Here is a 48,213-nt window from a genome sequence, read left to right as displayed (position 1 = left end):
CAATCCGATTGAAAATAAATGGGCACAAGCAAAAGCCCGCAGAAGAAAACTTGGCTGTTCTGTTGATGATCTCTTTCAGCAGCTTGACCTGTAGTCAATTTATTATGCTACAGCTATAGCGGTCAATCTGAAAATCGCTGATCTGCCCAAGGGCGCAGGCTGGATCGGCCTGTACGGCGTGGCCCTGCTCTGCGGCATCGGCTTCACCATGAGCCTTTTCATCGGCTCTCTGGCCTTCCAAGGCGGCAGCGCGGCAGCAGGCTTTGACGAGCGCGTGGGCATCATCGCCGGTTCGCTGCTCTCCGGGCTGACTGGCTATCTGCTGCTTTATTTCACGATCAAAAGAAGAAATTGACCGCTGCGCCGTTTTGCGGCATTCTCCTCTGCTTGACAGGCGGGATATGACAGTTTGCGCTATGATGGCAGCGGCAAATTTTCAACGGCTGTCTGTCCCGACAGCGCATTTTCTGCGCCATCGCCCTTGACGAAGAGCTGTTCATTGATTAATACTACAGGATTAACGCGAGAGTGGCGGAACTGGCAGACGCACTGGACTTAGGATCCAGCGCACGTAGTGCATAGGGGTTCGACCCCCCTCTCTCGCACCAACCCTTTGAAAACACACGGTCCCATATTCAGGAGACGGGCGGCATGAAGCTGATGCGCCTGCCTGGATTGAGATAACTTCTGCCCAGGGCAGGCAATCCGAACCGAGGAATTTGAGTCGATGGAAATAGCAGTCGAAGAACTGAGCGAACTGACCCGCAAGCTCACCGTCACCGTGCCTGCGGACGCGGTGCGGAAGGAGATGGACAAGGCCTACGGCAAACTGCAAAAAGAAGTGCATCTCAAGGGATTCCGTAAGGGCAAGGCTCCAATGTCCATATTGGAGAAGAACTACGGCGACCGGGTGAAGGCCGAGACAGCGGAGCAGCTCGTGCAGGAGAGCTATTTTGATGCAATCGAGGAGAAAGGGCTGGACGTGGTTGTGCATCCTGAAATCCGCGAGACCCGTTTTGCCGAGGACGGCTCTTTTGTGTATGTCGCCTTGGTGGATGTGAAGCCGGTTTTCGAGATCAGCCAGTACAAGGGTTTGGAGATTGAGAAGCCTGCGGTGAACGTGACCGAGGCGGATGTTGACCGCAAGATTGAGGAGCTGCGCCGCAAGCACGCGGTGCTGCGCACTGCCGACGACGAGCACGGCGTGGCCTTGGATGACATCGTCATTGTGGATTTCCAAGGTTTCCACAATGAGAAGGCGATGAAGGAAGTCCACAACGAGAACTACTCGATTGATGTGGGCACCAAGCGGCTCGGCGCGGAGTTCGAGGAGCAGCTCATCGGCCTGAAGAAAGGCGAATCCGCTCTGTATGAGACCGACTTCCCGGCTGATTACCCGAACCCGGTCATGGCGGGCAAGAAGATCGAATTCAAGGTGGATGTGAAGGAGATCAAAGAGCGGGTCAAACCGGCTGCGGATGACGAGTTCGCCAAGGATGTGGACGCGAAATACAGCACTTTGGCCGAGCTGCGGGCAGGCATTGCCGACGAGCTGAAGACACAGCGCGAGGCTGCTCTTGAGGGCGATCTGGCTGACCGGGTCATGCAGAAGCTGATCAGCATGAATGAATTTCCGGTGCCGGAGCGGGCGGTTGCCTACGAGGTGGAGGAGATGATCAACCAGACCGAGGAGCGGCTGAAACGCGCCGGTCTGACTTTGGAAACCGCTGGCATCAAGCGCGACGAGCTGGCCAAGCAGAACCGCGAGGCCGCCGTGAAGCGGGTGAAAGGCGATTTCCTCCTGAAGAAGGTGGCCGAGCTGGAGGAGATCAAGCTGGCGGACGAGGACATCGAGCGCGGCTACAAGCGCATCGCCATGCAGTACAAGATGACGGTGCCGGAGGTGAAGCAGTATTTCCAGCGGCGCGAGGAGATCATGCCCTTCTTGGCCGAGCTGCTGAATGAAAAAATCCTGCGCTTCCTGCTGGATGCGGCAGTCATCACTGAAGCGGCGGCAGAACCGGAGCCGGAAACGGCGGCTGAGACAGCGGCATAAACAGACCCTTTCTTTTGAGAGACAGCCGGACAGACTTCATGCGCTGTCCGGTTTTTTTGTTTGAGGAGCAATCATGAATCTCGTCCCTATGGTGGTTGAGCAGAGTCCGCGCGGCGAGCGGGCTTTTGACATTTATTCCCGTCTGCTCCGGGAGCGCATCGTTTTTCTCGGCACGCCGGTCACTGACGACGTGGCCAGCGTGATCGTCGCCCAGCTGCTCTTTCTGGAGGCTGACGACCCGGACAAGGACATCACCTTCTACATCAACTCGCCCGGCGGCTCGGTCACCGCAGGCATGGCCATCTACGACACCATGCAGTACATCCGCTGCGACGTGGCCACACTCTGCATGGGCCAAGCGGCCTCGATGGGCGCGTTCCTGCTGGCCGCAGGCGCGGCGGGCAAACGTTACGCCCTGCCCAACTCGCGGATCATGATTCATCAGCCGATGGGCGGTTATCAGGGCCAGGCCACGGACATTGAGATTCACGCCAAGGAAATCCTGCGGATGCGGGCTGATCTCAACAGCATCCTCGCCAAGCACACGGGCAAGCCGGTCAAGCAGATTGAGCAGGACACTGAGCGCGACAACTTCATGACCGCGCTGGAGGCGAAGAACTACGGCCTGATCGACAAGGTGCTGGAACGCCGGGAGGAAGGCGGCAAGAAGGAGGCTAAAGGATGAGCGGGGAACTGACCGGCGGCTCCGGCTCGCGGGCCTGCTCCTTCTGCGGCAGGGATGAGGCCGAGGTGGCCCGGCTGATTGCCGGCCCTGATGTCTATATTTGCAGCGAGTGCGTGGAAATCTGCAACGGCATGATTCATGAGCCTGCGGAAGGCGAAGCGGCCAAGACGGTCGAACCGCCCCGCCTGCTCAAGCCGAAGGAAATTCACGCCCATCTGGATGATTACGTCATCGGCCAAGATTTCGCCAAACGGGTGCTGGCTGTCGCGGTGCATAATCATTACAAGCGGATCAGCTCCCGCGCCGCCGGTGCGGACGCGGTAGAAATCCAGAAGTCGAACATCGTCCTCATCGGCCCGACCGGCAGCGGCAAGACCCTGCTCGCGCAGACCTTGGCCCGCATCCTCAACGTGCCCTTCAGCATCGCCGATGCGACCACGCTGACTGAGGCCGGTTATGTCGGCGACGACGTGGAGACGATTCTGGTCGGCCTGCTTCAGGCGGCGGATTACGACGTGGAGCGGGCGCAGCGCGGCATCGTTTATATTGACGAAATTGACAAAATCGCCCGCAAATCCGACTCGCCCTCGCTGACCCGCGACGTGTCCGGCGAAGGCGTGCAGCAGGCTCTGCTGAAGATGATCGAGGGCACCACCGCCTCGGTGCCGCCTAAAGGCGGGCGCAAGCATCCGCAGCAGGATCTGATCAAGATTGACACCACCAACATTTTGTTCATTGTCGGCGGGGCCTTCGTCGGCTTGGACAAGGTGATCAAGCGGCGTGGCGGCAAAAAATCCATCGGCTTCGGCGCGAAAATCCGTTTGGACGAGGAGCGGAGCGAAGGCGATCTGCTGGCTGAGGTGCAGCCGGAAGACCTGCTCAAGTTCGGCCTGATCCCGGAACTGGTGGGCCGTCTGCCGGTGATCGCGCCGATGCGCGAGCTGCGCGAGGAAGATTTGATCCGCATCCTTAAGGAGCCGAAAAATGCCCTGACCAAGCAGTACATCAAGCTCTTCGAGCTGGAGGGGGTCAAGCTCCGCTTCACCGAAGAGGCCCTGCTCGCCGCCGCGAAAAAGGCGATGCAGCGCAAGGCCGGGGCGCGCGGGCTGCGCTCGGTGATGGAAAGCGCGATGCTTGACGTGATGTACGAGCTGCCCTCGGACGAGCGGGCCGTGGAATGCGTGATCAGCGAGGAAGTCATCCGCGAAGGCAAATACCCGGAGGTCATCTACAGCGAGGAGCGGAAAAAGGCGGCGTGACGTGTCATTGCATCACGCGCAGCCGCAGGGGCGAAGGATTTTTTGCCCCTGCAAAACCGCGATGTTGCCTGAGCGAAGTCGAAGGCGGCGGCGGTTCCGGCTCCGCTCAACCACCTTGAGCGCAATAAAACGACCTGACCGCTGCGTTCATGAGCGGCACTGAACCATGACCGAAATGCAGCCAGGACTCTTTGGCCTGAATAAGAGCAACAGAGATTTCACCCAAAAGGAAGCATGGGGAAAGAATCAATTTAACTCCTCATTTCCTGCGGCGTTATGTTGTTATCTCTCATCAAAAAAGATAGCAGCTAATTATCTCTGTGTTGATCATGGTAAATTCACTCATGCATTTGCAGCCATAGAAAAACTATTCGGCATCGATCCGCTTGGCGGGCAAATCTATTTTGCTTTTGAAGCGCAGCATTCTCCTTATCAGCGTTTTCTTGTCGGAGTTCTTCCACGGACAGACTTAGTCCTTCAACGCGCTGACACCGGCGAGTGTTTAGCTGGATTAGAAGTCAAACTGACCGCGCTGCCGGACAACACAACTTGCGATTTGCCAGAACAAGATTATGGCTGCGAGCTGGTTGTCCGTCCAGACACCATCGCATATCTTGCGTGCAGCGTGGCAGCAGGCTTGAAAGATGCTTTCGCTGAAAATATCCCTGACTTCGATCTGTTGGATTGGACGCAGCCGAAAGAGGTGCTTGCTGAAATTCCGGTTCTGATTGAGACGGTTAAAAAAATATCTTGCAATTTAGAGGCGAAACAGAAGCCTTTTCTTATTCAGCCTGTATGGAAGACTGTTGGCAAATCTCCTGAGCTTGCGGAGAACTGTTTGGATGTTTTTGTTTGGAGCGATGCGGCATTTTGTTATTTCATCTCGCAGATAGCAAACAAAAATAAAGACGCGAACGGAATCAGCAGGCAGACGCGCACCGCAGTTTGGCTGTGCAAAATGTTGCACGATATAAAAAAAAATGGCCGGTTCAATCACGAGCAGATTGTTGACAGTCTATCGTATAACACAAAAAACGACAAAGCGTTTGCTTCTGCTGGGAACATAACAAACAAATACATGCGCTGCGAAAGGTTAGAAATACCGGTAATCACTAAACATGAAATCAAAAACATCATTCTTGGCGGCGGCCAGAACCTGCTCAGTCCTGAAAGAAGGTTCGATGCCATAATTTTCAACTCTCCTGGATTGTTTCTATGAGATGCGTTGACATTTTTTCCGGCTGCGGCGGTCTTTCTCTTGGGTTTCAGAATGCCGGATATGATGTTGTTGCAGCGTTTGACAATTGGGAAAAAGCTGTGGCCGTGTACCAAAAAAATTTCAGCCATCCTGTTTTCTTGCATGATTTGAATGATGAAGATTCGTCCATACGGAAAATTGAACAATTTCATCCTGAGATGATCATGGGCGGGCCGCCTTGTCAAGATTTTTCAAGCGCTGGCAAGCGTGACACCAGCCAAGGCCGGGCGGATTTGACGTTCAAATTTGCAAATATTGTCTGCGCAGTCAAACCGAAATGGTTTGTCATGGAGAATGTCGAGCGGATCAAAAAAAGCAATATCCTGTCTGAAATTATTGAGCAGCTTCAGTGCGCAGGCTATGGACTGACCTCAGCCGTCCTTGACGCTTCATTCTGCGGGGTGCCTCAGGCGCGGAAACGTTTTTTTCTCATCGGCCAGCTTGGCGGCAGGCATAATGCGCTGACAAATATCATGCAAAAGAATTTGTCTGCTCAACCGATGACTGTCAGGGAATATTTAGGCGATTCTCTGGGGGTGGAATATTATTACCGTCATCCACGCAACTACAACCGGCGCGGCATATTCAGCATTGATGAGCCAAGTCCGACAGTGCGCGGCGTGAACCGTCCGGTTCCAAAGGGATACAAGCTGAATGCCTGCGATCCAGCCGGTGTCAGTCTTGATACAATCCGTCCGCTGACAACGATTGAGCGCAGCTACATCCAGACTTTTCCGAAATCGTTTCAGTTTTCAGGAACACAAACTGATCTGGAGCAAATGATCGGCAATGCTGTCCCTGTCAAACTGGCTGAGTTTGTTGCCAAGTGCATGACAGAACACATCAGAACAGGCGGAGTGAGAACATCTTTGTTTGACGGCGTTCTTCCATTCAAGCTGCATGACAAGCCGCTGCGTCGCTGTCTTCATTTTGGAACTGGAGGCCTTGTTTGATGATGGCGACATGCAGCCTTGGGAATACGACAAGAAGCTGCATGAAAAACGGAATGAAGTCGGGCGGCTGTTCAGGAAGCTGAAGGGATTCCGCCGCATCTTCACCCGGTTTGACAAACTGGATGTCAGTTCATCGGGGTTGTCGTTTTTTCCCTGATTATGGTCGCAATCAAATAGTGTTAACAGGCCCTAAACCATCCTTTGTGATCATGCGTTTTTTCCGCTCATTCCGCCCGCTCACGCTGCTGCTCCTTGTTGCCGCCTGCTATCTCCTTTATTACACCGTGCAGCCCGCAGTCTGGCGGCTTGACCGCACTGCCGAGCCTCGTCCGGTGACACCGCGCAGCGAGCTGGGCGCGGACGAGCAGAACACCATCAGCGTGTTCAAAGAAGTTTCGCCGTCGGTGGTCTATATCACGTCAATTGCGGTGGAACGGCAATTCGATCTGTTCAGCCTCAACGTGTATGAAATTCCACGCGAGGGGGCAGGCTCTGGATTCATCTGGGACAAGCAGGGGCGGATTGTCACCAATTTTCACGTGATTTCTGATGCCAGCCGGATTAAGGTGACGCTGGCCGATCATACGACATGGAAGGCATCTTTAGTCGGCACAGCACCAGACCGTGATCTGGCAGTGCTGCAAATTGCCGCGCCTGCGGACAAGCTGCGGCCCATCATGGTTGGCGAATCGGAGAATTTGCAGGTCGGCCAGAAGGTGTTCGCCATCGGCAATCCCTTTGGCTTTGACCAGACGCTGACCACCGGCATTGTCAGTGCGCTGGGCCGGGAGATGCAGTCGGTGACCAAACGCGCCATCCGCAATATGATCCAGACTGATGCGGCGATCAATCCCGGCAACTCCGGCGGTCCGCTTTTAGACAGCGCAGGGCGGCTGATTGGGGTCAACACCATGATTTACAGTCCGTCCGGGGGCAGCGCGGGCGTTGGTTTCGCCGTGCCGGTGCATGAGATCAACCGGGTAGTGCCGCAGCTCATCCGTCGCGGCAAGCTGCTCCGGCCCAGTCTCGGCCTCAGTTTCGTCAATCAGCGGATCACCCGCGAGCTGGATTTGCAGGGCGTGCTGGTGCGGGATGTTGAATCCGGCTCTTCTGCTGAGAAAGCGGGCATTCGCGGCAGCAAGCAGGTGCGCGGCGGCCTGATTCTCGGCGACCGCATCATTGCGGTGAACGGAGTTCGGGTTGAAGACTACAAACAGCTCCAAGATGAGCTGGATAAACACGAGGTTGGCGAAACAGTGACCTTGACCCTGCTGCGGGAGAATGCGCAGACTGAGGTCAATGTTGCGCTGGAGGGGATGTAAATTTCATACTGTCTTTTTTACAAAGAAGCGCACAGCGATAATGCTGATCTCATACAGCACGACTAACGGCCCGGCCATAAGCAATTGGTTGACCGGATCAGGAGTCGGCGTGACAACCGCCGCGACAATGAAGGCGATCAGCACGGCATACTTGCGGTTCTTCGATAGAAAGGGCGCGTCCACCTTGCCCAGCTTGGCGAGAAAGACCATGAAGACCGGCAGCTCGAAGACCATTCCGAAGGCGATGAGCAGGAAGAGGGCCAATGAGAAATATTCGCTCACCGCAGGCATCGGCTCCAGAAATGCGCTGGAATAGCCGAGGAGAAAGCGGAAGGTCGGCGGGAAGATGACCAAGTAGCCGAAGGCCGCGCCGCCGAGGAAGCAGATTGAGGAGACTATGGTGAAAGGCAGCAACGCCTTCTTCTCGTGCTGATACAGGCCAGGGGCGATAAAACGCCATGTTTGATAAAAAATCACCGGGCTGGCTAAAAGCACTCCGGCCACTAAGGCCAGCTTGAGATAAAAAAAGAAGCCTTCCTGATAGGAGATGAAGATCAGGCTTTTCTGCTCCGGCATGACCTGCACTAACGGGGCGAAGAACCAGTCAGCCACCGGCTGAATCACGGAATAGGCGACGGCAAAGCCGACAAAGGCGGCAATCAGGGAAATGATCAGGCAGGAGCGCAGCTCGGCAAGGTGCTCGGTCAGCGGCTGCTGGGTCAAGGATTCCTGATCATTCATGGCGGCTTCGCTCCTGCGGGCAGAGATTCTGCCGCCAGCATACCCTGTTCCGTCCGCGCTGTCAAACCCCTGCGAAAAGCGGAGATTGACTTTTCGCCCCTTCCGCTGCTACACTGCGAGCAGACGGCTTCGTGAAACGCAACCCCAGCAGCGCAGACCATGCCCAACCTTCTCATAGTTGACGACGAGCAGAGTATGCGGGATTTTCTCAGCATCCTCTTCTATCGGGAAGGCTGCGCCGTCACTGCCGCGCCCAATGCCGAGGCCGCCTTGGCCGCTGCCGCGCAGAAGGACTTTGACGCGGTGATTTCGGATGTGCGGATGCCGGGCATGGGCGGCCTGGCTCTGCTGGCCGAGCTGAAGAGCCGCCAGCCCGATCTGCCGGTGATCATGGTCACCGCCTTCGCCTCGCCGGACGACGCGGTGCAGGCGATGAAGAACGGGGCCTTTGATTATTTGTCCAAGCCCTTTAACGTCGATGAGCTGCGCAAGGTGGTGCGGGCCGCCTTGGCCAAGCGCAAGACCGACGCGGCGGCGGCTGATCCGGCGGGCCGCCTGCCGGGCATCATCGGCTCCAGCCCGGAGATGCTCAAAATCGCCGACCTCATCCGCCGGGTCGCGCCCACTCCGGCCAGCGTGCTCATCACCGGCGAATCCGGCACTGGCAAGGAGTTGATCGCCAAGGCTGTCCATGACCTGTCCAAGGTTGCCGCCAATCCCTTTGTGGCCATCAATTGCAGCGCCATCCCGGAAAGCCTGCTCGAAAGCGAGCTGTTCGGCCATGTCAAAGGCGCGTTCACCGGCGCGGTGGCGGACAAGCCCGGCCTTTTCGAGCAGGCGCACACCGGCACGGTCTTTCTTGATGAAATCGGCGAGCTGACCCTGCCCATCCAGACCAAGCTCCTGCGGGTGCTCCAGGAGCGGCAGATCATGCCGGTCGGCTCGGCCCGCACCAAGCAGGTGGATGTGCGCATCGTCGCGGCCACCAACCGCAATCTGGAAGAGGAGGTCATGGCGAAACGCTTCCGCGAAGACCTCTTCTACCGCCTCGCCGTGGTGCCGGTGCGCCTGCCGCCGCTGCGCGAGCGTAAGGGCGACGTGCCGCTGCTTGTTGAGCACTTCCTCAAAAAATACGCCAAGCTGATGGGACGGGAGCCGCAGAGCATCTCCTCCTATGGCATGGAAGTCTTGATGAACTACAATTTCCCTGGTAATGTGCGGGAATTGGAGAACATCATCGAGCGCGGCGTGGCCCTGGAGTCCTCCAACATCATCCTGCCGGAAAGCCTGATACTTTCCAGCCGCAAGGAGGAGAAGAGCAGCGAGCCGCCGCCGTCACGAACGCCGCTTTTTGTCGGTGCTTGGGATGAGGACGAGCTGTTCGACCGGGGCTTGGAGGAGAGCGTGGACCGGATGGAGAAAAAGATGATCATGCACGCCATTGAGGCGGCGGAAGGCTCGAAAATCCGGGCCGCTGACCTGCTCAAGATCAGCTTCCGCTCCCTGCGCTACAAGACCAAGAAGCATGGCATTGACTGAGACCGCAATGGCTGCCGCACAACAACCTTCCGCAGGCTTGGCTGAGATGAAGAACCGACTGATCAGCGAGCTGTCGCCCCGGCAGAGCGGCGGCGAGCAGCTCCGCCTGCATATCCTCTGGCTCCTGATGATCCGGGTGCTGCTCTTCACCCTGCTGATCGCAATCACGGTGGTGCTGCAAACCAAGGGCCGGGATATCATCCTGCCGCCGCCTGCCGTGACCATGGCCTTTCTTTCCGTGGTCTTCATCTATTCCATCGGCTCGGCGGGCCTGCTCCAGAACATGGTGCGGCATCTGCCGCGTTTCGGTTTGCTCCAGCTCCTCTCCGATGCGATATTCGCCGCCCTGCTGGTGGCGGGCACCGGATGCAGCCAGTCCATCTTCACTCCGGTCTTTCTTTTCCCGGTGATCGCGGGCGGCATGAGCCTCAGCCGCACTGGCGGCCTGATTGCGGCAGCGGCGACCTCCATCCTCTACGGCGGCATTCTCGCCTGTGAGTATTTGGGCTACATCCCGCGCTTCTACGCCCAAACCCGCTATGTGCCGCCGACCGAATACCTCACCCTGACCAATGTCTATGCGGTCTATGGGCTGACTTTCTTCACCATCGGCTTCCTCAGCAACCTGCTTGCCGGTCGGCTGCGCAAGACCGAGGAAGTGCTCTCGCAAACCTTTGTCCAGTTCGACCGCCTGCACCTGCTCTACAAGCAGGTCTTTGATGACATCGGCACCGGCATCATCACCGTGGACGGCCGCAACCGCATCACCTCCTGCAACCCGGCCTTTGAGCGGATCAGCGGCTTCAACGCCGCCGAGCTGCTTGGCCTGCCCTTCGGCAATTTTTTCCCGGCAGGGATGCTGACTGAGACCGACCAGAGCAGGCAGGTGGCGGACTTGCAGCGCAAGGACGGCGCGATGACGCGGGTGCGGCACACCTTCGCCACGCTCAACCTGCCACCCGATCCGGCTCTGAACGATCCCGGCGAGGCGCAGTGCAAGGTGATCACCGTGCAGGATGTCAGCCTGCTGGAACAGATGGAGCGGCAGATGCGCAACACCGAAAAGATGGCGGCCATCGGCGAACTGAGTGCGGCCATAGCCCACGACTTCCGCAATCCCATCGCCGCCATCTCCGGCTCGGCCCAGCTCCTGAAGAACGTTCATGCGGCGGACAGCAGCCCTGATCCCCTCAGCCGGGCCAACCGCCATTTGACCGAGATCATCCTGCGCGAATCCGTGCGGATGGAGAAAACCATCACCGACTTCCTCCAGTTCGCCCGGCCTCAGGCCCTGACTCTGGAATGGTTTGACTTGAGGCGGCTCTGCGAGGAGACCATCCGCCAAGTCAAAGGCCGCGAGTCCTGCCCGCTGTCTGCCGCGATGGAGCTGGACATTCCCGACCATTTAGACTGCTGGGCCGACCGCCAGCTTGTGCAGATACTGCTCGCGCATTTGCTGGAGAATAGCTGCGCCGCCGCCGCGCAGACCGGCCAGTGGCCGGTGCTGGTGCGGGCGCGGGAGAGCGAGGCAAGCGGGCGCAACTGCGTCTGCCTCACGGTGCTGGATCACGGCCCCGGCATCGCCGAAGAGCTGCGCGAGGTGGTCTTCACCCCCTTCTTCTCAACCAAAGCCAACTGCGCCGGGCTGGGCCTGTCCATCGTCCGCCAGCTCGCCGAGCAACATGGCGGCAGAGTCCGCCTCTTAGAGCCGGAGACAGGCACCGGCTGCGTAGTGGAAGTCTGTCTGCCTCTGCCCGGCCTGCCGGAAGAATTCTAATCCTCCGGCACCTGTTCAATCGCCGCGCCGACCTTGCGCAGTTTCTCGGCCATCCGCTCGTAGCCGCGCTCAAGGTGGTAGATGCGGGAGACCTCAGTCGTTCCAGAAGCGGCCAGTCCTGCCACGACCAAAGAAGCCGAGGCCCGCAGGTCAGTGGCCATCACCGGCGCGCCGATCAGCCGCTCATGCGGAATGCCGGTGACCACCGCGCTGCCGCCGTCAATGGCGATCTCCGCGCCCAAACGCCGCAGCTCGGCCACGTGCATGAAGCGGTTCTCAAAGATGGTCTCGTGGATGATGGACACGCCGCTGCTGCGGGTCATCAGGGCCATGAACTGGGCTTGCAGATCCGTGGGGAAGCCGGGATAAGGCATGGTGGTGATGTTCACCGCCCGCAGCGGGCAGGGCTGGCCCGCGCTGTCTGTCGCGCAGAAGGCTGTGCAGCGGTCGGCCTGCGTTTCAATCTGCATTCCGGCGGCCCGCAGCTTCTCAAGCAGGGCGGTGAGATGCGAGGGATCGCAGTCCGTCACTTCAAGGCTGCCGCCTGCGGCCCCGGCAGCGATCAGATAGGTGCCCGCCTCGATCCTGTCCGGGATGATGCTGATCTCCGCCGGACGCAGCTCCTCGACTCCGGTCACGGTGAGGCAGTCGCTGTCCTTGCCTTCGATCCGCGCCCCCATCGCCTCCAGCATGTCAATCAGGTTGCCGACTTCCGGCTCCTTGGCCGCGTTCTGAATCACCGTTTTACCCTTGGCCCGCGCCGCCGCCATCAGCACATTCTCGGTCGCGGTCACGGAGGGGATGTCAAAGCAGATGGTGCCGCCAGTCAGCTCGCCCTGCACGCGGGCTTCAACGTAGCCGCCCGCCATCTCTGTCACCACGCCCAGTGCCTCGAAGCCCTTGAGGTGATAATCTATAGGCCGCGCCCCGATGGCGCAGCCGCCCGGCAGGGAGACGCGGGCGCAGCCTGCCCGGCCCAGCAGCGGCCCCAGCACCAGCACCGAGGCCCGCATGGTTTTGACCAAATCATACGGGGCCTCCGCCCCGGTGAGCTGGGAGCTGTCCACCCGCACCGTGCCGCCGTCCCGCTCCCATGCCGCGCCCATGATCTGGAGCAGTTTGAGCATGGTGCGGGTGTCGCGCAGGTCGGGCACGTTGCGCAGAGTGTGGATTCCAGGAGCCAGCAGGGTGGCCGCCAGCAAAGGCAGGGCCGCGTTCTTGGCCCCGCTGACCGCGATGCTGCCGTTGAGCGGACGGCCTCCGTGTATGCGCAGTATGTCCATTGTTGGTGCAGAGATAAGGGGTGACGGTTATCGCCCGGACAGCTTCTTCCGCAGCTTGTATTTGACTGCCGCCAGCAGCAGCTTCAGCCGCTCGCGGACGCTTGGCTCGGCTCGGCCTGCCAATTCCGCCCGCACCTGCTCCAGCTCATCGCGCAGCTCCAGCAGCCGTTCAGTTCCGGTTGCCGCGATGCTGCGCCATTGCTCCGGCAGGGCCGCCAGCATGTAGGTTCTGATCACGTCCACGTCTTGCAGCCGCCCGGTGACTGCCGCCTCGCCCAGGGTGTTGCCGCTGTGGATGCGGTAGCAGAGCAGCTTCTGGTCATGGACGTAGCGCACTTGGCCGGGAAAAGCCAGCATCATGCGGAAGATGTAATCATAATCGTGCAGATAGCGCAGAGAGCAGAACGTGCCCACGGTGCGCATGGCCTCGGCAGTCATGAAGAGATTGGAGGTCGTGACCATGAAGTTGCCTTTGAGAAAGGCAGTAAACAGGTCGCCGCAAGCGAAATACCAGTCCCGGTTCTTCTTGTGCCAGAGGTTCCAGCCAAACTGCGGGTCAACGAATTCCTCGCCGCTGTCAGAAATTGGCGTGACATCGCTGAAAAGACAGGCGGCATTGCTTTCCTTTTGGATTGCCAGCAACTTTTCTAAACGATCAACCGTATAGATATCATCGGAGTTCAGAATGGCAACATATTCTCCTTTCGCCAGACTAAGACCACGGTTGATCGTGTTGTAGGCATCTTGATTGGCCTGATGATAATAGCTCAGGCGGGGATCAGCAGCATAGCTCCGGGCGATTGCGCCGGTCGCATCTTTGGAGCCGTCGTCAATGACAATCAGCTCCAAATGCGGATAGGTCTGCTTCAGCACAGACTCAATCGCAGGGCCGATGAACCGTTCGTGGTTGTAGGCAGGGATGATGACAGAGACAAGTTTGTCGTTATTCATCGTAATGATACGAAATAAATTATGCTTTTATTTTTTCTAAAGTTGACAGCTACGGTTATACCTTCTTTTTTGCCCGCGCAGGGCAAGCGCAGGCACTTGCCCCTAGCGCATCGCTGCCATTTTTCGCCAGAGCCTGACAAAAGCGGCCCGCGCTTCCGGGTCAGCGATGGCTTCGGACATGGAGAGTATCCGCTGCTCTTCGGCAGGATCAACCGGGGCAGGCGGCGGGACGGGCTTCCGTTCCGGCAGGGCAGGGAAGTCCGCAGGCTGAAGCGTCCAGCGCAGGTCGCTGACCTGCGGGCCGCCGTATTCGGCAAGAAAATCGTTGATCTTGGTCAGCAGCTCCGGCTTAGCGAAGCCGAGCTGTTGCATCCAGATCGCGTGGGTGGTGTAAATCCACAGCTCCGCGCCGAGGAAGTAGGCGGGCAGGCTGTTCTGCGCCAAAACCGGACCAACCATCTTCGGCCAGCGGCGGGTCAGGCCGAGCAGATATTTTTGATTGCCCCAGCTCTCGGTCAGACCGCTCAGACCGGCGGCGAGCGGCTTCAGCGCGTCCTGCTCAGACATCGCTCAGGCGGCCACGGCAAAGGTCAGCTTGCGGCTGAGTGCGTCCACCTGAACCAGCCGCACCCGGATCAAATCGCCGAGGCGGTAGCGGCGGCCCGTGCGCTCGCCGAGCAGCTGATGGCCGGTGCTGTCGTGGCGATACCAGTCGTCCTTCATATCCTTGACCGGCACCGCGCCGCTGATCAGGCAGTCCACCAGCTCGACAAAGAGACCGAAGGAAGTCACGCCGGAAATCACCGCATCGAACTCTTCCATAAGCCGCTCGCGCAGGAAGAGCACAGCCAGTCGGGCCTGCGCGTCGCGCTCGGTCTCCACCGCCGTCCGCTCTCTGCCGGAGAGAAAGCCGCCTGCTGCCTCCAGCGTTTCGCCCTCAGACAGCACCGGCGCGGTCTTTTTCTTGGTCAGCAAGTTCTGCAAGACACGGTGGGCGATCAGATCGGGATAGCGGCGGATGGGCGAGGTGAAGTGCAGATAATACTCGGCGGCTAGGCCGAAATGGCCGAGGTTCTCCGGCGTGTATCGCGCCCGCTGCATGGTGCGCAGGAGGAGATTGTTGACCACGTACTCCGCCGGGCTGCCTTTGGTTTTGGCCAGCACTTCGGCAAACCAGGCCGGGCCGATGGAATGCTTGGGCAGTTCAACGCCCATTGCGGCGGCAGTGGCGATGAAGTCGCGCACCTTCTCCGGGTCGGGATTCTCATGCACGCGGAAGAGCACCGGCATTTCCGCCTTGTCCAATTCCTCGGCCACAGCCTCGTTGGCCGCGAGCATGAATTCTTCCACCAGCAGATGAGCCTGATTGCGCTTGAGGCGGCTGACTGAGGCGATCTTTGTGCCCTCAAGACGGATGTCGGCCTCCGGGATGGTGAAGCCGAGCGAGCCGCGCCGGCTGCGCTGCTCCGCCAGCAGGGCGGCCAGCTCCTTGGCCTTCTCCAGCATCGGCAGGTGGGCTTTGTATTTCTGCCGGGCAGCCTTGTCGCGCAGATAGATCAGCTCGTTGACCGTGTCGTAGGTGAAGCGGCAATGGCTGAGGATCAGGCTCTTGGCGAATTTCGCCCCAGTCCGGCGGCCCTGCTCGTCGAAATCAAGGATGGCGGTGAAGGCGGGCCGGTCCTGATCGGGCACGAGCGAGCAGAGATCGTTGGAAAGCCGCTCCGGCAGCATCGGCAGCACCATGTTCGGCAGGTAAACGCTGGTGCCGCGCTGGTAGGCCTCGCGGTCAAGGGCGGTGCCAGGGCGGACGTAGTGGCTGACATCGGCGATGGAGACAAAGAGCCTGTATCCCTGCTGCGTTTTTTGGACGCAGACCGCGTCGTCGAAGTCCTTGGCTGTGGCCCCGTCTATGGTGACATGGCGGAGATGGCGGAGGTCGCGCCTGCCTTTGTCCAATTCGGTCAGCGGCACGAGCGCGGCGACTTCTTCTTCCACCTCCGGCGGGAAGACGCGGGGCAGATCAAACTGCTGCACCGCCATGCGCAGCTGCACCGGCACACTGTCCGGCAGCCCCAGCACCTCGACCACCCGGCCCAGCGGCTGCCGCTGCGGCGTGCCGTAGTCAAGCACTTCCACCAGCACGGCCATGCCGTCTTCAGCGTCCATCGATTCGCTGCGCTTGACCCGGACGGTGAAGGGCAGCTTGTCGCTGTCCGGCGTGACTTCGCCCATGCTGCGGCCGCCCACATATACGCCGCAGAGATGGGTGTAGGCCCGCTTCTCAATTTCCACCACCTCGCCTTCAGGCCGCGAGGACGACGAACCGATCATCCGCACCAGCACGGTGTCGCCGTGGCCCGCGCCGTTCAAGCCTGAGGCGGGGATGAAAACATCCTTCTGCTGCCTGGCCACGTTGCCGTCCAGCACTGCGAAGCCGAAGCCCTTGCTGGTCAGCGAAAGCCGCGCCCGGAGCAGGTCGCGCTGCGCCGCAAGCTGCCAGCGTTGACCGTTGCGGCTGATCTGCCCCGCCTTCTCCAGCACGCCGAGCGCCTCCTTGACCAAGTTCCGCTCCTGCTCCGGCAGGCCGAGGCCGCCGCAGACAGCGGCGAGCGGCAGCGGCTCCTTCTGGCGGCTGAGGAAGGCGAGCAGCCGCTCGCTCAGAGGAATTTCCGGCTCGTGGCGTTTCTTCTTACGGTGATGATAGTGCAGCCGTTTCTCGTTCAGCCTTTTTTTTGACATGCTCGTCCTGTGTAGGTTAAGGAAGCAGATTTTTCCCTGTTCCCTGTTTGCTTCCCGGCGTTCGCAGTGTACACTACAAATCCCCAAAGAGGAAGCCCGCAAAGGACGGAAGCATGGACGTGAAAAAATTTGATCTGGAGCAGTACCGCCGCGAGATGGAGGTGCTGATCGGCAGCGGCCCGACAGCGCAGTTGTTTTACGAAGCACTGGACTTCGCCGCCGCCGCGCACGAGGGGCAGATGCGGCGCTCCGGCGATCCGTACATCATCCATCCCTGCTCCACGGCCCGCATTCTCGCGGAAGAGCTGGACATTAAGAATGCCGAGATTCTGGCTGCCGCATTGCTCCATGACACCATCGAGGACGTGGAGGAGATCGTTCCGGCCCTGCTCCGGGAAAGATTCGGGCCGAATGTCGAGGCTATCGTGGTCGGCTGCACCAAGGTCAAGCACCACAGCGGCGACAAGCAGGCCCTGAAAAAGCTCGTGCATCGCCAGCTCTTCACTGGCGCGGCGGCCCGGCCAGAGGTGATGATCGTCAAGATTGCTGACCGCCTGCACAATCTGCGCACACTTGACTCCATGCCCCGTCACAAGCGGCAGCGCATCGCCGACGAGACGCTGGACTTCTACGCGCCGCTGGCCACCATCCTCGGTCTCTTCGCAGTCAAGCGGGAGCTGTACAACCGCTCACTGGCGAATAAATTCCCCAAGCAGGGCAACAAGCTCCAGCAGCATATCAGCAGGCTGGAGAGCAATCCGTCCCTCTCCTCCTTGACCGCAAAAATTGAGGCCGCGCTGAAAGCGGCGGGCGTGGCCGCTACAGTGGTCATCCGCACCAAGGGGCTGTGGGGCTATTACGATCCGAAGAACCACATCCTGCGCACGGAAATTGAAATCCCGCAGGAAATTCTGATCACAACCGGCCAGCGGATCAGCTGCTACCAGATACTCGGCCTGCTCAACGAGATTTATCCGCCGGTGCCGCGCACCATCCGCGACTTCATCGCCAACCCCAAGCCCACCGGTTATCAGGGCCTGCACGCCAAGGCGATCATTGACGGCAGCAAATATCTTTTTAAAATCCGCACGGAAGAGATGGCCCGCAGTGCCCAGTGCGGCTTGGTGAAGGACTGGAATCCGAGCGACCGCAAATTAGACCGCTTCCTCACTGAGCTGCAAGAGATGTTCGACATCCTCGGCAGCGACGACGCAGTGTCGTACCGCGAAATGATCGCGGCCAGCGGGCGCAAGGAAATCTACACTTACACGCCCGATGGCGACCTGATCTGCCTGCCGGTGCATTCCTCGGTGCTCGACTTCGCCTTCCATATCCATACCGACATTGGCCATAGCTGCGTCGGGGCGATGATCGGCAAGCAGCGGGCTGAACCAGGCGACCTGCTTCAGGACGGCAGCGTGGTGCGCATCATCCGCCAAAATACGCCGGTGGATTTTGATCTGGAACTGCAGAGCCGCTGCCAGACTCCCCGCGCCCGCAGCGAGCTGGCCAGAGCCTTCCGCGAGCGGATCAGGCACGTGGCTATCAGCACCGGGCGGGCGGTTTTGGAGCAGGAAATGCGCCGCTACGGCCTGCCCTTTGACCTGATCGAGCATCCGGGCATGGAGCACATTTTGCTCTATTTCAGCATTGCCTCGCGGGACGAGCTGCTCCAGCGGGTCGGACAGGGCCGCATTCACATGCGCGAGCTGATTTACGAAATCCGCAACGGCCTGCTTCAGAACCGGGAACTGGCGCTCCAGCAGCCGACCGGCATCCTCAACCGGATCATCCTGACCACCGTGGATCCGGTGGTGGTCAAATCCTCGGCCTGCTGCCGTCCGACTCCCTTAGACAAAGGCTTGGTCGGTCTCCTCAGCGCACGGGGCATATCGCTGCACTGCAAGGACTGCTTTCAGCTGAAAAAGCTGAAGTTTCAGCGCGAGGACGCGGTGGAGGTGCGCTGGCGGCTGGGCGACACGCCGGTGCCCAAGCCGCAGAAGTTCGTTGTCGCCGATGTCACGTCCAACTACCTCTTCAGCCGCCTGGCCGAGGGGCCGGACGAGCTGCGGGTGGTGCAGGTCAGCCGCCTCAGCGGCAGCCCCCCCGGCGCGGCGGCAGGCACATGGGAGGTGCAGTTCAGCGTGGCCAATCTCCTCGGCCTGAAAAAAATCATCCGCCACCTCGACCGCTCGTTTACAGCCTGCAAATTTGATTTCCGGCAGTAAATTCAGGTGAGCCGAAGCTCCCGCCCCCAGACTGCCGCAGCAGCAGTCGCGGCATTATATTCTGTTCCAGCGATTGGCAAAACAGTTCGTTTCAGGCACGATGGAGAAATCCCGCCGCACCGGCTTTGCCTCTGTGCAACAGGCTTTAATTGTGGTACAATAGAAAACTTAGTCGCAAATAAACTTAAGCAGGGAGGCAAGCAGATGACAGAACAGGGAAGCCAAACGCCGGTGCTCCCGACAGAAGCCAAGGAGGATGCCATGGCTGATGAAAAAGTCAATAAACACGAATTCGATCTTGATTCGTCGCAGTGGTATCTGAACCGTGAACTGACTTGGCTGGAATTCAACCGCCGGGTGCTGCACGAAGGCCAAGACAGCCGCACCCCGCTGCTGGAGCGGGTCAAGTTTCTCGCCATAGTCGGCAGCAATTTAGACGAATTTTTTATGAAACGCATCGGCGGCCTCAAGCAGCAGGTCGGGGCCGGGGTGCGCAGCCTGACCGTTGACGGACGAACGCCCAGCGAGCAGATCAGCGAATGCCAGGACGTGGTGCGTGACATCCTCCAGCAGCAGGAGACGCTGGAGACCGAGCTGTTTGGCCTTTTGGCTGGCCAGGGCATCCGCATCATCAGCTATCAGCACTTGGACAAAGATCAGAAGAAAGAGGCGGATCGTTATTTCCACGACAACATCTATCCTCTGCTCACCCCGCAGGGCATGGACCCAGCCCATCCTTTCCCCTTTATTTCCAACCTCTCGCTCAATCTTTTAGTGGTGACGCGCTACGAGCACGACGACCACACCTTCCTCAACCGGATCAAAGTGCCGACCGGAGTGGGCATCCCCCGTTTCATCAAGATTGGCAGCGGGCATTGCTACATCCGTTTTGAAGACCTGATCGCCAATAACTTGACCATCGTTTTTCCCGGCCTGCTGATTGAATCCTGCGCTCTGTTCCGGGTGACGCGCAACGCCATCACCGAGCAGCACGCGGAAAAGGCGAACGATCTTTTAGCGGTGATTGAGACTGCTCTGCGCGACCGCAAGTTCGCTGAGATCGTCCGGCTGGAGATTGAGGAGGGCATGAATCCCACGCACCGGGGCATGTTGGCTGCCGAGCTGGGTATTGACGAAGGCCAGGATGTGTTCACAGTCAACGGAATCATCGCCAAGCGCGACTTCTTCCAGATCGCTTCCATTGACCGGGCTGACCTCCACTTTTCGGTGCATCAGCCCTTTGACCATTTCCGCCTCTCCGGGGAGTCCCGCAACATTTTTCATATCATCCGGGAGGTTGGCTCGATCCTGCTTCAGCATCCCTACGAGTCCTTCGACACCTCGGTGCAGCGTTTTTTGCGCGAAGCCAGCCAAGACCCCAAAGTGCTGGCGATCAAAATGACCCTGTACCGGACTTCGGCTGATTCGGACATCATTCCCTGTCTGCTGGAGGCGGCCAAAAATGGCAAGCAGGTGGCGGTGGTGGTCGAGCTGAAAGCCCGTTTTGACGAGTCAGCCAATATCCGCTGGGCCGAACGGCTGGAAGAGGCCGGGGTGCATGTCACCTACGGCGTGGTCGGGCTGAAAACCCACTCCAAGGTGATTTTCGTTGTCCGCCGCGATTTTGACGGCCTGCGCCGCTACGCCCACATTGGCACCGGCAACTATCACGCTGGAACAGCGCGGATGTACTCCGATCTTGGCATTCTCACCTGCGATCCGATCATTGGCGAAGATTTAACCGAGCTGTTCAACTATCTGACCACCGGTTACGCCCCGGACCGGCACTATCAGAAGCTGCTGCCTTCGCCAAGGGTGCTGAAAAAAGAGCTGCTGGAGAAAATTGACCGGGAAATCGCTTTGCACGGCGAAAAAACACCGGGCCGAATTCAGTTCAAAACCAACGCGCTAGAAGACAAGGACATCACCGCGGCCCTGTACAAGGCTTCAATGGCAGGGGTGCAGGTTGATCTGATTGTCCGTGACAGCTGCCGCCTGCGGCCCGGCATTCCCGGTCTGTCCGAGAATGTGCGGGTGATTTCGGTGGTGGGCCGCTTCCTTGAGCACAGCCGCATTTATTATTTCCACAATGGCGGCGAGGAAGAATATTTCATCGGTTCAGCCGACATCATGAAGCGCAATCTGGAGGAGCGGGTGGAGGTCATCACCCCGATTGAGCCCCCAGAACTGCGGGCCGAGCTGCGCAAATTCCTTGATGTCGAATTCAATGATCAGCGCAATGCGTGGGAGATGCAGTCAGACGGCACCTATATCCAGCGCAATGGCGAAGATCAGATCGGCAGCCATGAAAAATTCATCCGCCAGGCCGAAAAACGGCTGTCCGATGCCCAGCGGCTCTTCAAGCTCAAAAAAAAGAAGATCATTAAGCGGAAAAAGGGCATGATTAAGAAGTAACTGTCTGCGTTTATTCTCAGCACCAGGCATTCTTTGCCAGCAGCTATGGCAAAGAATGCCTGCCGGAAAATGTTTCTCTCGTCAGCGATGTGACTGCTGCCTCTTCTTGCAGTATAATTCCTCAGTTCATTATTTTGCCTCATTGCTGACCGTTTATTTTTTCTGGGTCAGCACCTTTTTTCCCCGCCTCTCGCGTTTTTGCCCACTCTGATGAGTGGCAAAAAAATTGACACGAACCACATCGTGCCGCTAAAATTATATAAGAATCATTATCATTTTTTACTGCGTGCTGCTCTGTTCGCACAATTCAAGACGTAATAACGGAGGAATTATGAATAAGAATTTTGTATATACTGTCATAGCAGCATTTCTTATCGTTTTAACTGGCATAAAAGTTAATGCCAATGAATTACGTAAGTCTGTCGTTGTTAATTCTGGACAGCACGATTTCAACAAAGCAGCTCGGAAACTGTCAAAAGGAGAACGGCTTGACATCGAAGGCATAGCTATTGAGAACCAGAACAGCAATGTGCTGGAACTTGAGCGCATCCAAGTGTTTACGGATGATGCAAAGATCATCATTGACGGCAAACGTGAGATTTCCCCGCCAAAACATGCCTATTATCGCGGCACTGTTCAAGGTGAAGCGCAGAATATAGCAGTGCTGATTGTTCCTGAATCCGGTGAGCCGGAAGGGCTTATTATGGGGCCGGATGGCATGTGGAAAATTGAAAAAGAAATGAAGGCAAATCCTGCCTTGACAGCTCGCAAGATCAAAAAAGATGAACTTGCGCAGCTGAAGGAATTCCGCTGCGGCGCAGACGACATAGAACTGGATGCTGAAAAATTGCTGAAGGGTGCTGCCGCTGAACTTTCTCAAGCAGATATTCCTTCATCGCAGGCATCCAGCACAGTTTCCTACACCGCCCGCGTAGCCGTGGAGACTGATTACGAATTTTACGCCTTGTTCAATGATGAGGCGGCGGCGCAGGCGTATGTTGGCACGCTTTTTGCTTACATCTCAAGTATTTATTCCAAAGAAGTGGCCACAAGTCTGCAAGTGAGCTACTTAAAGCTCTGGACCACTGGTGCCAGCAACGATCCGTGGAATGCGACATCTGGCACATCTGCTGCGCTTGATGAACTCAAAGCTTACTGGAATAACAGTGCTAATGGATTAGTTAGTGTGAATCGCACCCTTGTTCATATGCTGAGTGGAAAAAGCCTTGGCGGCGGTGTTGCATATAGAGGTGTGCTTTGCGATAAGTCATGGGCTTATGGAGTCAGCGGCAGCATGGCAATGACCTCTGTTGACATCAGCAAAACCGTTTGGGACGCTTCGGTGGTTGCTCATGAAATTGGGCATAACTTCAGTTCCCGTCACACACATGCCTATTGCAATATCGGCGGCAGCGCAGAACCCATAGATCTCTGTGCCGCAGGCACAGACGGATGCAGCGGCAGAGCGGCTCTTGGTCTGCCGGGAACCGGCAGTCTCACCGGCGGCACTTCCGGTGCAGGCAATGGCACGATTATGAGTTACTGTCATCTGCTTAATGGGGGAACTGCGAATATTGCCATGACATTTGGTGTTGGGCATCCTTATGGTGTGCTTCCTGGCCGGGTCAATCAAGTGATGGCGGATCATGTGCAAAGCCGCGCCCAAATGTATCCTGGCTGCTTAGATAAAACAGATACACCGTTGCTGCTGTCGGTTGTTACATCTGGAATCGGCAACGGAACTGTGACCAGCAGCCCGACCGGAATTAGCTGCGGCAGCACGTGTTCGACAACTTTCGCCTCTGGCCAAAATGTGACGCTGACAGCCAGCCCGGCAGTCGGCTCGACCTTCACAGGCTGGAGCGGCGCATGTTCAGGCTCGGCCAGCACCTGCACGGTCAGCATGACCGAAGCCCGCAGCGTGACCGCAACCTTTTCTCCAGTAGTGCAGGTCTTGTCCAATGGCATTGCAGTGACAGGACTTGCGGGCAGTCAAGATTCAATGCGGTATTTCAGCGTCACCGTGCCGTCAGGAGCATCCAATCTCAATGTCGTGCTGTCAGGAGGCAGTGGAGATATTGACATGCACCTGCGCTTCGGGCAATTTCCCACCGAATCTGAATGGGACTGTAGGCCGTATCAAACAGGCAACAACGAAACATGCTCCATCGCTTCTCCTGCTGCAGGAACATATTACGTCATGCTCTATGGTTATGCGCAATATTCAGGAGCATCCCTGACAGCTTCTTTCATCGCGCCTGCGGGAACATCGTTTCTTTCTGCAAGCAAATCTGGAACCGGCAGCGGCACAGTGACGAGCAGTCCTGCGGGCATTAGCTGCGGCAGCACGTGCAACGCATATTTTGCCTCTGGCCAGACTGTGATGCTGACAGCCAGCCCGGCAGCAGACTCAACGTTCACCGGCTGGGGCGGCGCATGTTCAGGCTCGGCCAGCACCTGCATAGTCAGCATGACCCAAGAGCGCAGCGTGACAGCGGCATTTGCGCTACAAAGCTACACGGTCAATCCGTTCGCCGGTTCCGGCGGCACCATCAGTCCGGCGACAGCGCAAACAGTGAACCACGGCGCGACGGCCTCCTTCACCATCACGCCAAACAGCGGCTACAGCATCAGCTCCGTGACCGGTTGCGGCGGCACGTTCAACAGTACTGCCAAAATATATACTACTGGAGCAATTACGGCCAACTGCACGGTGACGGCGACGTTCACGCAGATATCCTCGTCCACGCTTTTTGTGAGCAAGACCGGCAGCGGCACAGTGACGAGCAGCCCTGCGGGCATCAGCTGCGGCAACACGTGCTCGACAGCGTTCACCGCCGGCCAGAGCGTGACACTGACAGCCAGTCCAGCAGTCAGCTACACCTTCTCCGGCTGGAGCGGCGCATGTTCAGGAACATCCAGCACCTGCACGGTCAGCATGACCCAAGACCGCAGCGTGACAGCCACATTTGTTTCGAACAGCACCACCACGGACGGCGCATCCTTCCTGCCAGCGATCAAGCTGCTGCTGAAGCATTGATCGCATCCTGAGCGCAGGGCAGTTTTTTTTCAAGCTGCCCTGCTGATCTTTGCCGCCTTGACTCCTGCGCTGCCATGCCCTATCCTGAAAAAAGGACGGTGCTTCACGCAATAAGCAAGCTATCATGAAAAACATGACAATATTCAGATTTTATTTATCTTCTTTCCAAAAATATTTGACCGCATCCATGTTTTTGGCTGCGGTTGTGTTCTCCAATTTATGCGAGGCGGCGGTTTATTACGTCTCGGCATCTGGCGGCAGCGACAGCAGCTCCGGCACGGAAGCCGCGCCGTGGGCCACGGTGCAGAAGGCTGCTGCCGTGCTGACCGCTGGCGACACCGTGTATATCAAAAACGGCACCTACGCCCTCAACACGCATCCGACGACCAAATATCTCGCCCCGGTTAATTCCGGCAGCAGCACAGCGGGCTGGATCACTTTTGCTGCCTATCCCGGCCATACGTCAGTGCTGGACGGCGACAACGCTGTGCTGCCGGTCGGCGGTCTGATCAACATCCGCAATAAAGAATATATCCGCATCTCCGGCCTCACAGTGCAGAATGTGGATGACAATGCAGAAGGCATCGGCATTTATGTGGAGAACTCGCGCCACATCATTATTGAGAAAAACCATGTCCGGCACACCGATTCATCCGGCATTCAAGTTTTCACCAAAAGCAGTCAGCCCGGTTTGCCGTCTGCGGACATTCTGATTGACGGCAATGACGTGGAAGACACCAACTTGGGCGGCCCGAATGAAATGATCACCGTGTCCGGTGTCAATCGTTTTGAGGTGTGCAACAACCGAGTGCACAACCGCACTGTCGGCACCAACGGCGGCGAGGGGCTTGACATCAAGCAAGGAGCAAAGAACGGCTCAGTGCATCACAATGAAATCTGGGACTTGAACACCAATCGGCCCGGCATCTACATTGACGCGTGGGATCAGCTCACCGAAAATATTGATGTGCACAGCAATCATATCCATCATATTGACACGCACGGCCTGTATATCGGCTCGGAACGCGGCGGCCTGCTGCGCAATGTGCGCATCTTCAACAACATCGTTCATGACAACTACCGCGCTGGCATCTATTTTCCCGATGAAACGAGCTTTTCCGGCAAGGAGCCGCTGGAGGGCATTGTCCTTGTCAACAACACCTTTGCCCGCAATGGGGTGAACGTCAATTGGTTTGGCGCGGTGCATGTGGCGAATCCCAGCATCACCGGCCTGATTGTCCGCAACAACATCGCTTGGCAGAACGGCAGGTATCAAATTTACGACATCCCAGCCGGAGTCACCGGGGCGGTGGTTAGCGACAACCTGCTCTGGGGCACGACAGGCACGGCGGACAACAGCCGGGTCAGCAACGGCGCGGACAAAAAGGCCGATCCGCTCTTTGTGAATGCGGCGGCTGATGATTTCCACCTTCAGGCCGCCTCGCCCGCTGTTGACGGCGGCGCGGATGCCGCTCTGCCTGCGGACAGCTTTGATCAGGACGGCGACAGCGACACTGCCGAGCCAATTCCTTTTGATTACGCGGACAATCCGCGCCGGGCAGGAAGCCGGGTGGACAACGGCGCGTATGAGCGCAGCACTTCTGTCAGCAGCTACACCGTCAATCCTTCCGCTGGCTCCGGCGGAACGATCAGCCCGGCGACAGCGCAGGCTGTGAACCACGGCGCGACGGTCGCCTTCACTATCACTCCGAACAGCGGCTACAGTATCAGCTCCGTGACCGGCTGCGGCGGCACGTTCAACAGCACCACCAAAATATACACGACCGGAGCGATTACAGCCAATTGCACGGTAACGACCAGCTTCATCACTGATGCTGATGCCGACGGCATTGACGATGACTGGGAGCGGCGTTACTTCAGCAATCTGACCACAGTGAACGCGGGCAGCGATTTTGACGAAGACGGCTACAGCGACCGGCAGGAATATCTGAACTCACTGGCTGGGCAGAAGGATCCGCAAGGCGCAGAGTATGATCCCAAAGTGCGGAATGCTCCCGGCGGAACAGGTTATGCGGGAAGGGCATCTTTCCTTCCAGCGGTCAAGCTGCTGCTGGAGAAAAAATAAGGGACGCGAGCGAGGGCTGCTTCTTTAACAACGCAGGATAGCTTTAGTTTGACAGGAGCAGGCAGCTAATACCTCCTCAGTGCCTCGTACAGCGTGTCCCGCTCCACCGGCTCGCGGCCCGCTTCTTTGATCAACCGAATCAGTGTGTTGTGGCCCAACGCCTGCTCGCTTTCTCCGCCCGCCATCCGGGTAATGATTTCCTCCTTCACCGTGCCGTCCATGTCGTCCGCGCCGAAAGACAGGGCCACCTGCGCCAGCTTGGGGCCGATCATCACCCAATAGGCCTTGATGTGCGGAAAGTTGTCCAGCATCAGTCGTGCCACGGCGATGTTCTTCAGGTCGTTCACGCCGGTGGTGCGGGAGAGGTCGGACAGCCCCGTGTTCTTTGGATGAAACGCCAGCGGGATGAAGGTCAGGAAACCCCCGGTTTCGTCTTGCGCCCGGCGCAGGGCATCAAGGTGCTCCAGCCGTTCATCAATGGTTTCAATATGACCGTAGAGCATGGTGGCGTTGCTCTTCAAGCCGCAGCGGTGGGCAGTTTGCGCCACCCGCCGCCAGCCCGCGCCGTCCAATTTTTTTGGGCAGGTCAGCTCGCGGATGCGGGGGCTGAAGACCTCTGCGCCGCCGCCGGGCAGCGAGCCAAGCCCTGCCGCCTTCAGCTCCTCCAGCGTCGCCTCCAGCGGTTTTCCGGCTAAATCAGCCAAGTGCTGAATTTCCACGCAGGTGAAGGCCTGAATATGCACATCAGGCCGCACTTCCTTGATTGCCCGCAGCGCGGCAAGATAATACGAATACGGCAGCTCAGGATGAATGCCGCCGACCATGTGAATTTCCGTGATCGGCTCGTCCAAACGCTCCCGAACTTTTTCCTTGATCTGCGCAATGCTCATTTCGTAGGCCATCTCATGGCCTTTTTCTTTGCCGAAGGCGCAGAACTTGCAGAGATTGGTGCAGATGTTGGAATAGTTGATGTGCTGATTGTAAATGAAGAAGGCCTGATTGCCATTTTTACGCTCGCGGACAAAATTGGCCAGCCAGCCGACCGCGAGCAAATCTGGACATTCGTAAAGCCGCCTGCCGTCTTCTAAAGAAAGCCGTTCTGCGTTGTTAATTTTATCGAAAATATCGCCGAGACCGGCTTGCTGAATAAAAGAATTCATTTAATGTGCAAAATGTTTTTTTATACTGTCAATAAAAAATAAGGGCAGGCGCGAGGCCTGCCCTTATTCGCAATGCTGCGATGATGAAAAAAACTACTTACTTCTTAGCAGCAGACAGAGACAGAACCCAAGCGGCAATAGATTTGGCATCAGCCTCGTTCACATTGGCCATCGGAGCCATTACCTTGCCCTCGCCGGTCACACCCTTGCTGCCATTTTTGACTACGGCCATAATCTTTGCCTCGCCATCTTTGTCAGCAGCATACTTCTTGCTGACATCCTGGAAGCTCGGTCCCAAGCCTACTTTATCCAACTGATGGCAGACCATGCAGTTTTTCTTTGCCAATTCCTCACTGGCGAAAGCGGAACCGGAAACCAGCAGACATGCGACGGCGAAACCAAGGACTGCTACCTTCATGTTGTTCTCCCTGAGACTAACTGATGTTTTAAGTATTCAGCCGCAGCAGCGAGATGCTGAAGCAGGCTGATAAATTGAAATCAACATCCTTTGCTGCGCAATGCGCGCGTTTTCATGACAGGCATGATCAACCGCGATAGCTGGCATTCTATATATGCGCGCACCGGGTGTCAAGAGGAAAAAAATGAAAACAGAACAGCAAATATTCGCAGGCAGAGCGGAAAAGAATCCGTCCGTCCCTGCCTGCGCAGAACTGCGCTTAGTAGCGATAATATTCCGGCTTGAAGGGTCCGTCCACCTGCACGCCGATGTAAGCGGCCTGCTCCTTGGTGAGCGTGGTGAGGTGGGCGTTGATCTTCTGGAGATGCAGCCGCGCCACCATCTCGTCGAGCTTCTTCGGCAGGAAATAGACCTGCTTCTCGTAGAGGCTGGAGTTGTTCCACAGCTCCATCTGCGCCAGCACCTGATTGGTGAAGGAGTTGCTCATCACGAAACTGGGATGACCGGTGGCGCAGCCGAGGTTCACCAGCCTGCCTTCCGCCAGCACGATGATCCGCTTGCCGTCCGGCCAGATGACGTGATCCACCTGCGGCTTGATGTTCTCCCACGGCAGGGAACGGATGCTGGCGATGTCTATCTCAGAGTCAAAGTGGCCGATGTTGCAGACTATAGCCTGATCCTTCATCACATCCATGTGCACCTTGGTGATGACGCGCAGGTTGCCGGTGCAGGTGACGAAGATGTCGCCAATGGGCGCGGCCTCTTCCATCGTCACCACGCGGTAGCCTTCCATCGCCGCTTGCAGGGCGCAGATCGGGTCTATCTCGGTCACGCAGACCACTGCTCCCATGTGGCGCAGCGCTTGGGCGCAGCCCTTGCCCACGTCGCCGTAGCCCGCCACCACCGCCACCTTGCCCGCGATCATCACATCCGTGGCCCGCTTGATGCCGTCAATCAGCGACTCGCGGCAGCCATAGAGATTGTCGAATTTCGACTTGGTCACTGAGTCGTTGACGTTGATGGCCGGTGCCAGCAGCTTGCCTGCCTTAGCCATCTCGTTCAGGCGATGCACGCCCGTGGTGGTCTCCTCAGAGATGCCCTTGATCTCCTTCATCAACTCTGGGTACTTCTCGTGCATGATCTGGGTGAGGTCGCCGCCGTCATCCAGAATCATATTCGGCTTCCAGCCATTTGGCCCGAAGATGGTCTGCTCGATGCACCACCAGAACTCCTCCTCAGTCTCGCCCTTCCAGGCAAAGGTGGGGATGCCCGCCGCCGCCATCGCCGCTGCCGCATGATCCTGCGTGGAGAAAATGTTGCAGGACGACCAGCGCAGCTCCGCACCCAGCTCGACCAGCGTCTCCATCAGCACAGCGGTCTGGATGGTCATGTGCAGACAGCCCGCGATGCGTGCGCCCTTCAGCGGCTTGTCAGGGCCGTACTCAGTCCGCAGAGCCATCAGGCCCGGCATCTCGGTCTCAGCAATGGCGACTTCCTTGCGGCCCCAATCGGCCAAGCTCATATCCTTTACTTTATAATCACTCACAGCAGTGCTCCTGTTGTCTTTGTCTGGTGGATGAAATCAATTCGATTCGGCGGCGTAGGGGCGGTTCGCGAACCGCCCCTACTATGTGTCAAATCCCTGCCGCAGCCTTCAGTTCTTCGGCCTTGTCGGTGCGCTCCCAGGTGAAATCGGGCAGCTCGCGGCCAAAGTGACCATAAGCGGCGGTTTGCTTGTAAATGGGCCGGAGCAGGTTGAGCTGCTGGATGATGGCCTTGGGCCGCAGATCGAAAACTTGGCGCACCAGCTCGGTCAGCCGCTCCTCCGAAATCTTGCCGGTGCCGAAGGTGTTGACGTTGATGGACACGGGCCGCGAGATGCCGATGGCGTAGGCCACCTGCACTTCCACGGTCGAGGCCAAGCCTGCGGCAACAATGTTCTTGGCCACGTAGCGGCCCATGTACGACGAGGAGCGATCTACTTTCGACGGGTCTTTGCCCGAAAACGCGCCGCCGCCGTGCGAGCCGCGTCCGCCGTAGGAATCAACGATGATCTTGCGGCCGGTCACGCCGCAGTCGCCCACCGGCCCGCCAATGACAAAACGGCCAGTCGGGTTGATGAAATACTTGGTGTTGCTATCGAGCAGCTCGGCAGGCAGGATCGGCTTGATGATCTCCTCCATGATGCCTTCCTTGAGGTCGGCATAGGACACCGCCGGGCTGTGCTGGCTCGACAGCACCACCGCCTCGATACGCTTCACCTTCTTGTCCTCGTATTCCACCGTGACCTGGCTCTTGGCATCAGGACGCAGCCAAGGCAGCACACCGGCTTTGCGCACTTCGGCCTGCCGCTTGACCAGCCGGTGGGCGTAAGTGATCGGCAGCGGCATCAGCACTTCAGTCTCGTCGCAGGCATAGCCGAACATCAGGCCTTGATCGCCCGCGCCCTGCTCCAAGTCAAGACCGCTGCCCTCATTCACGCCTTGGGCGATGTCAGGCGATTGTTTGTCTATCGTGGTCATGACCGCGCAGGACTGCCAGTCAAAGCCCATCTCCGAGGAGTTGTAGCCGATTTCCTTGATGGTCTGGCGGACGATCTCCGGCATGTCCACCCAAGCACTGGTGGTGATCTCACCCGCGATCATGGCCAGGCCGGTGGTGACAAGGCTTTCGCAGCCGACGCGGGCGTATTTGTCTTGGGCAAGGATGGCATCAAGGATGGCATCGGAAATCTGATCCGCCACCTTGTCAGGATGGCCTTCAGACACAGATTCAGAGGTGAAGAGATGACGCGACATGAGAATGCTGCTCCTTTAGTAGAGAAAAATCGTTGCAGCAAGCAATGCGCTTGCTATTATTTCAAGCCTTCCAGCAGAACAAACCGTCCCAGAGGCACGATCTCGCAGGGAAAGCAGGCGGTAAAAAGCGGGTTGCTGCACAAGCCGCCGGAGAGATGCAGCCGTTCCGGCGAACCGGCAAAGCGGAAGGCGTTGCGGGCGATGCCGCGCACAAACTTGGCCGCTGCTTCCAGCTCGGAGCTGCCTGCGGCGACCGCATCAAAGATGCTGCTCAGGCCGAGCACGCCGCAGGTGACGGAGAAGCCGCTTTCCGGCACGGGCACTGCGGCGTAATCAAGGCGGTAATACTGGGCAAGCAGCTCGATGGTGAAGCCCATCGAGGCTCCGCATTCGGCATTCCAGCCCATGTCCGCCATCTCGCCGTCCTTGAAATGGACAAACTTGATGTCCCGGCTGCCGCAGTCAAGCAAGGTGAAATCCGGCTCGTTGATCAGCTGTCTGCCGCCCCGTGCCAGTGCCGTCAGCTCGTTGACCGTGGCTTTGCTGCGCCGCTTGGCGTTGTGGCCGGTGCCGATGTCCGCCTGAAAATCGCGGGGCAGCTCGCGGGCCGGGATGATGCGCGGCTCCGCGTCCTGCTCAGTGTCGAGCAGCTTGCAGTAGGAAGTGCCGAAATCAGCCAGCAGCACTGCCGCCTCCAATCACGCCGGACAATTCCAAAAACGCCTCAATCTTCGCCCGGACGCTGGAGCTTGCGCTGACATCGCTGTCCACCCAGAGCGATTTCGGATGCTTGGCAGCCAGATGTTTGGCCAGCGCAGTCTTGGCGCAGAACGACTGGGCGAAGAATACCGTCGGCACCGCAGGATTGCAATACGATTCCAGTTCCAGATCAGCCGGAGTTTTATTTTCCATGCAGCGCGTCCAGCCGTAGATGTGGGTGCTGTCCGGGAATGGTTCCAAGATGGAGAAGTCACGCGGCGGCACGCCCCAGAATCCGGCGGTCGGCGCACAGAACGGCAGCGGCGGCGAAGGCTGGCAGCTCTGCACGCCCTTGGTGATCCGCCGCATTTTCTCCAGCAGCGGCAAACTGCTTTGGCAGACAGGAAAGCCGAAGCTCTGCGTGTCGGTATTGCGGGTGGCGATGACCGGGATGCTGAGTATATCCTTCAGCACGGCGGCGACATGCAGGGCGCAGTCGCATTTGCCTGGCCCGACATCCACATAAATCCGCTCCAGACGCAGGTTAAGGGCGTTGAGCAGCACGGTGCGCAGGATGGCGCAATACACTCGCGGCAGGTATTGGTCGCTCTGGTCTATGGGCAGGAAAAGCTGCGGCTCGTCGAGATCAACGATGGCGGCCTGCTCCGCGTTGAGCTGGCGGATGATTTCCAGCGGCGGCACGCCGACGATGCCGATGTGGTTATACATATTACAGCAGAAGGTATCGGACTTACTTCATATGCTTCTTTATTTTTTCAAGAAGCTCTCCTGTCATTCCTGAGATTTCTTCAATTGATGTTTCTTTGCGATTATCGTGATAGTGGTAATAAATTTTGTAAGCCGTATCGAAATCAACATCAAGAACCTCTTGGATTATATCCATGTCACATTTTTCAAATTTTATATGCTTAAAACTATCATCATCTCTTAAAATTTTCCAAAGGTTTGTTAAAGATGAAATAGATAAATTAAGTCCAGTTGCCCCGGAAATTCTTTCTATATTTTTTAGACTGTCGTTGATTTTACCTATAGCATGTGTTATTTCTTTTAGATCACTTAGGTGCTCTGAGATTCTTTTTAGGTAATCGCTCTCCATCTCGCTATAAAGGTAATCTTTTAAATCAATATGAATATCCTCTCGAATTTCTCTTTCGGATTGTTGATATTGATATGTTATTGAAACATCAAAAAAAGAATCATATTCTGAATTATCCCTTAAAAAGGGAAACATTGCGCCTACAAAAAACGTTATCCTCTTGTTAGGAGCAAGAAATTTTATGCCATTTTTTAACGCATTCGGAAATCTTTCTTCTTGTCCTTTATACCAAGAAAAATCATTTGAAAAATGAAACTTTACATTATGCGCAACTTCTTCGCCTATATTTTCTATAAAAAGATAAACCTTTCTCTCAGAAAGGTACGCATTCATAGTGACAAGAGGAGTAAAAATCTGCCGCCGATTCCTCACATCCTCTATCTCGTAATGCTCCATAGGTTCCGATACAACATTACGTCTTTTATAGTATTTTTTATCTGGAGATTGATGCGGCCCGCGAAAGCTCTTTGGCACATGAATAACCATAACAGACCTGTTTTCCGCCAGCTTAATTTCTACAATCTCAACGCCTGACAACACTGGTCTTATATTCGAGGTAAGTACCTGATCAATCCATTCCTTTCCGAATTTACTTGTATCAATCCCATCATCTATGCTGGCTGGATAACCAATTTTATTTACTTTTTCCTCTCTTATTCCGTAGATAAGCATTCCACCATCTGAATTGGCAAACGCAGAAACATCCTTGCATATCTCATCTTTCTTTTCAGGAGAGAAGGCGGGACTTGCCTTGTAATCAAGATGCAGGCTTTCCGGCACCTTCATCTCAATGTTTTTTTCGATATCTTCGATCGTCTTGGGAATGTTCACTTTAAAACTCCTAATAAATTTAATCTACACATCTTCCTTCATGCAACAGGAGAAGTCTTGCTGTATCGCAAAATATACACCATTAACGTAGATTTTGTGCTAATTTTTATTTCAAAAATTGGGCACAGAAAAAATGTATACAACAATCTTCGTAACATCGGACGGTTCTAACTCAGTTCCATCTCCTCAATCTCCCCCCTGCGCCTTTCCCAGTATATGCGCCAACACCCCCATAATCTTGCCAATGCCGCTGATGTAATAAGACGGCTTGTCTATAAACACCGTGTCTTCGGCAAGTTTCAGGAATTTCCATTCATCGCCGGTGGTCACGGCCCCATAAATGCACGGCAGATGGCGGTCTTCCTTCTCGTTGTACAGCTTGGCCGCGTACATCTCAGCAATGCACTGCCCCAGCCCTGAAATAATGTCCTCATTTTTCGCCTCAACCACCGCCATGACTGGCACATCAAGGTAAAGCTGCTCTGCGGATTGGCTCAGGATGTAATCACAAAAGCCGCTCAAACCTTTCTCGCGGTCAACCGTGAAGTCAATCCCGGAAAAAAGACTGATGCTTTCCGCCAGCATCTCCTTTGCTTCCACTAAAATGTTGATGATGATCAGTTCGGAGCGGGCTTTTTCCGTGTTGATGGATAATGCCAGCGGGACATTTCTGGCTAACGTCGCAGTAAGATAGGAACTGATCTCGGCCTCAGGCACCTCGTCAAATAAGGAAACAGATTCAACCGTCTTCAGATGAAACTCAGCCTTCACTTTCTTCAGGGTGAAATCGCTATAGGCCATGATATATACCGTATGGATGGTGCTTCAACCTACCTTTTCCCCGCCTTGCTTGACGCAGGCGCACGCCTGCTGTACAATTTGCACATAATCAAAACAGGAGGCACCCCAATGAATACCACCATTTCCACGGCTGAAGCAAGAAGAAACTTTACGGATATTGTGAATAAAGTTGCTTACGGAGCAGAACAAATCGTCTTAACCCGCAGAGGAGAGGAAATTGCTGCCCTGATTTCCATGCGGGAACTGGAGCTGCTCCGCCGGATAGAAGACCGCATGGATATTGAGGATGCGGAAAAGGCCCTTGCCGAAGCTGGAGACAATATTCCGGCAGAGGAAGTCTGGAAAAAGCTGGGGCTGTAACACATGCTGTATCAGATTGAATTTCGTCCTGCCGCGCTCAAAGACCTTGAAGCATTTCCCAAGCAGGATTTGCTGCGGATCAAAAAGAAAATTGAGGAGCTTGCGGAGAATCTGCCCAATCCTGACCAGACCAGAATGAAGGGCAGAACTGATCTGCATAAAGTCCGCGTTGGCGATTACCGCATCATTTACACCATTGATGCAGATTGTCTGCTGATTCTGATCGTCAAAATCGGGCATAGAAAAGACGTGTACAAGAATCTTCCGTGATAGCTGGCGGTTCTAACTTTGCTCCATCTCCTCAATCTTCCCCTACGCCTTGCTGTATTCAGCCTCTTTTAATGGACAAAAAGCATGTTCTGAAAAGGACAGGTGTTCTTCCAGCGATAAGTCCGAAAGTCACGCTGATCAGTGCTGAGTATCCGACCGTCACGCAGCTCTTCCGCCAGAACAACCAGAGATGCATCTGCCAAATCCATCGGCAGGTCAGCGTATTTCTCCATCAGATTTAGAATAAGGCTGTGATGCTCCTCACGAAGATCGAAAACTATGAAACTCCCTTGACGGAGACTGCGGATGAAGCCTAATTCAGCCTCAATTCCCATACGTTTCAGCAGCAGATGACACGTTTCAGTCAGAACCGGCCAAGTTGTTATCAGCGGCTCACGCAATCTGCTGAAGGCATCTATAGCCGCTTGATGATGTTTGTCATCGGCATTTGCCAAAGCAACCCAGAAGCCTGTGTCCGCAATAATCACAGCTTGTCGCTCCAATCCAATTCATTCTTGTAATTTTCCGAAAGATTGCTGCCGCCATGCAGGCAGCCGACCATGCCGTTTTTGCGGAGAATTTCCAGCGCATCTGGACCGACAGCAACTTGATGCCGCGCATACAGCTCGTCAATGGCAAGCTCAAGCACAGTGCGCGCATCTTTTCCCACCGTGCACTGAAGCTGCTGCAATTTTTCGTAATGCCGATTCCCCAATTCCAGATTGAGCTGCATGATTCCCTCCTGTTTCCTTGCTTTTCGTCAGTCCTTTATTCTACTCCCCTTTCTCCAGCGCCTCAATCTTCGCCTGCGCCTCTTCCCAAGCCGCATACTGCCGCTCCAAAAGCTGCTTCACCTCGCCATATTCCTTGCTGGTCTTGGCCCATTTCGCCTGATCCGCATACAAAGCCGGGTCGGCCATTTGGGATTCCAGCTCAATCTTCTGCGTTTCCAGCCGCTCAATCTCCTTTTCCGCATCCGCCGCCTTTTTCTTCCACGGCTTGACTTGAGCATTCACCTGCTCCCGCTGCTGGCCGCGCTGCTTCCGGTCTTCCTTGCGGTCAACGCTGACTGCAACAGGCTGGACAACAACAGGTTTCGGCGCGGCAGCTTTGACATTCTTCGCGCCGCCTGCCGCTTCTTCCTCGCGCCGCTTGCGGGTTTCCAAGTAATCGTCAATATTGCCGTCGTGCAGGAACGCCTGCTGGTCGCGGATTTCCAGCACCTTGTTGACAAAGGAATTGACAAAAGAGCGGTTGTGCGAGACAACGACGATCGTGCCTTCGTACTGAGCCATCGCCTCTTGCAGAACCTCTTGCGAGGCTATGTCGAGATGGTTGGTCGGCTCGTCGAGCATCATCAGGTTGGCTGGCTTGATCAGCATTTTCGCCAGCGCCACCCGGCTTTTCTCGCCGCCAGAGAGCACCTGCACCTTTTTATCGACATCATCACCGGTGAAAAGGAACGCTCCCAGCAGCGAGCGCACCTTGGTCACGGTCATGTCCTGCGCATTGTGATAGACAGTGTCCAAGATGCTGTACTGACCGTCCAGCTCCTGCGCCTGATGCTGGCCGAAATAGGTCATAACCACATTATGCCCTCGGCGCACAGCGCCTTCGGCTGGCTCCAGCCCGGCCATAATCTTCATCAAGGTGGTCTTGCCCGCGCCGTTCACGCCGACCACCGCCAATTTGTCGCCGCGCCGCAGCGTGAACGAGACATCTTTGAAAATCGTCCTGCCGTCAAATTGCTTGCTCACCCCGTTCAGCTCCAGCACGTCGCGCCCGGAAGGAGCCGCAGGGGGAAAGGCGAAATGGATGGTGCGCTCGCTCTCGGACAGCTCAATCCGCTCGATCTTCTCCAGCTGCTTGACCCGGCTCTGCACCTGCTTGGCCTTGGTGGATTTGGCCTTGAAGCGGGTGATGAACTGCTCGGTCTGGCGGATCATGGCCTGCTGATTGTCGTAGGAGGCGCGCTCCATTTCCATGCGCAAGGCCTTCTCCTCCAGATATTTGGAGTAGTTGCCTTTATAGACCGTCAGCCTGCCCAGACTCAGCTCCCAAGTTTTTGTCGTCACCCGGTCAAGGAATGAGCGGTCATGGGAGATGATCATCATCGCCCCTTGGTATTGCTGAAGGAATTCCTCCATCCAGGTCAGCGAGTCGAGATCAAGGTGGTTGGTCGGCTCGTCCAGCAGGAGCAAGGCGGGCTGGCGCAGCAGCAGCTTGGCCAGCAGCAGGCGCATGATCCAGCCGCCAGAGAACTCTTTCACCTCCCTGTCCAAATCCGCTTTGACAAAACCAAGGCCAAAGAGAATGCGCTCAATCTGCGGGCGGATGCGGAAGACATCGTGGCCTTCGAGCAGATGCTGCAACTCGCCTTGGCGTTCAATCAGCGCGTCTAATTCCGGGTCATGCTGGTCAATCCCGGCCATGCGCTGGCTGATTTCCTCAAACTCGCGCTGATGCTGCAAGGCTTCGTCAAAGGCGTGCTCGGCCTCTTCGTACAGCGTCCGGCTGCCCAGCTCGATGGTGATTTCCTGCGGCAGATAAGCCACTGTGAACCACGAGGCCCGGCTGATCACGCCTGGATCGGTCTCAATTTCCTTGCAGATGATTTTCATCAAGGTGGATTTGCCCGTGCCATTGACACCGCTTAAACCGATGCGGTCGTTGACATGAATCTGGGCGGAGATGTCGCGGAAAAGATGCTTGGGGCCGTGCTGAAGGCTGAGATTGCTGATGGTAAGCATGGGGAAAATCAGGGTTGTAAGGCTAGTTATTGTCTCAAGGGCATTCTGTCGCAGAGACAATAACCGGCCTGCTGGAAAATTTCAAAAGGGAAGTGCGGCAGGAAGCGGTATGGAAGAAAACGTTGCCTTTATTCCGCAATAACGCACTTGTTGCCATCCTTGTCTAAGCAGACAAAGGTGACGACGGTGGAGAATATCTCCGGGTTGCCGTCGGCCTGCGGGCTGGCCACGCTGACCGCCACCCGATAAGTGACAGAGGTGGTGCCGACACGCTCTTTCTCGACATTGAACAGCAGGATGCTGCCCAGCTCCACCCGTTTTTTGTAGCTCACCTTGTCCATGCCGACCGTGACAAAGCATTTGCCGGGATATTCCAGTCGGGCGCAGATATAGGCGGATTCATCCACCCATTTCAGCAGCGCTCCGCCGAAAAGGTAGCCGTAGTGATTGAGATGCTCGGTGAGAACCAATTGGTAATTATGCATAATTTCAAAAAAACGTTAGTCAGTTTGTTGCGCGGCAGGCAGATCAATATGGACGGCGGTTCCGCCGCCCGGCGTGGATTCGGCTTCAATATAGCCCTCGTGCTGGCTGATAATGGCGGCGGCGATAGTCAGGCCGAGGCCCATTCCTTTGATCCGGCCCCGCGTTTTGCCGGAAAAATAGGGATCAAAGATGTTGGGCAAATCTTCCTTGCGAATGCCGCAGCCTTGGTCGCGCACGGTGATGCGAACATATTCCCCTTCCCGCCGTCCTGCGGCCTCCTGCCCAAGCAGGCAGATGTTTTCCGCGCTGACCCGCACCCGGCCTCCTGCTGCGGCCATCGCCTCAACCGCGTTGCGGAACAGCTCCCGCAAGGTCTGCTCAATCTGACCTGGATCGACATAAACCGGCAGCAGGTCATCCGGCAACTGCAGCTCCGGCTCAGGATGCCCTCCCTCCTCAAAGAAGGAACGGCAGGCCGCTGTGATCAGCCCGGCAGTGGAAATAAGCTGCCGGGCAGGCGGACTGAAGCTGGAGAAAAGGAGGAACTTGTGCGCCAGTTCTTTCGCCTCGGCTGCTGAAGTCGCTGCGTCGCGGAGCAGGTCCAGCACCCGGTGGTCATGACGCGTCTTCATCATCGCCAGCTCAATGCTGCCGGTGATGGCCATCAGCAGATTGTTGAAGTCATGAGCGATGCCGCCCGCCATCATCGAGACTGTCTCCATTTTCCGGCTGCGGATCAGCTCCTCCTCCAACTTTTTCCGCCGGGTGATGTCCACGCAGTATTCAATCACCCGCGTCACTTGGCCGTTGCGGTCGGTCACCGGACAGGCGTGCAGCTCCATCGTCTGGGGATGACCCGACGAATCCGGGAGGACATGCTCCACGGTCACGGCCTTGCCCTGCTCGCGCACAAGCAGCAGCGGGCAGGCAAGACCGTGGTCAGGACAAGGACTGCTGAAGCCGTGCATGTACTGATAACAGGCCCGCACGCCCTGCGGACAGCCTGCGGCGCGGTTGGCGGCAAGAATCCGCCAATTAGCTGCGTCAATCACCGCAAAGGGATGCGAGAGCGAGTTGATCACCGTGCTGAGGAAGCGGTTTTGCTGAAGAATTTCGGCACTGCGCAGCTCAATCTGTTTTTCCAAGCTGTCGCGGTGCAGCCGGATTTTTTCTTCAGCCCGCCGCCGCTCCTTGATTTCCTTGGTCAGCAGCTCGTTGGTGTGCCGCAGCTCCGAGGTCTGCTCGCGGACATGCTCTTCCAGCATGTTCCGCTGCATGACCAAGGCGGACATGGCCTGCTTGTGCTCGACGGTCAGATGCCATTTTTCAATCAACGCCGCTGCTGACTGGCGGATTTCAATGGCCTCAAAGGGTTTTTTCAGAATCAGGAGCTTGTCGGCGGAAAGCAGCACCGCGCTGATCTCCTGCCACGAATGATCCGAATAGGCGGTGATGATCACGAGCTGAAGCTGAAGGTCTTCCTGCTGAATCCGCTTGATAGTCTGCAAGCCGTCCATGCCCGGTTGCAGGCGCATGTCCACATAGGCAAGGGCATAGGGCCTGCGGTCAAGACGGGCCTGCCGCACCATGCTGACCGCGTCCTCGCCCCGGAAGGCGGAATCAATCTCCAGATCAGGCAGATCCTCCGCCGGAGCTTCGTGGCCGAGGATGTCGGCGTACAGCGCGTTCAGCTCGGCGGATTCAGGCGAGTGCAAAAGTATCTTTCTGATGTCACTGTGAATATCAGGATTGTCATCCACAATCAGCATCCGATCTGGACCGCCCTTTCTCATGCTTTCCTCCTTCTTTCCGCCGATGTCGGCAGTTCCAGCCGGAACACCGCGCCGTGCCCCTCGCCCCCGCTTTCCGCTGTCAGCGTGCCGCCCATCTCCGCCGCCAGATTGGCCGCGTTGTGCAGGCCGAAGCCGTGCCCGCCCTTTTTGGCCGTGAAACCGAAGGCGAAAAGCCGCTCCATGACCTTGCTGCTGATCCCTCTGCCGTTGTCCGCGACTTCCATCATCACCCTTTCGTTGTCCTCGCCCGCAGAGCGCAGGCTGAGGACTATCTTCCGCTTCGGCTGATTGAAGCCGTCAAAGGAGTCAGCGGCATTGCTGATCAAGTTGCCTGCGATTTGCAGTATTTTCCGCCGTTCTCCGCGCATGAACGGCAGGCGGGCGTAATTGCGCTCGACCGCAATCTGCCGCTCGCTGATTTTCTGAGCAAAAATCTCCACGCTTTCGTCCAGCACCGTGGCAAGGTCGAAATGCTCAATCAATGTGCTGCCGCCGACCGCGTCCTGCTGAGTGCGGATGATATCTGCCGCCCGGCGGATATGTCGGATTTGATGGCCGATCTCTTCCATCAGCCGCCAGCGTTCCTTGGTCAGCTGCTCGGACAGGCTGGAAAAATACAGCGGCAGCTTGCGGCCTTTCGGATCGCTGCCAAAAAAAGCCGCCGGATTGTCTTTGTGCTGCTCAATCAGCTTGACAATGCTCGGCAGGGTCGCGCTGCCGCTTTTCTGCACCATCTCGCCCAACCGTTCCGCAGAGACCGAAATGCTGTTGAGGGTGTTGCCGACATTATGCAGCACTTCGGTGGCCACTTCAGCCTTGCCTGCCAATCTGGAGGTGTCCAGCAGCTTTTTCAGGGTGTTGGCATGTTCAACCGCCAAGGCGCAGACCCCGGAAAGATGCAGAGCGGTGTTGAGATAGGAGCCGACATGCTGGGGAAAGGCAATCTGCTGAACTAATATCACCGCCACTGTGCCGCCTTCGCCGCCGATTCGGAGAAAAAAGCTGTCCCCGCTTTCCAACAGCTGGTGTTCGCGCCAGGTTTCGAGGCAGAAGCGTTCTGCCGCCTGCCGCTCCTCGCTGCTCAGTTCGGCGAGACGGTCTGCGGCAAGACCATTTTTGGTCACCGGCAGACAGTGAATTTGCCGGGGCGCAAAGAGCATGGAGAACAGCTCGGCAATGCCGGCAAGCGCTTCCGGTTCAGAGCTGGCATTGACCACCAAGCCGAGCATGTCGAGAATCATCGCGGTCTGCGCCGCTTGCTGCCGGGCCTGCTCGCGCTGCCGCTCCAGCTCCTCCTGACGGTGCTCTGCGGCAATTTTAGTCAGCAGCAGGCCATGATATTCCAGCCCGACCGGCAAGGTCTCAGCAGGCAGTTGGAGAAAGGCGGCCAGTTCCTCCAGCCGTTTGCTTGCCTTTTCATCTGCGCCGGTGTCAAGCAGCACCAGCCTGCGCACCGGCTGGCCGAACAGCTCGGTCTGTAAAATAAGCGCATCGCCACCGCAGGCCGCCGCGCGTTCCTGCCAGCTATGCAGCCAGCCCGGCAGAAGCAGGCCCGCGCCGTTTTGCCGAAAGTGCCTGACTAAGGTCGGATTGGCCAGCAGATGCACACACTGCTCGGCACGCCGGATTCTGCCACCCGAAATTTTCAGCTCGCGGCCAAGGCACTGACAGCCAATGATCTCGACCGCATCGGCACCGCTTTCCTTCAGCAGAGTCTCCAGCTCTTCCCGCCTGACAGATTGCGGGGTGCAGCAGGCGGCATAACTTCTGACCTCCACTCCGGCCAGCTCTTGCAGCTCGACTGCCGCTTGGGTTTCGGGCAGCAGCTGGCCGCAGACAACAAAACAGAGCGACAGCGGCTTCACCGGCAGCGGCCCCGCTGGCGCATGGCGGCGGAAATCGCCAGTAAAGTCCCATCCGGCACCTGCCACGGAATTTCCGCGTGGTTGTCAGCGCGCACAAAACCGCCTCCAGCAGCGGCGGCAGCAACAGCCTCGCGCACCTCAGCTAAACGCTGTTCAGCACCACGGCGGTCAGGCCGCAGAAGTTTGTCCGCAAAAAGTTCTCTGCCGCTCTCTGCTTTGCTCATAAAAAAAATCTCCCCGCCGGATGGACACCCTTTGCGTGGCAAAATCCTTGAAAATGCACGCCCCTATTTTACAGGCCGATGTCCTGCCAGTCAAATAAATGAAAGGAAAAGCAGCCAAAATATCCACAGAAAAAGAAAGCGATGGAAACGGCTGTCTTTTTCTTGAAAAAACTATTCAGCATTCGCCATGTCAATCGGCTCCTTGAGCGGCCACAACCACGCTGGCCAACATTTGGCTCAAACATTTTGCAACGAGCAAAAAAAGACTTGCACTGCTGCTGGCTATCACATACGCTTACAGCGAAATGCTTTGATGACCATCACATGACGAGACCTTTATGAACCAGCGCACACATGCTTGGATTGCTATTCGGGCTGCCGCACTTCTTGCGGACGAGAAAGAATGCTCAGGTATTGTCAAGCTCCTCAAACCATTCGTCAGAGCTGCCGCAGCAGGAGCGTGGCTTCCTGACAAGGGCGACGCAAAGATTGGCGGAGCTGATACAGACAACCATGTGCTGAAGATGGAGCCGTACAGCGGCCCGCAGCAAGAACGTTTCACCTTGGCCAAGCCAGAGCTGCTCAAGAAGCTCGGAAGCGAAAGAGCAATGGCTGCGTTTCTTGCGGCAGACAAGGTTCTCAGCAACGAATGGTGGGAGGCGGCCTACAAAGCTGATCCTAAACCGGGCCAGCATCTTGCCGACAGAGCAGGCGCACTCGCAACCACCATCACGGATTTGCTGATCATGGGCGACAGCGATCTTGCCAATCTTCTGCCAAGGCCGTTTCCTTTTGCTGAAGAACTTGACGAGAAGTGCCGCACCAGCAGGGAGCAGGCCGCAATGTATCTTTTCATGCAGAGTCATTTCATCGCAGATGCCTGTATGCCCTGCCATTGCGATGCCCGCAAGCTGTCATCCTATGCGAACGGACTGCACAAGGAGTTGGAGTCGCATTGGTCAACGAAGATTGACAGTTTTTTTGATGAGCACCGCTTGGCTGCAGCAACCGAAACGCCTGATGCTGTGCTGGAAAAGGCCAAAACGGTTGACAAGGCATTCGGCATCACCTTCAAAAATGAGATTCCAGATTTGGTTGAGCAGGATGTCTGGCTGGAGATAATCTATATTTGCAGAGGTTCATTTGCGGTTGCCAGCATTATCGCGCCGCCGGATCAATACCCATACAACAGCACTGCAAGAGCACCTTTTGATGAGGTGCTCAAAGCCAAGCCGGAGCTGATGGGGGAAATTGACAAGGTTGCTCTCCATGATGCGGTTCTTAATGTGGCGATAACCTGGAAGCATATGTGGAAGAGACTTGGTGCCGATCAGCAGTAAAACATCAAGAATAGATGCGCCTCGTGACAACGAGCTGTTCATATCAATGCAGTTCAACTTTCTGCACATGCAGATGAGGAGAAATTATGAAGTCTGTCAGAATGGCCTGCGCGGTCTTGGCCGCTCTTGTTGCAGCTCCGTTTGCCGCTCAGGCCGAGCCAAGCTGCACAGTCGCAAACAAAGAGAAAATATACCGGCTGGAACTGTCTGTCCCGGCAACCTTCTGCCGCACCGCAGGCGGCGACCCAAGCTGCACAGTCATGCCAAAAAAGTCGCTGCTTCAGCTGCATGGATTGTGGCCCAACTATAAATCAAGCGGCTATCCAACAGGACAATGCGCTTCGCCAGGCGAATGCAAGGAGCTGCCCGCAGCTCAAGGCAAGTATTGTGGATACATCGAGCCGAAAGGCTTGTATGACTCAGCAGAGTGGAAGGACTTGAGCGAGGCTTATATGGCTGGGAAAGAGAAATGTCTTGAGCGGCACGAATGGGTGAAGCACGGCACCTGCACCCAGATGGCACCGCCTGAGTATTTCGCTTGGGCGCTGAAGGAGACGAAACGAATAGCAGATGCGCTGGCACTTGAGCCAGACAAGAAGATGTCTCCAGCGGAGTTCAATAAAGCGGTCAAAGATAAACTGCCGGAGCTGGACGGAGCAGTCCATATAGGTTGCAAGGGGAATAAAAAGAATAAGCTGGTGTCAAACCTGTACGTGATTTACGAATGGGGCAAGGAGCCTGGCAAGCCGGTGAAGACGAACAGCGGGCAAAATGCAATCGGCAACTGCGGCAACAGCTTTATGTTTCCCAGCAAGTAAACTGTCGTAACGGCACGAGGGGCAGGCGTGCTGCCTGCCCTCTCCCCCCTTGATTCCTCATTCCTCGCCAGCCTGCCACCACAACTCACTCCCAAAGTTGCACTTATAAGTTGAATCCACGCCGCTGAAGAGCTGCGCCTTGCGTGTCTCGCGTTCCGCCAGCAGGATGGATTTGACCAGACCGGGCCTCCAGAGCGGATTCTTCGCCGAGATCAAGGCGGCCATTTCATCATAGCCGAGCGACTCTTTAGGCACTGGCTGCGCCCGATAGGATTGCGGAGAGGTCAGAGCATTGAGCTGAGGCCGCCATTGCACTTTCTGCATAGCTGTTCCTCCAATGAAGATGTGGTGTTCCGCCGGGATGCGGAAAAGCGATGCCGCCAGCGTGGAGCGGCCAAGCCTTTTTGTCAACAGGAAAGATTGGCGGTCGGCAGCAGTAGCTGTTTCTGCGCATTTCGACAGGATGTTAAATTTGGTTCATCAGCCGTGGCTGCAAAGAGGCAATTGCCAGTCAAAAGATGACTGACGAAGCAGCAATGCAGATATTTCGGACTTGTATTTTGCCAGAAAGTGATTTACTCTGCCATCCTGCGATGCACTGCAAGAGCGCGGGAGACGGCATGATGTGCATGAAACCGGATATTCTCATAAAAAACAAGCATGAGGTTAAAGCGATGGACACATGGATATTCAAGATGAATAGAGAGAAAAGCGTGCGGAAGCTCACAGTTTGCGCGCTCCTGGCCGTCTGCATTGGTTTATTCCTCTTCACGCAGAAGCGTTATATTCAGAATTTCATCGATGGACCTTACAACCTGAGTGCCGCCGATCTTGACTCTATTCGCGATGTGTCGCAAACACCACGATACTTTGCCAGGGTGTCCGGATCTAAAGCGATAGATACGGAAATTCAGAAGATTAAGATCAGCACTAAGAACGGTGTTGAAACAGGGCGGTCTGTGGCAGCAAAATATTATGCGCTGGTTATAGGGGACAAATTCCTCATCTATGAAGGTGATTACACGCCGCTGACAACGGTTGAGGGCGCATTGGCCGAGATGCCTGCTGAGGTGAGCAATCATCTTTTCTCCAGCCGAGAAATGATGGATATCCGCAGGCAGTTCTATCCCTTTTATCTCAACACCAGAGACTTTCGTTCCACTGGATACGTGGCAATAGTCATACTGGTGTGCCTCTGCGCTTTTTTAGCATATATAAGTATTCCAGCGTGGAGGCATTTGCGGAATCCGGCTTTGCACCCGCTGATCAAAAGGAGCGGCAGCTGGGGCAACCCAATGCTTATAGCCTCAGCGATAGAACAGCAGTCCTCCACGCCTCGCTTCAAAGCAGGCGGTTGGACTGTCACAAAGGAGTTTCTGATCAAGTCCACCTTCTTCACGTTCGACATCCTGCGCGTCTGCGACTTGCTTTGGGCATACAAGAAAGTGACGCAGCACAGGATCAACTTCATCCCGGCAGGCAAAAGCTATGCCGCAATCTTGATCTGCTATGGTGGAACAGCAGAAATTGCGGGCAGCGAGATCGCGGCTGACCATGTTTTGTCCTTGGCCGCAGCGTCTGCGCCGTGGGCTGTCTTCGGCTTCTCGCAGGAGATTCAGGATTTCTTCAACAAGAGCGCCTCTGATTTCCGAGCAGCCATCGAATCAAGGAAACAGGAGATGCTTAAGAAATAGAGCGACTGGCTTGCCGCGTGAGCACTGCGCATATTCAATGAAGCTGTTCATCAAACACAGGAGGAGACTTTCATGCACTACATCATCATTGCTGTCGTTGTCATTCTGCTGACAGGAATCCGCATCGCCCAGGAGTATGAGCGTGGCGTGGTATTTCGCCTTGGCCGTTATGTCGGCCTGCGCGGGCCGGGACTGTACTGGGTCATACCGCTGTGGATTGAACGGGTGGTGACGATTGACATCCGCACACGGACAATGTCTGCCGAGCAGCAGGAGACCATCACGCGGGACAGTGTCACGGTCAAGCTCAATGCGGTGCTCTGGTATCGGATTACCGATGCGGCCAAGTCTGTTATTGCGGTAAGGGACGCGCCTGTAGCGGTTTACCAGCTTGCCCTGACGAGTTTGCGCAATTCCATTGGCCAGCATGATCTCGACGAGGTGCTGCAGGAGCGGGACAAAATCAATCATCTCCTGCATCAGAACCTTGTTGACTCCACAGCCTCGTGGGGCGTGGAAGTGGAGCGTTTCGAGATGAAGGATGTGGAGCTGCCTGAAGCCATGCAGGAGGTGATGGCCATGCAGGCCCAGGCGATCCGCGAGAAGCGGGCGCGCATCATCAAAGCGGAGGCTGAACTGGAGGCATCGAAGAAGCTGGCAGACGCAGCCCAGCAGATGGCGAACAATCCGTTGGCACTTGAGCTGCGGCGGATGCAGATGATGACAGAAGTCGGCGCGGAAAACAACAGCACCACAGTCATGATGATCCCGTCTGATTTCGTCTCACTGGCAAAGAATGTCAGCGAATATCTGCACGACCGCAAGCAAGGCGACGCGCCGCCCAAGAATTGAGACAGATAAGGGGCAGGCATTGCACCTGCCCCATTCCCTTTTTCTGCTAACGCAGCTTCCTCAACCTCTCCCTCGACTCCTCATTCTTCGCCAGCCGTTCGTTCAGCTCCTCCAGCTTGGCCTGCTCCTTGGCCACCACGTCCGGCGGCGCATTGCGGAGGAAGTTCTCATTGCCGAGCTTGCCGCGCACCCGCTGCATGTCCTGCTCCAGCACCTTGCGCTCGCGGGCCAGCTTGTCCAATTCGGCCTCCACGTCAATCAGCTCCTTGAGCGGCACGACCACTTCAACGCCGCTGACCAGCGTATGAGCGGCATCATCCGGCACTGCGCCAGACTCAGCAATATCAAGGCTCTCGGCACGGGTCATGGCGCAGATGGAGCCGTTGAAGGCGTGCAGCAGCTCGCGCTTGGCCGCGTCAGCACAGATCAGCGTGACATGCAGCTTCGCGCTCGGATGCACGTCGGCCTCGCTGCGGATGGTGCGCACCGCTGAAATCACGTCCATCAGTAGCTGCATGGACTGCTCGGCCTGAGCATCGTCCCATGCGCTGTTCGGCTCCGGGAACGGCTCCAGCATCAGCGTGCCGCGCTCGCCGGGTAGCTGGCTCCAGATTTCCTCAGTGACAAAGGGGCAGATCGGATGCAAGAGCTTGAGGATGCGCTCTAAAACACAGAGCAGCACCCCGCGAGCTTGCTCACGCCGGGCCGCGTCGTCGCTGAAGAGATCAGCCTTGATCCACTCCACATACCAGTCGCAGAACTCGTGCCACGTGAATTGGTAAATGGCGGAGGCGATGTCGTTGAAATTGTAGCCATCCAGAGCCTTGCGCACCACCGCCGTGGTGCTGCTGATGCGGCTGAGGATCCAGCGGTGCGGCAAGGCAAGTGCAGCAGGTTGATTAGCCGCAGCGACAATCTCCGGCCCGCTCTCTTTCAGGTGCATCTGGGCAAAGCGGGCGGCGTTCCACAGCTTGTTGATGAAGCGGCGGTAGCCGTCAATGCGCTCCTCATCCATCCTGATTTCACGGCCCTGCGCGGCAAAAGCGGTCAGCGTGAAGCGGAAGGCATCGGTGCCGTACTGGGCGATCATGTCCAGCGGGTCAATGACGTTGCCGGTTGACTTGGACATCTTTTTGCCGTGCTTGTCGCGCACCAAGGCGTGCAAATACACGTCGCGGAAGGGCACTTCGTCCATGAAGTGCAGGCCCATCATCATCATCCGCGCCACCCAGAAGAAGAGGATGTCGAAGCTGGTGATCAGCACCGAAGTTGGATAAAAGGTCTGCAATTCCTTGCTGTTCTCCGGCCAGCCGAGCGTGGAGAAAGGCCAGAGGGCGGAGCTGAACCAAGTGTCTAACACGTCGTGCTCCTGCTCCAGATAGGGCTTGCCGCAGCGCGGGCAGAAGGTCGGCTCCTCGCTGGCGACGATCAGCTTGCCGCATTCGAGGCAGTTCCAGGCCGGGATGCGATGGCCCCACCAAATCTGCCGCGAGATGCACCAGTCGCGGATGTTGTCCATCCAGGCATAAAAGGTGTTGTACCAGGTGTCGGGATAGAGCCTGATGCGGCCCTCGCGCACTGCGGCCACGGCCTTGTCCGCCAGCG

At 56.7% G+C, this 48,213-nt stretch carries 41 protein-coding genes, 1 tRNA gene and 1 pseudogene; 21 read left to right on the top strand and 22 right to left on the bottom strand.

Annotation, left to right across the window (positions count from 1 at the left end; translation table 11 throughout):
* Positions 1-97 precede the first annotated feature (97 nt).
* From ACNKH6_RS10750 to ACNKH6_RS10710, 9 genes and pseudogenes are all read left to right on the top strand, one after another.
* On the top strand, positions 98-355 hold the full coding sequence (locus tag ACNKH6_RS10750; RefSeq protein ID WP_417915564.1) for a Na+/H+ antiporter NhaA: 258 nt from the start codon (positions 98-100) through the stop codon (positions 353-355).
* Positions 356-522: 167 nt separating this feature from the next.
* Positions 523-608: transfer RNA gene (locus tag ACNKH6_RS10745), tRNA-Leu, on the top strand.
* Between the two features lie 119 nt (positions 609-727).
* The gene (gene tig / locus ACNKH6_RS10740; protein WP_417915562.1) at positions 728-2,056 is read left to right on the top strand and encodes a trigger factor; all 1,329 of its coding nucleotides are present in this window, start codon (positions 728-730) and stop codon (positions 2,054-2,056) included.
* A gap of 73 nt (positions 2,057-2,129) precedes the next feature.
* Positions 2,130-2,741 carry an ATP-dependent Clp endopeptidase proteolytic subunit ClpP gene (gene clpP, locus ACNKH6_RS10735; protein WP_417915561.1) on the top strand — a complete coding sequence of 204 codons (612 nt, stop codon included), beginning with the start codon at positions 2,130-2,132 and terminating at the stop codon, positions 2,739-2,741.
* A complete protein-coding gene (clpX, locus tag ACNKH6_RS10730) occupies positions 2,738-4,000 on the top strand; it encodes an ATP-dependent Clp protease ATP-binding subunit ClpX (protein ID WP_417915560.1) in 1,263 nt (420 codons plus the stop codon). The genes clpP and clpX overlap by 4 nt, the downstream gene beginning before the upstream one ends.
* A gap of 166 nt (positions 4,001-4,166) precedes the next feature.
* A complete protein-coding gene (locus tag ACNKH6_RS10725) occupies positions 4,167-5,219 on the top strand; it encodes a HindVP family restriction endonuclease (protein WP_417915559.1) in 1,053 nt (350 codons plus the stop codon).
* A complete protein-coding gene (locus ACNKH6_RS10720; protein WP_417915558.1) occupies positions 5,216-6,211 on the top strand; it encodes a DNA cytosine methyltransferase in 996 nt (331 codons plus the stop codon). Before ACNKH6_RS10725 ends, ACNKH6_RS10720 begins: the two co-directional genes overlap by 4 nt.
* Positions 6,212-6,221: 10 nt before the next feature.
* A pseudogene (locus tag ACNKH6_RS10715) lies at positions 6,222-6,388 on the top strand (IS5/IS1182 family transposase); the annotation flags it as partial.
* A gap of 32 nt (positions 6,389-6,420) precedes the next feature.
* A complete protein-coding gene (locus ACNKH6_RS10710) occupies positions 6,421-7,533 on the top strand; it encodes a S1C family serine protease (RefSeq protein WP_417915557.1) in 1,113 nt (370 codons plus the stop codon).
* 3 nt (positions 7,534-7,536) lie between these two features.
* Here the strand turns inward: ACNKH6_RS10710 and tatC are convergent, their stop codons facing one another.
* Positions 7,537-8,274: a twin-arginine translocase subunit TatC gene (gene tatC, locus ACNKH6_RS10705; protein ID WP_417915556.1), complete on the bottom strand. Its 738-nt coding sequence runs from the start codon at positions 8,272-8,274 to the stop codon at positions 7,537-7,539.
* Between the two features lie 159 nt (positions 8,275-8,433).
* Here tatC and ACNKH6_RS10700 point away from each other — a divergent pair, with 159 nt between their 5' ends.
* Both ACNKH6_RS10700 and ACNKH6_RS10695 read left to right on the top strand, forming a co-directional pair.
* A complete protein-coding gene (locus ACNKH6_RS10700) occupies positions 8,434-9,813 on the top strand; it encodes a sigma-54-dependent transcriptional regulator (protein ID WP_417915555.1) in 1,380 nt (459 codons plus the stop codon).
* A gap of 7 nt (positions 9,814-9,820) precedes the next feature.
* Positions 9,821-11,590: a two-component system sensor histidine kinase NtrB gene (locus ACNKH6_RS10695; RefSeq protein WP_417915554.1), complete on the top strand. Its 1,770-nt coding sequence runs from the start codon at positions 9,821-9,823 to the stop codon at positions 11,588-11,590.
* On the opposite strand, the gene murA is transcribed toward ACNKH6_RS10695, so the two are convergent.
* From murA to rnr, 4 genes are all read right to left on the bottom strand, one after another.
* Entirely contained in the window at positions 11,587-12,873 is a 1,287-nt protein-coding gene (murA, locus tag ACNKH6_RS10690; RefSeq protein WP_417915553.1) for a UDP-N-acetylglucosamine 1-carboxyvinyltransferase, read from the bottom strand. The two genes, ACNKH6_RS10695 and murA, sit on opposite strands and share 4 nt — an antisense overlap.
* 27 nt (positions 12,874-12,900) lie before the next feature.
* Positions 12,901-13,824, bottom strand: coding sequence for a glycosyltransferase family 2 protein (locus tag ACNKH6_RS10685; RefSeq protein ID WP_417915552.1), 924 nt, complete (start codon positions 13,822-13,824; stop codon positions 12,901-12,903).
* Between the two features lie 102 nt (positions 13,825-13,926).
* On the bottom strand, positions 13,927-14,391 hold the full coding sequence (locus ACNKH6_RS10680; protein ID WP_417915551.1) for a DUF721 domain-containing protein: 465 nt from the start codon (positions 14,389-14,391) through the stop codon (positions 13,927-13,929).
* 3 nt (positions 14,392-14,394) lie between these two features.
* The gene (gene rnr / locus ACNKH6_RS10675; protein ID WP_417915550.1) at positions 14,395-16,563 is read right to left on the bottom strand and encodes a ribonuclease R; all 2,169 of its coding nucleotides are present in this window, start codon (positions 16,561-16,563) and stop codon (positions 14,395-14,397) included.
* Between the two features lie 113 nt (positions 16,564-16,676).
* On the opposite strand from rnr, the gene ACNKH6_RS10670 reads away from it, so the two are divergent.
* The 4 genes from ACNKH6_RS10670 to ACNKH6_RS10655 all read left to right on the top strand — a co-directional run bounded on the left by ACNKH6_RS10670 (position 16,677) and on the right by ACNKH6_RS10655 (position 26,332).
* Positions 16,677-18,791, top strand: a complete 2,115-nt coding sequence (locus ACNKH6_RS10670) for an HD domain-containing protein (protein WP_417915549.1) — start codon at positions 16,677-16,679, stop codon at positions 18,789-18,791.
* Between the two features lie 261 nt (positions 18,792-19,052).
* Positions 19,053-21,206, top strand: a complete 2,154-nt coding sequence (gene ppk1, locus ACNKH6_RS10665) for a polyphosphate kinase 1 (protein WP_417915548.1) — start codon at positions 19,053-19,055, stop codon at positions 21,204-21,206.
* Between the two features lie 331 nt (positions 21,207-21,537).
* The gene (locus tag ACNKH6_RS10660) at positions 21,538-24,246 is read left to right on the top strand and encodes an InlB B-repeat-containing protein (protein WP_417915547.1); all 2,709 of its coding nucleotides are present in this window, start codon (positions 21,538-21,540) and stop codon (positions 24,244-24,246) included.
* Between the two features lie 124 nt (positions 24,247-24,370).
* Positions 24,371-26,332, top strand: a complete 1,962-nt coding sequence (locus tag ACNKH6_RS10655; protein WP_417915546.1) for a right-handed parallel beta-helix repeat-containing protein — start codon at positions 24,371-24,373, stop codon at positions 26,330-26,332.
* A 65-nt stretch (positions 26,333-26,397) separates the two neighbouring features.
* On the opposite strand, the gene mqnE is transcribed toward ACNKH6_RS10655, so the two are convergent.
* The 8 genes from mqnE to ACNKH6_RS10615 form a co-directional block, all read right to left on the bottom strand.
* Positions 26,398-27,492 carry an aminofutalosine synthase MqnE gene (gene mqnE / locus ACNKH6_RS10650; protein ID WP_417915545.1) on the bottom strand — a complete coding sequence of 365 codons (1,095 nt, stop codon included), beginning with the start codon at positions 27,490-27,492 and terminating at the stop codon, positions 26,398-26,400.
* 97 nt (positions 27,493-27,589) lie between these two features.
* Positions 27,590-27,910: a c-type cytochrome gene (locus ACNKH6_RS10645; protein WP_417915544.1), complete on the bottom strand. Its 321-nt coding sequence runs from the start codon at positions 27,908-27,910 to the stop codon at positions 27,590-27,592.
* Between the two features lie 259 nt (positions 27,911-28,169).
* Entirely contained in the window at positions 28,170-29,456 is a 1,287-nt protein-coding gene (gene ahcY / locus ACNKH6_RS10640) for an adenosylhomocysteinase (RefSeq protein WP_417915543.1), read from the bottom strand.
* 88 nt (positions 29,457-29,544) lie between these two features.
* Positions 29,545-30,714: a methionine adenosyltransferase gene (gene metK / locus ACNKH6_RS10635; RefSeq protein WP_417915563.1), complete on the bottom strand. Its 1,170-nt coding sequence runs from the start codon at positions 30,712-30,714 to the stop codon at positions 29,545-29,547.
* Positions 30,715-30,764: 50 nt separating this feature from the next.
* Positions 30,765-31,394, bottom strand: a complete 630-nt coding sequence (locus ACNKH6_RS10630; RefSeq protein ID WP_417915542.1) for an ATPase — start codon at positions 31,392-31,394, stop codon at positions 30,765-30,767.
* The gene (locus tag ACNKH6_RS10625; RefSeq protein WP_417915541.1) at positions 31,381-32,136 is read right to left on the bottom strand and encodes a hypothetical protein; all 756 of its coding nucleotides are present in this window, start codon (positions 32,134-32,136) and stop codon (positions 31,381-31,383) included. Before ACNKH6_RS10625 ends, ACNKH6_RS10630 begins: the two co-directional genes overlap by 14 nt.
* Positions 32,137-32,158: 22 nt before the next feature.
* The gene (locus ACNKH6_RS10620) at positions 32,159-33,355 is read right to left on the bottom strand and encodes a helix-turn-helix domain-containing protein (protein WP_417915540.1); all 1,197 of its coding nucleotides are present in this window, start codon (positions 33,353-33,355) and stop codon (positions 32,159-32,161) included.
* 186 nt (positions 33,356-33,541) lie between these two features.
* Positions 33,542-34,156, bottom strand: a complete 615-nt coding sequence (locus tag ACNKH6_RS10615; protein ID WP_417915539.1) for a hypothetical protein — start codon at positions 34,154-34,156, stop codon at positions 33,542-33,544.
* Between the two features lie 108 nt (positions 34,157-34,264).
* Here ACNKH6_RS10615 and ACNKH6_RS10610 point away from each other — a divergent pair, with 108 nt between their 5' ends.
* Both ACNKH6_RS10610 and ACNKH6_RS10605 read left to right on the top strand, forming a co-directional pair.
* Positions 34,265-34,516 carry a type II toxin-antitoxin system Phd/YefM family antitoxin gene (locus tag ACNKH6_RS10610; protein ID WP_417915538.1) on the top strand — a complete coding sequence of 84 codons (252 nt, stop codon included), beginning with the start codon at positions 34,265-34,267 and terminating at the stop codon, positions 34,514-34,516.
* A gap of 3 nt (positions 34,517-34,519) precedes the next feature.
* Positions 34,520-34,786: a type II toxin-antitoxin system RelE family toxin gene (locus ACNKH6_RS10605; protein WP_417915537.1), complete on the top strand. Its 267-nt coding sequence runs from the start codon at positions 34,520-34,522 to the stop codon at positions 34,784-34,786.
* A gap of 68 nt (positions 34,787-34,854) precedes the next feature.
* Here ACNKH6_RS10605 and ACNKH6_RS10600 read toward each other — a convergent pair whose 3' ends face one another.
* The 7 genes from ACNKH6_RS10600 to ACNKH6_RS10570 all read right to left on the bottom strand — a co-directional run bounded on the left by ACNKH6_RS10600 (position 34,855) and on the right by ACNKH6_RS10570 (position 41,904).
* A complete protein-coding gene (locus ACNKH6_RS10600) occupies positions 34,855-35,274 on the bottom strand; it encodes a type II toxin-antitoxin system VapC family toxin (RefSeq protein ID WP_417915536.1) in 420 nt (139 codons plus the stop codon).
* The gene (locus tag ACNKH6_RS10595) at positions 35,271-35,519 is read right to left on the bottom strand and encodes a hypothetical protein (RefSeq protein ID WP_417915535.1); all 249 of its coding nucleotides are present in this window, start codon (positions 35,517-35,519) and stop codon (positions 35,271-35,273) included. The genes ACNKH6_RS10600 and ACNKH6_RS10595 overlap by 4 nt, the downstream gene beginning before the upstream one ends.
* Before the next feature lie 40 nt (positions 35,520-35,559).
* A complete protein-coding gene (locus ACNKH6_RS10590) occupies positions 35,560-37,536 on the bottom strand; it encodes an ABC-F family ATP-binding cassette domain-containing protein (RefSeq protein ID WP_417915534.1) in 1,977 nt (658 codons plus the stop codon).
* A 128-nt stretch (positions 37,537-37,664) separates the two neighbouring features.
* Positions 37,665-38,021 (bottom strand): acyl-CoA thioesterase, encoded by a 357-nt coding sequence (locus ACNKH6_RS10585; protein ID WP_417915533.1) that lies wholly within the window; start codon positions 38,019-38,021, stop codon positions 37,665-37,667.
* Positions 38,022-38,036: 15 nt separating this feature from the next.
* The gene (locus tag ACNKH6_RS10580; protein WP_417915532.1) at positions 38,037-39,815 is read right to left on the bottom strand and encodes an ATP-binding protein; all 1,779 of its coding nucleotides are present in this window, start codon (positions 39,813-39,815) and stop codon (positions 38,037-38,039) included.
* Positions 39,812-41,746 carry an ATP-binding protein gene (locus ACNKH6_RS10575; RefSeq protein WP_417915531.1) on the bottom strand — a complete coding sequence of 645 codons (1,935 nt, stop codon included), beginning with the start codon at positions 41,744-41,746 and terminating at the stop codon, positions 39,812-39,814. Before ACNKH6_RS10575 ends, ACNKH6_RS10580 begins: the two co-directional genes overlap by 4 nt.
* On the bottom strand, positions 41,677-41,904 hold the full coding sequence (locus ACNKH6_RS10570; RefSeq protein ID WP_417915530.1) for a hypothetical protein: 228 nt from the start codon (positions 41,902-41,904) through the stop codon (positions 41,677-41,679). Before ACNKH6_RS10570 ends, ACNKH6_RS10575 begins: the two co-directional genes overlap by 70 nt.
* Before the next feature lie 338 nt (positions 41,905-42,242).
* Between ACNKH6_RS10570 and ACNKH6_RS10565 the strand changes: the two genes are divergently transcribed.
* Positions 42,243-43,244, top strand: coding sequence for a hypothetical protein (locus ACNKH6_RS10565; RefSeq protein WP_417915529.1), 1,002 nt, complete (start codon positions 42,243-42,245; stop codon positions 43,242-43,244).
* Positions 43,245-43,330: 86 nt separating this feature from the next.
* Positions 43,331-44,062, top strand: a complete 732-nt coding sequence (locus ACNKH6_RS10560) for a ribonuclease T2 family protein (protein WP_417915528.1) — start codon at positions 43,331-43,333, stop codon at positions 44,060-44,062.
* 57 nt (positions 44,063-44,119) lie between these two features.
* Here ACNKH6_RS10560 and ACNKH6_RS10555 read toward each other — a convergent pair whose 3' ends face one another.
* Complete coding sequence (locus ACNKH6_RS10555) at positions 44,120-44,386, bottom strand: hypothetical protein (protein WP_417915527.1); 267 nt, start codon at positions 44,384-44,386, stop codon at positions 44,120-44,122.
* Between the two features lie 194 nt (positions 44,387-44,580).
* Between ACNKH6_RS10555 and ACNKH6_RS10550 the strand changes: the two genes are divergently transcribed.
* Both ACNKH6_RS10550 and ACNKH6_RS10545 read left to right on the top strand, forming a co-directional pair.
* A complete protein-coding gene (locus ACNKH6_RS10550; protein ID WP_417915526.1) occupies positions 44,581-45,756 on the top strand; it encodes a DUF6709 family protein in 1,176 nt (391 codons plus the stop codon).
* Positions 45,757-45,828: 72 nt separating this feature from the next.
* Positions 45,829-46,608, top strand: a complete 780-nt coding sequence (locus ACNKH6_RS10545; protein WP_417915525.1) for a slipin family protein — start codon at positions 45,829-45,831, stop codon at positions 46,606-46,608.
* A gap of 46 nt (positions 46,609-46,654) precedes the next feature.
* Here the strand turns inward: ACNKH6_RS10545 and ACNKH6_RS10540 are convergent.
* Positions 46,655-48,213, bottom strand: a 1,559-nt coding sequence (locus tag ACNKH6_RS10540) for a class I tRNA ligase family protein (RefSeq protein WP_417915524.1), incomplete at its 5' end; no start/stop codon positions are given.

Source organism: Candidatus Electronema sp. JM, assembly GCF_048287415.1.
Lineage (GTDB): Bacteria > Desulfobacterota > Desulfobulbia > Desulfobulbales > Desulfobulbaceae > Electronema.
The sequence above is the reverse complement of the archived record's forward strand: the minus strand, read 5'-3'. Positions and strand labels throughout refer to the sequence as shown.

What these genes read in the sequence shown, in the direction of transcription:
- tig (WP_417915562.1), top strand. Translation starts at nt 728, where the DNA reads ATGGAAATAGCAGTCGAAGAACTGAGCGAACTGACCCGCAAGCTCACC.
- clpP (WP_417915561.1), top strand. Translation starts at nt 2,130, where the DNA reads ATGAATCTCGTCCCTATGGTGGTTGAGCAGAGTCCGCGCGGCGAGCGG.
- clpX (WP_417915560.1), top strand. Translation starts at nt 2,738, where the DNA reads ATGAGCGGGGAACTGACCGGCGGCTCCGGCTCGCGGGCCTGCTCCTTC.
- ACNKH6_RS10725 (WP_417915559.1), top strand. Translation starts at nt 4,167, where the DNA reads ATGACCGAAATGCAGCCAGGACTCTTTGGCCTGAATAAGAGCAACAGA.
- ACNKH6_RS10720 (WP_417915558.1), top strand. Translation starts at nt 5,216, where the DNA reads ATGAGATGCGTTGACATTTTTTCCGGCTGCGGCGGTCTTTCTCTTGGG.
- ACNKH6_RS10710 (WP_417915557.1), top strand. Translation starts at nt 6,421, where the DNA reads ATGCGTTTTTTCCGCTCATTCCGCCCGCTCACGCTGCTGCTCCTTGTT.
- tatC (WP_417915556.1), bottom strand. Translation starts at nt 8,274, where the DNA reads ATGAATGATCAGGAATCCTTGACCCAGCAGCCGCTGACCGAGCACCTT.
- ACNKH6_RS10700 (WP_417915555.1), top strand. Translation starts at nt 8,434, where the DNA reads ATGCCCAACCTTCTCATAGTTGACGACGAGCAGAGTATGCGGGATTTT.
- ACNKH6_RS10695 (WP_417915554.1), top strand. Translation starts at nt 9,821, where the DNA reads ATGGCTGCCGCACAACAACCTTCCGCAGGCTTGGCTGAGATGAAGAAC.
- murA (WP_417915553.1), bottom strand. Translation starts at nt 12,873, where the DNA reads ATGGACATACTGCGCATACACGGAGGCCGTCCGCTCAACGGCAGCATC.
- ACNKH6_RS10685 (WP_417915552.1), bottom strand. Translation starts at nt 13,824, where the DNA reads ATGAATAACGACAAACTTGTCTCTGTCATCATCCCTGCCTACAACCAC.
- ACNKH6_RS10680 (WP_417915551.1), bottom strand. Translation starts at nt 14,391, where the DNA reads ATGTCTGAGCAGGACGCGCTGAAGCCGCTCGCCGCCGGTCTGAGCGGT.
- rnr (WP_417915550.1), bottom strand. Translation starts at nt 16,563, where the DNA reads ATGTCAAAAAAAAGGCTGAACGAGAAACGGCTGCACTATCATCACCGT.
- ACNKH6_RS10670 (WP_417915549.1), top strand. Translation starts at nt 16,677, where the DNA reads ATGGACGTGAAAAAATTTGATCTGGAGCAGTACCGCCGCGAGATGGAG.
- ppk1 (WP_417915548.1), top strand. Translation starts at nt 19,053, where the DNA reads ATGGCTGATGAAAAAGTCAATAAACACGAATTCGATCTTGATTCGTCG.
- ACNKH6_RS10660 (WP_417915547.1), top strand. Translation starts at nt 21,538, where the DNA reads ATGAATAAGAATTTTGTATATACTGTCATAGCAGCATTTCTTATCGTT.
- ACNKH6_RS10655 (WP_417915546.1), top strand. Translation starts at nt 24,371, where the DNA reads ATGAAAAACATGACAATATTCAGATTTTATTTATCTTCTTTCCAAAAA.
- mqnE (WP_417915545.1), bottom strand. Translation starts at nt 27,492, where the DNA reads ATGAATTCTTTTATTCAGCAAGCCGGTCTCGGCGATATTTTCGATAAA.
- ACNKH6_RS10645 (WP_417915544.1), bottom strand. Translation starts at nt 27,910, where the DNA reads ATGAAGGTAGCAGTCCTTGGTTTCGCCGTCGCATGTCTGCTGGTTTCC.
- ACNKH6_RS10625 (WP_417915541.1), bottom strand. Translation starts at nt 32,136, where the DNA reads ATGTATAACCACATCGGCATCGTCGGCGTGCCGCCGCTGGAAATCATC.
- ACNKH6_RS10615 (WP_417915539.1), bottom strand. Translation starts at nt 34,156, where the DNA reads ATGGCCTATAGCGATTTCACCCTGAAGAAAGTGAAGGCTGAGTTTCAT.
- ACNKH6_RS10610 (WP_417915538.1), top strand. Translation starts at nt 34,265, where the DNA reads ATGAATACCACCATTTCCACGGCTGAAGCAAGAAGAAACTTTACGGAT.
- ACNKH6_RS10605 (WP_417915537.1), top strand. Translation starts at nt 34,520, where the DNA reads ATGCTGTATCAGATTGAATTTCGTCCTGCCGCGCTCAAAGACCTTGAA.
- ACNKH6_RS10595 (WP_417915535.1), bottom strand. Translation starts at nt 35,519, where the DNA reads ATGCAGCTCAATCTGGAATTGGGGAATCGGCATTACGAAAAATTGCAG.
- ACNKH6_RS10590 (WP_417915534.1), bottom strand. Translation starts at nt 37,536, where the DNA reads ATGCTTACCATCAGCAATCTCAGCCTTCAGCACGGCCCCAAGCATCTT.
- ACNKH6_RS10585 (WP_417915533.1), bottom strand. Translation starts at nt 38,021, where the DNA reads ATGCATAATTACCAATTGGTTCTCACCGAGCATCTCAATCACTACGGC.
- ACNKH6_RS10580 (WP_417915532.1), bottom strand. Translation starts at nt 39,815, where the DNA reads ATGAGAAAGGGCGGTCCAGATCGGATGCTGATTGTGGATGACAATCCT.
- ACNKH6_RS10570 (WP_417915530.1), bottom strand. Translation starts at nt 41,904, where the DNA reads ATGAGCAAAGCAGAGAGCGGCAGAGAACTTTTTGCGGACAAACTTCTG.
- ACNKH6_RS10565 (WP_417915529.1), top strand. Translation starts at nt 42,243, where the DNA reads ATGAACCAGCGCACACATGCTTGGATTGCTATTCGGGCTGCCGCACTT.
- ACNKH6_RS10560 (WP_417915528.1), top strand. Translation starts at nt 43,331, where the DNA reads ATGAAGTCTGTCAGAATGGCCTGCGCGGTCTTGGCCGCTCTTGTTGCA.
- ACNKH6_RS10555 (WP_417915527.1), bottom strand. Translation starts at nt 44,386, where the DNA reads ATGCAGAAAGTGCAATGGCGGCCTCAGCTCAATGCTCTGACCTCTCCG.
- ACNKH6_RS10550 (WP_417915526.1), top strand. Translation starts at nt 44,581, where the DNA reads ATGACTGACGAAGCAGCAATGCAGATATTTCGGACTTGTATTTTGCCA.
- ACNKH6_RS10545 (WP_417915525.1), top strand. Translation starts at nt 45,829, where the DNA reads ATGCACTACATCATCATTGCTGTCGTTGTCATTCTGCTGACAGGAATC.